Source organism: Thiogranum sp. (assembly GCF_058323355.1).
Genome location: NZ_JBTTIO010000001.1, coordinates 1 through 43,462, shown reverse-complemented (window position 1 = coordinate 43,462; position 43,462 = coordinate 1). Strand labels below are relative to the sequence as shown.

Annotated in this window: 32 protein-coding genes, 1 other RNA gene and 2 riboswitches; of the genes, 22 read left to right on the top strand and 11 right to left on the bottom strand. The window is 59.1% G+C overall.

Features of this window, described 5'->3' with window-relative positions; translation table 11 throughout:
• The 4 genes from ACW81B_RS00165 to ACW81B_RS00150 form a co-directional block, all read right to left on the bottom strand.
• Window positions 1–314 (bottom strand): 5-formyltetrahydrofolate cyclo-ligase (locus tag ACW81B_RS00165; protein ID WP_491578163.1); only part of this gene is annotated, 314 nt, incomplete at its 3' end.
• A gap of 19 nt (window positions 315–333) precedes the next feature.
• A non-coding RNA gene (gene ssrS, locus ACW81B_RS00160) (6S RNA) lies at window positions 334–513 on the bottom strand.
• A gap of 44 nt (window positions 514–557) precedes the next feature.
• Window positions 558–869: a cell division protein ZapA gene (locus tag ACW81B_RS00155; RefSeq protein WP_491578162.1), complete on the bottom strand. Its 312-nt coding sequence runs from the start codon at window positions 867–869 to the stop codon at window positions 558–560.
• Window positions 866–1,099: a TIGR02449 family protein gene (locus ACW81B_RS00150; RefSeq protein ID WP_491578161.1), complete on the bottom strand. Its 234-nt coding sequence runs from the start codon at window positions 1,097–1,099 to the stop codon at window positions 866–868. The genes ACW81B_RS00155 and ACW81B_RS00150 overlap by 4 nt, the downstream gene beginning before the upstream one ends.
• 61 nt (window positions 1,100–1,160) lie before the next feature.
• Here ACW81B_RS00150 and ACW81B_RS00145 point away from each other — a divergent pair, with 61 nt between their 5' ends.
• From ACW81B_RS00145 to ACW81B_RS00130, 4 genes are read left to right on the top strand one after another with little or no spacing between them, the layout of a single operon-like run.
• Window positions 1,161–1,724 (top strand): UPF0149 family protein, encoded by a 564-nt coding sequence (locus ACW81B_RS00145; protein WP_491578160.1) that lies wholly within the window; start codon window positions 1,161–1,163, stop codon window positions 1,722–1,724.
• Window positions 1,725–1,729: 5 nt separating this feature from the next.
• On the top strand, window positions 1,730–3,031 hold the full coding sequence (gene pepP / locus ACW81B_RS00140) for a Xaa-Pro aminopeptidase (protein WP_491578159.1): 1,302 nt from the start codon (window positions 1,730–1,732) through the stop codon (window positions 3,029–3,031).
• Window positions 3,032–3,045: 14 nt separating this feature from the next.
• Window positions 3,046–4,341 carry a 2-octaprenyl-6-methoxyphenyl hydroxylase gene (gene ubiH, locus ACW81B_RS00135; protein WP_491578158.1) on the top strand — a complete coding sequence of 432 codons (1,296 nt, stop codon included), beginning with the start codon at window positions 3,046–3,048 and terminating at the stop codon, window positions 4,339–4,341.
• A gap of 2 nt (window positions 4,342–4,343) precedes the next feature.
• The gene (locus tag ACW81B_RS00130; protein ID WP_491578157.1) at window positions 4,344–5,528 is read left to right on the top strand and encodes a UbiH/UbiF/VisC/COQ6 family ubiquinone biosynthesis hydroxylase; all 1,185 of its coding nucleotides are present in this window, start codon (window positions 4,344–4,346) and stop codon (window positions 5,526–5,528) included.
• A gap of 40 nt (window positions 5,529–5,568) precedes the next feature.
• On the opposite strand, the gene ACW81B_RS00125 is transcribed toward ACW81B_RS00130, so the two are convergent.
• On the bottom strand, window positions 5,569–7,614 hold the full coding sequence (locus ACW81B_RS00125) for an EAL domain-containing protein (RefSeq protein ID WP_491578156.1): 2,046 nt from the start codon (window positions 7,612–7,614) through the stop codon (window positions 5,569–5,571).
• Window positions 7,615–7,742: 128 nt separating this feature from the next.
• Here ACW81B_RS00125 and ACW81B_RS00120 point away from each other — a divergent pair, with 128 nt between their 5' ends.
• A complete protein-coding gene (locus tag ACW81B_RS00120) occupies window positions 7,743–8,546 on the top strand; it encodes an MOSC domain-containing protein (protein ID WP_491578155.1) in 804 nt (267 codons plus the stop codon).
• Window positions 8,547–8,648: 102 nt separating this feature from the next.
• Here the strand turns inward: ACW81B_RS00120 and ACW81B_RS00115 are convergent, their stop codons facing one another.
• Window positions 8,649–9,203: a hypothetical protein gene (locus ACW81B_RS00115; RefSeq protein WP_491578154.1), complete on the bottom strand. Its 555-nt coding sequence runs from the start codon at window positions 9,201–9,203 to the stop codon at window positions 8,649–8,651.
• 41 nt (window positions 9,204–9,244) lie between these two features.
• Complete coding sequence (locus tag ACW81B_RS00110) at window positions 9,245–9,706, bottom strand: ribbon-helix-helix domain-containing protein (RefSeq protein WP_491578153.1); 462 nt, start codon at window positions 9,704–9,706, stop codon at window positions 9,245–9,247.
• A 525-nt stretch (window positions 9,707–10,231) separates the two neighbouring features.
• On the opposite strand from ACW81B_RS00110, the gene ACW81B_RS00105 reads away from it, so the two are divergent.
• The 10 genes from ACW81B_RS00105 (at window position 10,232) to ppx (ending at window position 31,819) form a co-directional block, all read left to right on the top strand.
• Window positions 10,232–11,746: a ShlB/FhaC/HecB family hemolysin secretion/activation protein gene (locus ACW81B_RS00105; protein ID WP_491578152.1), complete on the top strand. Its 1,515-nt coding sequence runs from the start codon at window positions 10,232–10,234 to the stop codon at window positions 11,744–11,746.
• Window positions 11,747–11,998: 252 nt separating this feature from the next.
• Entirely contained in the window at window positions 11,999–12,778 is a 780-nt protein-coding gene (locus ACW81B_RS00100; protein ID WP_491578151.1) for a VPLPA-CTERM sorting domain-containing protein, read from the top strand.
• An 86-nt stretch (window positions 12,779–12,864) separates the two neighbouring features.
• Window positions 12,865–14,406: a hypothetical protein gene (locus ACW81B_RS00095; protein ID WP_491578150.1), complete on the top strand. Its 1,542-nt coding sequence runs from the start codon at window positions 12,865–12,867 to the stop codon at window positions 14,404–14,406.
• 215 nt (window positions 14,407–14,621) lie between these two features.
• On the top strand, window positions 14,622–24,677 hold the full coding sequence (locus ACW81B_RS00090; protein WP_491578149.1) for a two-partner secretion domain-containing protein: 10,056 nt from the start codon (window positions 14,622–14,624) through the stop codon (window positions 24,675–24,677).
• Between the two features lie 100 nt (window positions 24,678–24,777).
• Window positions 24,778–26,598 carry a DUF2341 domain-containing protein gene (locus tag ACW81B_RS00085; protein WP_491578148.1) on the top strand — a complete coding sequence of 607 codons (1,821 nt, stop codon included), beginning with the start codon at window positions 24,778–24,780 and terminating at the stop codon, window positions 26,596–26,598.
• A 12-nt stretch (window positions 26,599–26,610) separates the two neighbouring features.
• Entirely contained in the window at window positions 26,611–27,015 is a 405-nt protein-coding gene (locus ACW81B_RS00080; RefSeq protein WP_491578147.1) for an ExbD/TolR family protein, read from the top strand.
• Window positions 27,016–27,020: 5 nt separating this feature from the next.
• Window positions 27,021–27,674, top strand: coding sequence for a TonB C-terminal domain-containing protein (locus tag ACW81B_RS00075; RefSeq protein WP_491578146.1), 654 nt, complete (start codon window positions 27,021–27,023; stop codon window positions 27,672–27,674).
• 163 nt (window positions 27,675–27,837) lie between these two features.
• Window positions 27,838–29,499, top strand: coding sequence for a putative porin (locus ACW81B_RS00070; protein ID WP_491578145.1), 1,662 nt, complete (start codon window positions 27,838–27,840; stop codon window positions 29,497–29,499).
• 13 nt (window positions 29,500–29,512) lie between these two features.
• Complete coding sequence (locus ACW81B_RS00065; RefSeq protein ID WP_491578144.1) at window positions 29,513–30,190, top strand: hypothetical protein; 678 nt, start codon at window positions 29,513–29,515, stop codon at window positions 30,188–30,190.
• 66 nt (window positions 30,191–30,256) lie between these two features.
• Window positions 30,257–31,819, top strand: coding sequence for an exopolyphosphatase (ppx, locus tag ACW81B_RS00060; RefSeq protein ID WP_491578143.1), 1,563 nt, complete (start codon window positions 30,257–30,259; stop codon window positions 31,817–31,819).
• Here ppx and ppk1 read toward each other — a convergent pair.
• The 4 genes from ppk1 to ACW81B_RS00040 form a co-directional block, all read right to left on the bottom strand.
• The gene (ppk1, locus tag ACW81B_RS00055) at window positions 31,794–33,905 is read right to left on the bottom strand and encodes a polyphosphate kinase 1 (protein ID WP_491578165.1); all 2,112 of its coding nucleotides are present in this window, start codon (window positions 33,903–33,905) and stop codon (window positions 31,794–31,796) included. The two genes, ppx and ppk1, sit on opposite strands and share 26 nt — an antisense overlap.
• A gap of 73 nt (window positions 33,906–33,978) precedes the next feature.
• Complete coding sequence (locus ACW81B_RS00050; protein ID WP_491578142.1) at window positions 33,979–35,136, bottom strand: glycosyltransferase; 1,158 nt, start codon at window positions 35,134–35,136, stop codon at window positions 33,979–33,981.
• 22 nt (window positions 35,137–35,158) lie between these two features.
• Window positions 35,159–35,980 (bottom strand): UDP-2,3-diacylglucosamine diphosphatase, encoded by an 822-nt coding sequence (locus ACW81B_RS00045; RefSeq protein WP_491578141.1) that lies wholly within the window; start codon window positions 35,978–35,980, stop codon window positions 35,159–35,161.
• A 184-nt stretch (window positions 35,981–36,164) separates the two neighbouring features.
• Window positions 36,165–37,178, bottom strand: coding sequence for a glycosyltransferase family 4 protein (locus ACW81B_RS00040; protein WP_491578140.1), 1,014 nt, complete (start codon window positions 37,176–37,178; stop codon window positions 36,165–36,167).
• 207 nt (window positions 37,179–37,385) lie between these two features.
• Window positions 37,386–37,474: riboswitch (glycine riboswitch) on the top strand.
• A gap of 8 nt (window positions 37,475–37,482) precedes the next feature.
• A riboswitch (glycine riboswitch) is annotated at window positions 37,483–37,577 on the top strand.
• A 73-nt stretch (window positions 37,578–37,650) separates the two neighbouring features.
• Here ACW81B_RS00040 and gcvT point away from each other — a divergent pair.
• The 7 genes from gcvT to ACW81B_RS00005 all read left to right on the top strand — a co-directional run.
• On the top strand, window positions 37,651–38,742 hold the full coding sequence (gene gcvT, locus ACW81B_RS00035) for a glycine cleavage system aminomethyltransferase GcvT (RefSeq protein WP_491578139.1): 1,092 nt from the start codon (window positions 37,651–37,653) through the stop codon (window positions 38,740–38,742).
• Window positions 38,743–38,777: 35 nt separating this feature from the next.
• Window positions 38,778–39,167, top strand: coding sequence for a glycine cleavage system protein GcvH (gene gcvH / locus ACW81B_RS00030; RefSeq protein WP_491578138.1), 390 nt, complete (start codon window positions 38,778–38,780; stop codon window positions 39,165–39,167).
• 6 nt (window positions 39,168–39,173) lie between these two features.
• Window positions 39,174–40,571: an aminomethyl-transferring glycine dehydrogenase subunit GcvPA gene (gene gcvPA / locus ACW81B_RS00025; protein ID WP_491578137.1), complete on the top strand. Its 1,398-nt coding sequence runs from the start codon at window positions 39,174–39,176 to the stop codon at window positions 40,569–40,571.
• 19 nt (window positions 40,572–40,590) lie between these two features.
• A complete protein-coding gene (gene tpx / locus ACW81B_RS00020; protein WP_491578136.1) occupies window positions 40,591–41,088 on the top strand; it encodes a thiol peroxidase in 498 nt (165 codons plus the stop codon).
• A 155-nt stretch (window positions 41,089–41,243) separates the two neighbouring features.
• Entirely contained in the window at window positions 41,244–42,695 is a 1,452-nt protein-coding gene (gene gcvPB, locus ACW81B_RS00015; protein WP_491578164.1) for an aminomethyl-transferring glycine dehydrogenase subunit GcvPB, read from the top strand.
• Window positions 42,695–43,057, top strand: coding sequence for a diacylglycerol kinase (locus ACW81B_RS00010; protein ID WP_491578135.1), 363 nt, complete (start codon window positions 42,695–42,697; stop codon window positions 43,055–43,057). The genes gcvPB and ACW81B_RS00010 overlap by 1 nt, the downstream gene beginning before the upstream one ends.
• Window positions 43,058–43,208: 151 nt before the next feature.
• Window positions 43,209–43,462, top strand: a 254-nt coding sequence (locus tag ACW81B_RS00005; RefSeq protein WP_491578134.1) for a PfkB family carbohydrate kinase, incomplete at its 3' end; no start/stop codon positions are given.

Sequence of the window (43,462 nt, the reverse complement as noted above, 5' to 3'; positions counted from 1 at the left end):
TCGGCAATGCCGTAGCGGTTCCGGACCAGGGGTGTATCGGGTTCATAGCGCGCAAACCACAGGCGGTTGTCACCGAAAGGACGCAGTACCGGCAGGAAGACCTGTTTGCCAACCGACCAGGCGTGTTCGATCAGGGCGTGGGCGTCGACTTCACCATCGGCTGACAGGTAGGCGGCGATGCGCTGGCTGTTACGGAACAGGCGGTGCTGCGTCAGTCGCTGGCACAGCTGGCGCGAACGCTGCAGGCGTTCGGCCGGGTCGAGGGCGCAGCGTTGGCGGCGCAGCTGGTTACGCTGGTCGGAACGGTCGGGCATGGTATCCGGGTAATAAAAGGCACCTTCCGCGAATACCGTGGCGGCTATTGCCCTTGAACCAGAGGTTCAGGTGGGGATGAGTGTTGAACCTAAGGCTTTCCACCGTGGTGGACATGCTCACTGGTCCAACAAACCGATCCCCGGGGACAATTATTAGGCTCAAGGAGATCTTAACAGCTCACGTATACCGCAGAAGGTGCGGATTTCCAGTATAGCGCAAATGCCGATGCGATGGACAAGGCGTCAGAGTTCGAGCTGTTTACCCTGGTTGAGTGCAACATCGATTTTGTCCTGCAGGGCGCGGATGCGTTTGCTGACGTCGAACTGGTAGTCATCCTTGCTGTTGCGGTGTTCCAGCAGTTCGTGCGCCATGTTCAGGGCCGCCATGACGGCGATCCGGTCGGCACCGACAACTTTGCCTGTGTCACGGATTTCCTTCATTTTTTCGCTCAGGTACTCGGCCGAGGCAAACAGTGCCTCGCGCTCGTTATCCGCGCAGGCGACAAGGTATTCCTTGCCGAGGATCTGGATGCGCATGGGGCTGGATTTGCTCATGCGCCCTGTTCCATGGCCTTCAGGCGGTTAATCATGGCTTCCACGCGGGTGCGGGCCATTTCACTTTTTTCGATCAGGCTGGCGCGCTCGCTGACCATGGACTCCTGCTGGTTGCGCAGCGAGCGGTTTTCCTCCTTGAGGCGGGTGATGGTGTCGACCAGTTCCTCGAGCCGTACTTCCAGCTTGCGGAGTTCCTGTTCGGTGACGGATTGCGGGCTTGTCTGAGTCATGCGCACACTATAGAGAAGGGTCAAAAATGCGTCAATGTCGGCGCTGTGCAATAATCGGGCAATGCCAGAAAATCAAGGTGTTGAGTATTACGACGTGCAGGATGTGCTGGACCTCGCCAGCCCCGGCGCGGATCCTGCGGACAGTCACGGATTGCTGTGCGGGCTGATCTGCGCAGCGGGTTTTGCCGATCCCCAGCGCTGGTTGCCCGAGGTTTTCGACGACTTCGACCCCGCGAATACTGCCCAGGCGAAGGCTTACCAGTGTCTGCAGGAGGTTTATGAGCACACACTGGCCGGCCTGCACAGCGAGGATCTGGATTTCGAGCTGTTGCTGCCGGACGACGATGCACCGCTGGCCGAACGCACCGCGTCGCTGGGGGCCTGGTGCAGTGGCTTCCTGTGCGGGCTGGGGCTGGGGGGGATGCCGGAGCGGGACAGGTTGTCGGAAGAACTCGCCGAACTGCTCGACGATGTGGCGCAGATTGCGAAAGTCGACTTCGATCTCGAAACTCCCGATGAAGATGAAAACACGGCGTTTGAAGAAGTCGTTGAATACCTGCGTATCGGCGTCCTGTTTATCCACGATGAATTGCAACCGGCCGCCGCGCCGCAACAGATCCAGTAACGCTCATGGAACAGAAAGAATTCGCCCGCCGCCGCAAGCAACTGATGCGTATGATGGGGCCGGACAGCATCGCTATCCTGCCCACCAACCCGGAACAGTCGCGTAACCGCGACGTGGATTTCCCGTTCCGCCCGGACAGTGATTTCTACTATCTGACCGGTTTTGCCGAACCCGAAGCTGTGGCCGTGCTGTTGCCGGGACGCAAACACGGCGAGTACCTGCTGTTCTGTCGCGACCGCGACCCGAAAATGGAAATCTGGCACGGTCGGCGTGCCGGCCCGGAAGGCGCTGTCGAACGCTTTGGCGCCGATGATGCTTTCCCCATTGGCGATATCGATGACATCCTGCCCGGACTGCTGGAACACCGCGACCGTGTGTTCTACACCATGGGCACCGCACCCGAATTCGACAAGCGCGTTATCGGCTGGGTGAACCGGTTGCGCAGCCAGTCGCGTGCCGGCAAGCACACCCCGGAAGAGTTTGTGTCGCTGGAACATTTTGTCCACGACATGCGCCTGTATAAAAGTCGCGCCGAGATCCGGACCATGCGCCAGGCGGCCAATATTTCCGCGCGTGCGCACAAGCGCGCCATGCAGGTCTGCGAGCCGGGCATGATGGAATATGAGCTGGAAGCCGAATTTCTCTACGCGTTCCGCAAGGCGGGCGGTGAGCCAGCCTACCCGTCGATTGTCGGTGGTGGCGGGAACGCCTGTATCCTGCACTACACGGAAAACAATGCGCCGCTCAACCAGGGCGATATGGTGTTGATCGATGCTGGCGTGGAACACGATTACTACGCGTCCGATATTACCCGCTGCTTTCCGGTCAGTGGCCGCTTCAGCAAGCCGCAACGCGCGATCTATGAGCTGGTGCTGGATGCGCAACTGGCGGCAATCGAGGAAGTCTATCCCGGCAACGACTGGAACGCCCCGCACAAGGCCGCCGTAAAAATACTGACACGCGGGCTGGTTAAACTCGGTTTATTAAAGGGCCGCCCGGCTGCGTTGATCAGGGAGGAGGCCTACCGGCGTTTCTACATGCACCGCACCGGGCACTGGCTGGGTATGGATGTACACGATGTCGGCGACTACAAGGTCGGCGAGGCGTGGCGGGAACTGGAGCCGGGTATGGTGTTGACCGTGGAGCCGGGGCTGTATATTCCCGCCCACAGCAAGGGTGTGGCGCGCAAGTGGTGGAACATTGGTGTTCGCATCGAGGACGACGTGCTGGTAACCCGTGACGGTTACGACGTATTGAGCAAGGCCACTCCCAAGACAGTTGATGAAATTGAACGTTTAATGGCCTGAGCAGGGCAGGGCGTATGAACGAAGACATGCATTGTGTAGATGTTCTTGTGATTGGCGGTGGCCTGGTTGGCGCCAGCCTGGCGCTGGCGCTGGGTCGTGCAGGAATGGATGTGGCGATTGTTGAAGCGCATCCCTTGCGTATCAATGAGCAGCCCAACTACGACGAGCGCAGTATTGCGCTGGCGCAGGGCTCGCAGCGTATTTTCTCCGGCATGGGCCTGTGGGATTCCTTGCAGGACGCTGTATGCCCTATCCATACCATTCATGTATCCGACCGTGGCCATTTCGGGTTTACCCGCCTCAAACGTGAACAGGAAGGTGTGGATGCACTGGGTTATGTGGCCAGTGCGCGCCTGCTCGGCAACGCATTGCTACGCGAGCTTGAACATACCGATGTCCGCCTGTTGGCACCTGCGCAACTGGAAACCTTTCGTGTCGATGCGCAACAGGTACACGCCACGCTTGACCTTGGTGGCAAGCCGGTCGAGTACCGGGCGCGGCTACTGGTGGCCGCCGATGGGGTGCAGTCGCAGGTGCGTGACCGGCTGGGCATAGAAACGCATCAGTGGGACTACGGGCAGACAGCCGTGGTTGCCAACGTGACGCCGGACCAGCCGCATAACAATGTGGCCTACGAACGTTTTACCGATACCGGACCCATGGCGCTGTTACCCCTCAATGCGGCATCCAGTACGCCGGGTACAATGGATGCCGGCCTGCACCGGCATGACGTAGGTGGTGAGGAATGCAGTGATATGTGCTCGCTGGTCTGGACGCTGCGTACCGACCAGGTGGACGACGTCATGGCGCTCGATGATGCAGCATTCCTGTCACGTTTACAGGATCGCTTCGGTTACCGCCTGGGGCGCTTTAAGAAAGTCGGTACACGCCAGGCCTACCCGCTTCAGTTGTTGCGCGCCAGACAGTCCACGGCACAACGGCTGGCATTGATCGGCAACGCCGTGCATACCCTGCACCCGATCGCCGGCCAGGGATTCAACCTCGGGCTCAGGGATGTCGCCGCGCTGGCAGAAGTGGTTATCGATGCGCAACGCAATGGCGATGACCCGGGTGGCGATGCTGTGTTGCAGCGCTACGCCAAATGGCGGCAGGCCGACCAGCGCCGTGTCGTGGCATTTACGGATGGCATGGTGCGGCTGTTCGGGCAGACATTGCCGCCACTGGTCGGTTTGCGTAATGCCGGTATGCTGGCGCTGGATCTGTGCCCGCCGGCCAGGCGATGGTTCGGGCGGCTGACCATGGGGCGCGCCGGTCGCCTGCCACGACTTGCACGAGGACTGGCGTTGTAGTGATGACGGACCCGCAAAGCGATTTTGAGGTAGTGATCAGCGGCGCCGGCCTGGTGGGTCTGGCGCTGGCTGCCGCACTCGGCCGGCAAGGCTTCAGTGTGGCGATTCTGGAAGCCCGCGAACCGCTACGCGACTGGCCGGCGGACAGTATCGACCTGCGTGTCTATGCCATTTCACGCGCCTCGCAGCGGTTGTTCGAGTCGCTTGGCGCCTGGCCGGCCATAGAACCGTTGGCACAGGCTTATCGTGACATGCAGGTATGGGATGCCGGCAGCGATGGCGAGATTCATTTTGACAGTGCCGAACTCGGAGAACCGGATCTTGGCCACATTATCGAATCACGGGTGATCGAGCGCGCACTGACGGACGTCGTTGAAAAGCTGGATGCTGTCACCCGCATGTGTCCGGCCCGCCTGCGGCGATTTGAAAATATCGGCGACCGTCAGCGCATTGAGCTGGAAGACGGCAGGGTTGTCACGGCGAAGTTGCTGGTGGGTGCCGATGGCAAGTCATCACGGGTGCGTGACCAGGCGAGGATCCATGTCCAGCTGTCCGACTATGGCCAGCAGGCACTGGTGGCTGTTGTCTCCACCGAAAAGCCCCACAGGGAAACCGCATGGCAGCGCTTTTTGCCCGGTGGACCACTGGCTTTCCTGCCGTTGCACGACGGGCGCTGCTCGATTGTCTGGTCGTCGACGACAGAGCGGGCAAAAGCCCTGCTGGAGATGGACGAGGAAAGCTTTTGCCTGGCGCTTGGCAAGGCTTTTGAATACCGGCTGGGTAACATTACCGCTTGTGGTGAGCGGGTGCTGTTCCCCCTGCAGGGACAGTCCGCGGCCAGTTATGTGCAACCCAGGCTGGCGCTGGTGGGGGATGCCGCGCACGTGGTGCACCCACTCGCCGGTCAGGGGGTGAACCTTGGGCTGAAAGATGTGCAGGCGCTGGTCGATGCCTTGCGTGCAGCCCGTGAACAGGGGCGCGATCCCGGTGCTTTTTCCGTGCTGCGCCGTTATGAGCGCGCGCGGCGTGGCGACAATACGCTGACCCTGGCAGCCATGGGCGGCTTCAAGCAGTTATTCGGCAGCACGCTGGCGCCGGTGCGTTTCGCGCGTGGTTTTGGTTTGAAATTGTTTGACCGCATGACACCGGTCAAGACGCAGATCATGCGTTCCGCAATGGGGTTGTGATGACGCGTTGTCGTCGCACGGGCCGCCAGGACACCCCGGGTTACATGACGGGAAACAGTACCTCGCCGTTACCCTGCCTGCTCTTGAGATAATTTAGTTTCCCCTGCCAGACCGAAACCGGCTCGGGTATGCCCAGTAGATAGCCCTGGGCAAAATCCAGGTCCATTTCCACCAGTTTTTCCAGCTGGCCGGTGGTTTCCACATATTCCACGACAGTTTCCAGCTCCAGTTCACGGGCCATCTGGCGGGTGATGCGAATGATTTGTTCGCTGGCTTTGCTGGTGGTAAGGCTTCGCACCAGTGAACCGTCTATCTTCAGGTATTTAATGCCGCCACGCAATGCAAGTTCAATGACGGTTTGCAGGGAGGAATATCCGGTGCCGAAGTCATCAATCGCAAAGTTGAAGCCGTGCTTGCTGTGCAGGTCAAACACCAGCTCGACGCTGTTTAGCAGGATCTGTTCGGTAAGCTCGATGACGACTTCAAACTGTTGCAGCGGCCCGTTCATGGCGTCGATCAGGGCATTGACGTAGCTATCATCTTCCAGCGAGCCGGCGGAAGCGTTGATAAACAGCCGGCGGGTTATCCCGGCAAGTCCTTCTTTTTGTTTCAGGATGGCGTCCAGGATGAGATGGTCGAATTCAACGATAAGGCCCATGTTTACGATGTCGTCAATAAACAGGCCGGCACTGATGTATTCATCCTTCTGGCGAAACCGGCCGAGTATCTCAAAGGCATGAATGTGCTGGTGTTCGTCCAGTGTAACCAGCGGCTGGATAAAGATATCCACGGACCTGCTCGAGAGCATGTTTTGCAGGTCGAGGGACTTGTGGTACTGCTTGCGCATCCAGGCGAGCATGGCTTCGGCCTGTTCAGGCGTGTTTTCTACCGTGTTGTTCTTTTCCGGCGCATGCACGCTGAGGTAGTGGATCAGGTGGTGCATGTTCCCGGTGGTCAGTTCACGCAGATCGGTCAGGCTGATGCCGTGGTTCTGAAGGTTGATTTCAACCGGCAGCTTCGCGGTTTTTGCTTGCTTGGTAGTGTGTTGGTCGATACGTTCGAGTAGCTGCTGAACCTGATCGATTTCCGCCCTGTAGGTCATGATATAAAAGTCACCGGCAATACCTTGTGTATAGATCATCCACGACTGGTGCTTGTCGAATTCTTCTTTAAGGATGCCCTCAATAATATGCAGTGCGCGATCACCGGTTTCATTGCCGTAAAGTTTATTGAGTTTGCGCATGCCGCGAAGATTGACGACGCAAAAGAATTTATTGCCCGGCAGGTACAGGGATGCCTGGACAAAGCTGAAAAAGCGCTGGATCCGGTTGGTCTGGCTTTCGAAATAGAGCATGCCAAGCATGTTGAGCATCAGGGCAACTTTCTGCTGGATCTCCTGGTAGGCGAGATAGGCCTGTTCGTAGCGGCTGGTGGACAGCATGGCGTAGAGAATACTGGCGTGCTGGAAGATGAGGCGGTGTTGTTCCTGGATCAGGTCGCAGATTTTCAGGTCAAGGCAAATGAGCAGGCTTTCGGGGTAGAGTAACGCATGGGCAAAGCGGCTCTCGTGGGCGGGAACAAGCGGGAAGCGTTCCAGGTCATGTTGTATGGCATGATTTATTTCTTCCAGCCATTCCAGGTAGTAACGAACAAGAACTTTTTCCCGTATGGCGGCTTCGGGTAGCGGGTGTAACTTTTCTGTTTCCAGTAACAGGTAATGATGTGCTGTGTCCTGCTTGGCCCATTCGAACCAGTGGTTTATCGTATTGAAGTGCGGGATCGGGTCGTCGAGGTCATCGGCCACCAGCCTGATGATTTCTTCCTTGATGTGATTGAAACAGCCCATGAGAAGTGCGAAAGGAATATGGTTCCGGTGATAGCTCTGCGCGAGGGTTATGGCCGCCCCCTTGTTGCGTTCATCCTCCTGCAGAAATGTCTGCAGGAAGTGGCGGAAGGCTTCAAGAATCCGTGTTTCCGTTTCCCCGCTCAACAGTGTATCGAGGGCGCCGTAATGTTCATGGAAGGCGTGCAGGCTTTTTATGAGTTGTTCGATCTGTTCTGTATTCAGGTGTATGGGCTTGCTCATTTCGTGGCGGACTCCCTGGAAAGTTTTTCCACGCCGGTTTCTGATTGATTATAGATGCTTTTCTTTGAAGGGCAATTTGGGTACCGTTGTGTTTTCAGGGGTTTTCAGCTGGCGGCAATGGAATTCATATGAAACTCACCGAAATCAATATTTACCCGGTCAAATCCACGCGCCGTATTACGCTTGACGAAAGTGAGGTGTTGCCACGCGGCCTGCCGTGGGACAGACGCTGGATGCTGGTCGATGCACAGGGGAAGTTCATCACGGCCCGGCAGCACCCAACGCTGGCCGTGGTGGATACATGTGTGGATGATACCAGCCTGCATGTCAGTGTCGCTGGACGTGCGGAACTGGTGTTGCCGCTACAGCCTGTTCCACAGCGCCTTGCCGAAGTCACTATCTGGCGCAATCAATGTGAAGCGGTGCCGGTCGGGTCCGAAGCCGATGCCTGGTTTTCCGAATACCTTGGTATCGAGTGCCACCTCGTGCAGATGACCGACGAGCTGGTGCGTGGTGTGGATCCGGATTACGGACAGCCAGGAGATGAAGTCAGTTTTGCCGATGGATTCCCGATGTTGCTGATTAGCGAAGCCTCACTGAATGATCTCAATTCACGTCTTGAACAGCCTGTCTGCATGCGTCGTTTCCGTCCCAACCTGGTGGTGGATGGCGATCTGCCCTACGCGGAAGATAACTGGCGCAGGCTGCGTATTGGTGAAGTTGAGTTTGAAGGCGTGAAGAACTGTTCGCGCTGTATCTTTACCACGATCGATCCGGACACCGGTATTAAAAATCCCTCGACTGAACCCCTGCGAACCCTGGGGCAGTATCGCAAGCGGCCGGAAGGTGGCGTGTATTTTGGTCAGAATCTGATACCGCGCAGTGGCGGGGTGGTGCATGTCGGTGATGTGGTGGAGCTTGTTTCCGGTTAGTGTGCAGGTTGCGCACCTTCACAATCGCAGCGTCTGTTTTCTCGCCGGGACAGTTCCCGCCGGGTAGCGCCATTGCCTGGTGCTACCCGGTTATCGGGTGAGTTATGCAGCTTTTTTGCGAGTCATGCCGGCCAGGCCCAGCAGGCCCGAACCAAACAGCCAGACGGCGCCAGGCAGGGGTACCGGGCTGCTGCCGAGAGCGCCGGGGTTGTTCACCATGGATATATCTATTCCATACTGCCCCAGGTGATGTGCCTTGCCAAAGAAACTGACGAAATAATTGCCTGGCTCGGCATCAAACATGAAATAGCCGGGTTCGGTCAAATAGCCCAGTGAGCGGGTTGCCGTGGTGATGTTGAGTCCGGCGCGAACGAGGGGTTTCGGGAACTCAAAGTCGGTCAGCGTAGCCAGGTAGGTGCCCCCCGTCTCTATCTGAAATGCGCGGGAATAAAAATTCCTGCGCGAAAAGATGCTGACGTCACTGAATACCGACGCCCCGGTTGATGGTACATTGAATATCTCGTCTTCCTCGCCAGGGCTGGCATGTCGTTCATGATCTGTTCCGTGCGGGACGGGCGAGGCCATGGCGGCAGTGCCATTACAGGCAAGAAGTGCAAGTGCCAGTGAAAATGCGACGTTGAGTTTTTTTGCGGTCATTTTTTGTTTCCTCCGGTCAGATAGAATTTCAGCTTTAATGATCACGCGGGATCAGGTTCGGTATAGCGTTGTTGCTTGTATTTCGTGTAAAGGTATTCGCGTAAACGCGGGATCAGTTCCCTGTCTTCGATGGGTCCATTCACCAGGTTTTCCAGCTGCGTTTTCAGGTAATTCGGGAACGTGCTGTGCATCGCCAGGAGTTCAATATCAATGCGGTCGATGTACTGGTCGTTTCCTGTGCCTTCATTGATGATCTGCTCGAGACGCTCCGCGTCGAAGTCAAAGTAGCGGGTCACTTCGTTGCCGTGTTCGAGGAATACGGGGAGTAACTGGCTGCCGCTTGCATTGTCATCGCTCAAGGGGCTGAGTTTTGACAGCATCCCGCGGATGCCGAAACGAATAATGTCCGAGTCACTGACTTTCAGGCGTTGTGCGATGCGTTTGATCTTCTGAATGTCGCTGCTTGTCAGTCGAACAGACACGCACTGTTTCTGGTTTTCCATGTCGTTTCCTTCTGGTTTTGTTTCTGTTTCGTGTGGAACGGGTCGTCGGTTTGTGTGCGTATCATGATGTCCCGGCATTTCAACTGGATGACGTTCAGGTGTAGATTCAGTGTCATTTTTATGATGTCTGGATGACAGGATGAGGCCAGGCATAAATCAAGAGAGGCTCTGATTGATTCGAAATCGTCATCCCGGCGCAGGCCGGGATCCAGGCGGTTTGATCAAGCTTTCTGGATTCCCGCCTGCGCGGGAATGACGGGATTTAAGGCTTGACTTAGTGCCATTCAATCAGAGAGTCCTGAGGCTGCGCGTTTTCAGCTGTAAAGCGATGAGTTGGGATAGCGCATGCGAATGAAAACAATTGTCTAACTGTCATGTAAGCGTCATGTTGCCTGTGCACAATCGGCCACCGTGAAAATTTCAATCGAAACGGCCAGAAAAATGCGACCATTGTTGGGTGTTTTGCTGCTGCTGCTGGCAGGAGGGGTTCTGGTTAATCCCTGCCTGGCTGAGCAGGGCGGCGATATGTCAGGTGATAAGGAAGCGGTGACACGCTTTGATATCTGGGAGTTCGGCGTCGAAGGCAATACGCTTCTGGATACACGACTGGTCGAGCGAACGGTTTACCCGTTTCTTGGTGAGAAGCGCACCCTTGATGATATCGAGAACGCCAGGAAAGCGCTGGAGCAGTTTTACAGGGATGCTGGCTATCCAACTGTCATTGTTAATATTCCTGAGCAGGAGGTCAGGGAAGGGGTGGTCAGGCTGCAGGTTGTGGAAGGCGTGGTTTCACGCCTGAGGGTATCCGGTTCCCGCTACTTTTCGCTGGAGCAGTTGCGCAAGGAGGTGCCGTCGCTGGCGCCCGGGCAGGTGCCTCACCTGCCTGAGCTCCAGGCGCAGATACGCAAAGTCAACGCGGTCACGCCGGACAGGCGTGTTACGCCGGTATTTCGACCGGGTCGAACACCCGGTACGGTTGAGGTCGATCTCAGGGTCAAGGATGAACTTCCCTTGCATGCAGAGGTCGAGCTGACGGGAAGAAACTCGCGGGATACCACGCGCTCACGGCTCAGTACCACGTTGCGCTATGCCAACCTGTTCCAGAAGGCGCACAGCGCCTCGCTCATGCTTATGACGGCGCCGGAGGATACCGATGATGTCAAGGTGGCGTCCCTGACCTACGTGATGCCCGCCGGAGCCGGCAGCGATGTGTTTGCCGGTTATGCCGTCGTAACCCGCAGTGACGTTGCGACAGCAGGCGACATCACCGTGCTGGGCGATGGCAACATTGTCGGGGCACGATATATCCGCCCGCTGGCCGGGAGCAGCAGTTTTTTTCACAGCGCCACCCTCGGCATCGACTATAAGGATTTCAGGGAGAGTATTCGCCCGTTTGGCGCCGATCGACTCAATACCCCCATCGACTATATCAGCTTTACCGCGTCATACCGTGCAACACGGCTGCGCAAGTCCGGGAGAAGTATTGTGGGCGCCGGCGTCAACTTCGGCGCACGTGGTCTGGGCAATGACGAGGAAGAGTTCGATAACAAACGTTTCAATGCCCGGCCCAACTTTATCTATGCGACCGTATTCGCGGAACACGATCAGAGACTCCCGGTGGGGGGTGTTTTGCATGGCGAACTCAACGCACAGATTGCGGATTCGCCATTGATCAGTAATGAACAGTTCAGTGCAGGCGGGGCCGAGACTGTGCGCGGCTATTTCGAGTCCCAGGTGCTGGGCGATGATGGTGTTCGCGGTACGCTTGAATGGCAGAGTTCGTCGCTGGCCAGGCATATTTCCGGTTACCTGCGCAGACTGGAAATCTATGCGTTTTTCGATGCTGCAAAAATCCGCATCCAGGATGCCTTACCCGGCCAGCCGAACCAGGCTACGTTGGCGGGTGCCGGTACGGGACTGCGTATGGAAGGTCCGGGCGGATTCGATGCGGATCTGACGCTGGCCTGGCCGCTCAAGGACAACGGGACTGTCGAGCAGGGCGATTTTCGATCCCACTTCCGCCTGAGATACCGGTTCTGAAGGATCACGTCCCGTCTCTGCAGCTTCTGATTTCAGCATCTGTCACCAAACCTTAAATCTACGGTCACGCCGGCTTCACAAAGCACGCATAGGATGCGCCGCGTGCATGGTGATCAAGTGGAGGGGTTAAGTGTCTACGGACTCATCATGCTGCGGGGAAGGGTGGGGTTATGTGTGGTTTCGACAGGCCCCGGTAATTCTTTAACAGGTTTTCTGAAAAAACTTCAGGCACAGAAACAGGAGAAATCAAAAATGTCCATGACACTCAAGACTACAGCCGCCGCTGTGGCAATGCTGGTTGCCAGCAGTGCTAATGCAGTCATCCTCAGCGACGCTACGCAGACTGGTGATGGTGAGCTGTTTATCAATATCGTTCTTAACACTGCTACACCGGCCACGATCATTCTTGATACCAATGTCAATACCAAGGATCTTGTCAGTGGAGCGGTGACCAGCTGGACGTCCAATGCAGCGCAGACAGCCGCTGTACAGAGTCTGTTTGCATCGCCGGGCACCACGATCAATGACTTTGTTTTCGATGGCGGTGCCCGCCAGGATAACAATGCAGTGCTTGACGAGTTTGGTCTTTTTATTACCAATACTGATCCATCGACATTGCCACCTATCCTTAACCAGATCAACACCTTTTCCGGTTACATGACGCGTATGCGGGATTGGCTCAACAGTGTCAACCAGGTATCGGATATTACTGTCGATGGTGTGTTGAACCCGGTTAACTCAGGTCAGGGTGACTGGACTGACCCGTTCCAGGGCTGGAGTGGAAATGGTGACACCATCAACTGGTTGACTACAACAGATACCGTAGTAACAGACAGTCTGCCACTGTACCGCTACTTCTATCAGCCGGACGGTTCCAATGTTTCCGAGCTCTACGGTTTTATCGATATCGATACCAGCACGGGTGTTGTTTCATACAACGCCGTGTCCGCGGTGCCGGTGCCGGCCGCTGTGTGGCTGTTCGGTTCCGGCCTGATGGGTCTGGTGGGTGTGGCCCGTCGCCGTAATACCTGATGCCTGCGCCGGCGGGGCGGGCTGTGCCTGCTCCGCCGTACCAGGTCATAGTATTTTTACTGTTTGACTGATTGAGGAAATATACCATGCGTATGATTAAACTGAATGCTACTGCGGCTGGTGTCGCGCTGGCGCTTTCCGGTGTTGCCAATGCGGCCCTGCCGGTTCAGACCGAAGTGTTCATGTCCGGCGCCAGTGCGCCGTCCAACATGCTGCGCGAAAACATTGTGCAGTACGCCTGTGACCAGGCCTCTCCCATTAACGTGTATGTGGATTTCGCTGACCAGCTGCCGGGAAACGGTGATACCACACTGTCTGAGCCGATTGTTGAACACCGGAGCTTCTGGGTGGTTCAGTGTACGGCAAACAGCACGATGGGTTCTGCGGCGGGCAATACCATTGCCTTCTATAAATCTGACGTGGGCGGATCGGGTAATGGCGCCACGCCGGTACTTAACCGCGTTGCGCTGGAATTCATGGACGCCAACCCGGCGAACTGCGGTAACACGCCTGTCGTGACAAACCAGGCGGCCGGAAACGGCGCCAGCTATGACCTCTATGTGTGTGCCCAGGATGACCTGGTACAGCAGATTCCGGACATGGGCGCCGCGGATATCGAGGCCAGCAAGTTTGTTGGACCGCTGGCCCCGGCATCCGGTGATTTCATCAACGATGGAACGGTTGACGAAAAAGTTGGTCCTGGTCTGATCTTTGGTCCTATCGTTACACTCAGCCTGCGTAATGAACTGCAGACTGATCAGATTAACGCAGGCCTGTTGCCCGCGACCTGTGTGGCGGGTGACGAAACCGAGGCCTGTATGCCTTCGCTGCCGTCCTCTGTGGTGCGCGGCATCACGGCGGGCAAGTACAATAACTGGTCCGACATTTCCGTGTATGGCCAGACACTGAATGTGCCGACGGCATTCACCGATCCCAAGGCGGATAATGTTCACCTGTGCCGTCGTGTGAAGGGTTCCGGTACGCACGCCGAGTACATGATCCACTACCACCGGACAAACTGCTATGTTGATGCGCAGTCGATCCTGACGCAGCCGGGTAACGGTGCCGGGTTCTTCGGTGCCGGGCCACTGGTTTACGAGAACTCCAGTTCCGGTACGCTGGGCAGTTGCCTGGATGCGCTGGATACGGGTGCAGGTCTGACATCCTCCAAGATTACGCCTGATATTGCCGCGGGTGTACAGTCATTCGGTTTCGGTTACCAGTCTACCGAGAAGAACATCGCCCTGGCCAAGAACTTCCGTTACGTCAAGGTGGATGGTGTTGCGCCGACCCTGGAGAACGCAGTCAAGGGTGACTACCGCCAGGTGTACTACATGGGCTTCCAGAACCGTAACAGTGGTTATGACACGGGTCCGCTGCGCGCCAGTATCGATGCCACCAAGACACAGGCCATTCGGGACATCTTCGCCAATGCGACCAATATCAATGCAACCATTGTCGATGGTCTGAATGCCGGCTTCGTGCATAGCTGGGGTGCTGCCGGCTTCCTGGTTCCCGATGCCACGGCAGCGTCGGTCTTCACGGCTGGCGACCCGCGTACGCCCTGGACGCGCGAGAATGCAGCAGGGAGCGCAGACAGCTGTCAGCCGCTGTTCAAGAAACTGTAGGACAACACTTCAGATGCGGTAGTGCAATGCTGCCGACCGGTTGTCAGGCGGGCCTGCGAATGCAGGTCCGCCTGCACCACTTTACGAGATTTGTTTTTTCCTGTCGGCATGCACGTTGCGTGGCGACAGGAAAACGCAGTTGCTGGTTGCGACAAGGCGCATACGAAACGATGAAAAAATACAATCTGACAAACAGAAACATGCTTCGGCGAAGCGTGACGCAGCCGGATCAGGTATCCGGAATCAATACCACACGGCGCCTGTTCCACCTGCTTGCCGGCATGGCCCTGTCCGGCACCCTGTTCATCACCGCCCAGGCCAGGGCGGAGTTGCCGGTTGCAACCCAGCCGGGCGACATCAATTACCGCTGGGACGGCGCCAATGCGCCGGTGCTGGACGGCAACCAGTTGCGTATCGACCAGACTGCACAGAACGCCTTGTTGCACTGGCGCAGCTTCAATATTGATCCGGGCAGTTCGGTTCGCTTCAACCAACCGTCGTCCTCGGCCGTTGCGCTCAACCGCATTTTCCAGAATGACCCCAGCCGCATCTTCGGTAGCCTGGAAGCCAACGGGCAGGTGTTCCTGATCAACCAGAACGGGTTTATGTTCGGGCCCGGCGCCGATGTCGATGTCAATTCGCTGATTGCCTCCAGCCTGGATATCGACGAACGTATCTTTGAGGATGTCGGCCTCATTGGCGCCATCGACCAGGAAGGCAATTTGCCGGCGTTTGAGGGCAGCGGTGAGTTGGGCGCCATTGAAATTGCCGAGGGCGCCAGTTTGCGGAGCCACGAGGGTGGCCGCATTATGATCCTGGCGCCAGACATCGAGAACCGGGGCACGATTGAAACGCCCGGTGGCCAGACCGTGCTTGCCGCCAGTCAGGACCGTGTGTACCTGGCGGCATCTTCCGACCCGGACCTGCGTGGCTTGCTGGTGGAAGTGGAAACCGGCGGCGATGTCCGTAACCTGGGCGAGATTATTGCTGAACGCGGCAACATTTCCCTGCTGGGTCTGGCGGTGAATCAACAGGGGCTGGTGCGCGCGACAACCAGTGCAACACTGAACGGCTCAATCCGCCTCGCCGCCCGGGACAGTGTTATCTTCACCGGCTCGACCAATGTTATACCCGAAGCAACCCGCAGCGGAACGCTGACGGTGGGTGGGCGTGTCGAAGTGTTGCTGGACGAGGCCAGCGCGGGCGAGCTGGCGCCCGACAGCCAGTTACAGCCGGACTCCCGTATCGAGCTGAGTGGCAAACAGGTTGTGATTGAATCCGCTGCGCGTATTACCGCGCCCTCGGCCGAGGTACAGATTCAGGCGGTGACTGACCCGCGCACCGTGAGGTCGATCAGCCGGCTGGCGGACGAGGATGTGTCGTTGCGCATCGAGGGCGGTGCTGTCATCGATGTCAGTGGTACGGACGACACGGTATTGTCGGTTGCCAGCAATGTCATCGAGGTGGAAGCGCGGGGCAGTGAACTGGCGGATTCGCCGCTCCAGCGGGAAGGCGTGCTGCGCGGCGAGACGCTGCGTGTCGATGTGCGCAAGGGTTCTCCCCTGCTGGATATCAGCGCAGCGGTCAACAACATCCGGCGCAGCGCGAATGAAAGGTTGTCCACCGGCGGCAGCATAAGCTTGCAGTCGGATGGTGACCTGCTGGCCGGAGCGGGCAGCGTGATCGATATCCGTGGCGGCAAGGTCACCTTCACAGGCGACCAGGTGTCGACCACCCGGCTGGTGACAGATGACCTGCAGATCGTTGACATCAGTGAGGCCGAACCCGGCCGCCGTTACCGGGGCCTGGTGGGCGATGTTGAAGTGCGCCACGATAAATGGGGTATTGTCGAAAGTTTCACAAGCGGGGCGTTTTCCCGCTACGAATCCGGTTACGTCGAGGGCCGTGATGCCGGCACACTGACGGTCAACAGTCCGCGCCTGGCGTTCGCCAGTGAGATCCGGGCCGGTTCGGTCGCCGGCCGCTGGCAGCGTCAACCTGCCCGGGCGCTGACAGGTACCGAGCGTCGTCCGTTCGATCAGCGGCCATTCGGTGGCCGTGCCGATATATTGTTGCGCACCAGTGAAACAGGATTCCTGCCATCGATGGCTGTGGCGCCGGACGCGGATCTCATCCCGGTGCCGGAACCGGGTAACGTCATTGATCCCCTGTTGCCGGTAACACTGTCCGCCGCCATGCTGAATCGAAGCGGGCTTGGCCATATCAGGCTCGAATCCCCGGGTGAACTGCGCATCGACACGGGCGGCATGCTGGAACTGGCGCCGGATACCGTACTGGAGATGGATGCCGGCCGGATTGCCTTCAACGACAGTGTGCGTCTGCCGGGCGGGCGGATTCATGCAACCGCTGCCACAACCTCCAGCGTGCTGGCGGACGATGTCGCGATTGACGTGGCGCCCGGGGTATCGCTCGATGTGAGTGGCATCTGGACAAATGACAACCCCTTGTTCTCCGGCCCGGAGGCGGCGGCGCCGGTGGTGGTGGATGGCGGTGCAATCGCGCTGGATGCCGGTGGCAGCCTGCGACTGGCCGCTGGCAGCCGGTTAAATGCCGACGCCGGCGCCTGGCTGGAGGCGGATGGAACGCTGCACGGTGGTGAAGGTGGATCGGTTTCCCTGTCGGCGGTCACGGATGGCACCCTGCCCGCGGAACTCAAACTGGATGGAACAACAAGCGCGCTGGGCTTCACAGCAAACGGCGACTTCAGCCTGACGGCGGATGGCTTTACCTTTGATGGTGACAGTATTGCGCCCGGTGTGTCATTGCCGCTGGAGGGTTTCGGTCGTTACCGGTTTACCGCGAAACGCGACGGTGTGGTGGTCACGCCCGGCACCCGCCTGGTTCTGCGCCAGCGTAACCTGCAACCCGGACCGGACGCCTTCGATCAGCGCAGTGGCGCGGCACTGCCGGTGGAGACGTTACTGCGCCCCGTCTATGAACGCCGCCCGGTCGACCTGACACTTGAATCCCGACGTTCCAATGTTTCCCTGCGCGAACCACTGATTGATATCGGTACCGGGGCGGTCATCGATGGCGACCCGGGCGCGCGTATCGAACTGCGCAGCGATACCTCGCTGAAGGTGGATGGCCGGCTCACGGCGAACGCGGGTGACATTACCCTGGCCATCGAACCCAATGGCATCGATGGTTACCTGGCCGATCAGAAAATCTGGCTGGGCGACAACGCGCGGCTGGATGTGTCCGGCCGCTATATCGCCCGGCCCGATGACCTGGGACGGCGGGTCGGACAGGTGCTGGATGCGGGAACGGTGCGTCTTGAAGCAAACCGCGGCAGTCTCGTGACCCGGCCCGGCTCAGTGATCGATGTTCACGGTGTGTCCGCCACGCTGGACTTGCCGGTTGCCTCGCGGTCCCCGCTGGACTTGCGTTTCGAACCGGTCGAGGTTGCCGGGCGCGCGGGTCGTGTGGAGATGCTGACGGCCGAGTCGGCCCTGTTGCAGGGTGCGTTTGACGCCCGGGTTGCCGCGCCCGAAGCAGAAGGGGGATCGTTCTCGTTCCAGCTCGACCCCGGCCGTCGTGGTCAGCCCTCGTTGCTCGATGAGTTGGCCTTCCCGGCGGAACAACGTTTCCCGCACACGATGCGCACCCTGCGGCTGGTCGATTATGAAGGCGTGTTGCCGGATGCCGATGCGCCACTGGCAGCGGCAGACAATGGCGTGGCGTATGTACCGGCGGCGCGATTACTGGAGAGCGGTTTCAGCAGCCTTGCACTGAGCAGTCGCCCGGACCGGCTTGGCGGTCTGTTGCAGACGCCGGAATCGCTCGCGGCGATCAGCCTGGACCGCGACCTGGACCTTGTTGCCGGACGTGCGCTGGTACTGGATGCGCCACTGTTCACGAACAGCGGTGCGGCGGTGAGCCTGTCTGCGCCCTACGTGGCCATAGGCAGCACCTTCAACACCTTCATGGACGGTGCCGTTGCGCAAAGTGAAGTCAACCGCGGCAGCAGCCAGCCGATCAGTATTGCGCCGGCCGCGGGTGAAGGACAGCTTGCCGTCACGGCCGACCTGGTCGATATCAGTGGTTACAGCACCTGGCAGGGGTTTGGCGGCGAAGGCCGGGACGGGCTGGACGTCTCCAGTCGGGGTGATATCCGCCTGCGCGGCCAGCTGATGCTGACCAACGGTGTCGATACCGAGTTGACCGGCGCACTGCGTACAGCCGCGGATGTCAGGCTGTCTGCACAGCAGATTTACCCCACCACCCTGACGCGTTTCGATATCCGCGTAGAAGATACCGATGCCGGGCGCATTCGCATTGATGCCATGCCGGGTGTTGCAGGACAGGCGTTATCCGCCGGTGGTCGTCTGACACTCGATGCACCGGTCATCGAGCAGGCCGGTGTGCTGCGTGCGCCGTTCGGCGAACTGCAGCTTGATGCGGCGCAACGCATTGATGTATTGCCTGGCAGTCTGACGTCCATAACAGGAAAGGGCCTGCAGGTGCCGTTTGGGCAGTTACAGTTCCAGACCGACCTCACGTTCTTCCTGGGTGAGGCTACCGACTTGCCGGATGCGCCGCCCCAACGCCGGATCCGGCTGACAGCGCCGGCTGTCGCGCTTGCGGACGGGGCGCAGCTGGACCTCAGTGGCGGGGGTGAGGCGCGCGCCTGGGAGTTCGTTCCGGGCCCCGGCGGCTCGAAGGATATTCTGCTGGCCGATCTTGACCCGGGCGCGGCGGTGGAGGCCAACCCGTCATTCGCCATCCTTCCGCAACTGGGCAGTGCGTTCGCCCCCTGGGATCCGCTGGCGTCACCGCAGGCCGAAGCCATACAGGATATTCGTGTCGGCGATAGCCTGTACCTGGAAGCGGGTGCGGGTATAGAAGAAGGCCAGTACGCCATCCTGCCGGCACGCTATGCCTTGTTCGGCGGTTACCTGTTGACGCCGGTTGCCGGCAGCCAGGACCTGCTGCCCGGCAGTGCCGCACGCCGCGCGGACGGTGCTCCTGTGCTTGCCGGTCGCCGCGGGGTGGCGGGCACCGGGCTGATCGAAAGCCGCTGGCAAGGCTATGCCATCGAGGATGGCAGCCAGGTCAGGCTGCGTGCGGAGTATGTGGAAAAGGATCTTGATACGTTGTTTGCAGATGCCGCAACGCGTTCCGGTGATGCCGGCCGATTGAGTATCGAGGCCAGTCAGTCGTTGAACCTTGGCGCCACACTGTTACCGAACCTGGCCGGCGGGCGCGGCGCCCAGGTGGACATCAGCGCGGCATCATTGCGTGTCGTGCAACAGCGGCAGAATAGCGGTATCGAACTGACCGCCGATGAACTGTCCGGGCTGGGTGCGGAAAGCCTGTTGCTGGGCGGCTTCCGTAAGGACATCGGTGATACGGTTCAGGTTACCGCGACAGCACAGCAACTGCTTGTCGAGGACGGTGTCGATCTGGCCCTGCCGGAACTGATACTGGTTGCTGCTGACCTGCGCCTGGGTGAAGGCGGACAGACAACACTGCGCACCAGCGGAACGCTGTTGCCTGCCGGCGCAGACCTGGATATCCGCGGTGATGCGGCCGTCGTGGCCGTCAGCAGTCGGCGCGGTCTTCAGGCGCGCCGCAGCCAGGTGCCGGCGTCACCCGCGGCGACACTGACGATTGCCGAAGGCACGCGCCTGCTCGCGGATGACGGTGCGCTGATCCTGGATTCCACCACCGGCCTGACGCTGGACGGCGACCTCTCTGTACGCAACGGTTCCCTGCAACTGGGTGCCGGGTCCGTCAGTCTCGGCGAAACCGAAGGTCTCGGCCTGACCGGGCTGGTACTGGATAACGCCACGCTGGCAGGTTTGCAGGGCACCGATCTGACACTGCGCAGCAGCGGGCAGATCGATCTGTACGGTACGCTCGAAGACGACACGGGTGCGCCGCTACGTTTCGGTTCAATCAACCTGGATGCGGCCGGGCTGGTTGGCAACGCGCTGCGGGGCCGGTCAGCCGTGCTGAGCGGCAAGCAGGTTGAACTGTCCAACTTCTCGAATCGTACTGCCACCACAGCCGGGAACGCCGGCGGCGACTTCCGGTTGCAGGCCGATGCGCTGATCCTCGATGGTTTGGTGGAAGGACCGGGCTTTGCGCTCGGCGGCTTCACGGGTAACCGTATCCAGGCAGGTAACGGTGTACGCATACAGGGTGGCGGCCGGTTGCGTACTGATGCTGACCTGGTCATTGATACGCCGTTGCTGACCGCTGCGAGCGGTTCGCAGGGTGGCCTGGACGTGGCTGGCAGCCTGACCCTGGAAGGCGCGCAGCCAGGCAACAGGACGCAGCGAAGCGAAGCCGGTCTTGCCGCGCGGCTGAACATGAATGCCGATGCCATCACGGTGGCTACGGCCATTGATCTGCCGTCGGGCAGCGTGTCGCTGACTGCTGCCGGGATGGAGGGTATTACCCTGCTGACGGGGGCGGAGATTGATGTATCCGGGCGTGATGAGCGTTTCGATACCGCCCTGCCGGGGACGCCCGGTGGTGACATACGCCTGTTGGCAAACGAAGGGGATGTGCGTCTGCAAGGCGGGCGGCTGGATGTCTCCGCCGCCGCAGCGGGTGGTGCCGGCGGGCGTCTGCAGGTTGAAGCGGGCAAGGGTGATATTTATTTCGGTGCGGTAAGCCTGGAAGGCCGTGGCGCGGCCGGCGAAGAGGGGGCGGCGTACCGTTTCGATGCACTTGCGATGCGCAGTTCCGACGGCACGGGGGAAGGTACCCTCACGCCGCTGCTGGCGGCATTGACGGAAGGTGACTTCAGCGCGGAGCAGCAGATTCGTGTTCGCGAGGGTGACCTGGTTCTGGCCCGGAACGACAAACTGGTTGCGCGTCATGTTGCCTTGTCGGCAGACCAGGGCAACCTGGTGATCGCGGGCGACATTGACGCCAGCGGTGCCGGCGGCGGACACATCGAACTGGCGGCGGGCGATACATTGACACTGTCGGGCGTTATCGATGCCAGCACGACGCTGGCAGACGCTGAGGCGGGGCGTATCGAACTGGTTGCGCTGGATGCCGACGCCGATGGACAGTCGGGGCTGGACGCCGGACCCGGGGCGCGGCTGGAGCTGGGAGGGGGCGGCATCCTGCAGCTTTATGTGCCTGCCGGCGCGGACGGCGCCTTGACCGGGCTGCAGGCGTTCGGGGCCGAGGTCAACGGGGCGGCGAGGCGCGAAGTGGTGGGCGTGCGTGTGCTGAACAACCCGGGCCAGAACGCAGCGACGGGTAACAGCGTGCTGACACGGGCTGCGCTGACAGATGAATTTGCGGCACTGGATGTGTTCCAGCAGGCCGCGCAGGACAGCGCGCCGGCAGGGTTCCGGGTACGTCCGGCGCTGGATGTGCGCGCGGACGGCGAACTGCGCCTGGGCGAAGACATCGATCTGCTCGATATCCGTTTTGGTGATGATGCCTTGCCCGGGATACTGATGCTGCGCGCCGGCGGCGACCTGGTGCTCGACGGCAGTCTGAGCGATGGGGTGGAAGATACCGTTTCTCCGCTGTTCGGGACGCCCGAGACCCGCATCAGCGGTGGGGACAGCTGGGCGTACTTGTTGAGCAGTGGCGCTGACACGGCGGCTGCGTCACTGCGCGCCACGGCGGCTAATGCCGATGTGCTGCTCAACAGCGGCAGCCGTGTGCGCAGTGGCACGGGCCGCATCCAGGTGGTGTCGGGCGGCGATGTCCGGCTTGGCGAGCGTGCGGCGATTTATACCGTGGGGCGTGACGCCGGCGCCGGGGCATTCGGGGACGTCGTGTTTCCGCAGCTCAATAACCTGGACGGCAACGGCATACTGTATACCCTGACCGGCAGCGTACAGTTCGGTCAGGCCGGTGGTGATGTACAGGTTTCGGCGCGCGCGGATATCAGCGGGGCCGGTGTCGCCGGACTCAACCAGCTCTGGCAACCCAAGGTCGGCGGCGACTATAACAATGTCCTTCCCGGCATTGGCGAGTTGCCGGTGATCCGCGGTGTCAGCGTGAATGATTTTTCCGACGGCATTGGCGTACTCGGTGGAGGACGCATGCAGCTGACGGCCGGGCGTGACGTGCGTGATCTCAGCCTGGTGATGCCGGGTTCACTGCGGCCCGTTGAAAATCTCGGCGTGGTTTCCTCGGCTTCAGCCACCCGTATCGAGCAGCGTGCCGATACACAGGTCGAGCTGTCCGGCGGCAGTCTTCTCCAGCTGCGCGCGGGCCGTGATCTCAGGGATTTCTACCTGCAGGCCGACCAGGGGCGGGTGCGTGTCAGTGCCGGTCGCGATATCAGCGCCAGTGAAACAGGCAGTGCCTTGCTGGGTGTCGGTGATGCAGACGTTTCGCTGGTGGCGGGAAATCGACTGTTCATCCAGAACAGTTTCGACCCGGGCCTGATCGAACAGTCACAGGCACAGTTTGCCCTGGTTCGGCAGTTGATCCCCAACGTGCGCGGCGTCGATACCCTGTTCCTGACGCAGTCAGACAATGCGCGCCTGTCACTGACCGCGCTGGCGGATGACGCTGTTTACGCGGCATCGACGCAGGCGGTGGTCGACAGGTTGCGACCGAACGCATTGAACAGTGGGGAGACGGCAGGCCTGCTGTCCCGCAACATCGTGCCTGCACGCCTGGCGTTGCAGTCGATCGAAGGCGATGTGCGTGTCGATGGACAAAGGCTTACCGTGTTGCCGGCGGCCGATGGCCGTATTCGTATGCTGGCGGGTAACGATATTGTGTTGCGGGACAGTATTGCGCTGGTGCAGGCGGATGCCGACCCCGGGCTGTTGCCGGATGCGCGATTCCCCGTGGTACTCGGCAGTGACCGGCTACTCGATATGCTGAACAGCACCAGTCCACAGTTCCATGCCCTGTCGCCGGTGTATGAAGACAGCACGCAGTCCAACCAGCTGGTTGCCCGCAGCGGTGATATCCGCCGTTCCGGGGATGAAAGCCAGAAATCCAGCCTGGTGTTTTCCAACCAGACACGCCTGGTTGCCGGTCGCGATATTCTCGGCCAGAACGTGAGTATCCAGCACGCCAGTGCGCAGCAGGTATCCTACATTTACGCGGGGCGTGATATACGCCAGGCGACCTTGCGTGACCCGACCTCGGGTGCATTGACACCGAATGACCGGCGCAGTTTTACCATTGCCGGACCGGGTCATCTTCACCTCCAGGCCGGTCGCAGCATTGACCTGGGCGCGACAGCGGGTATCGAGAGTATCGGCGATAATGCCAATACCGTACTTCCCGATGAAGGCGCCTCGATCAGCATACTGGCCGGGTACCGTGGCGAGCCGGATTACGCGGCGTTCATGGCGCGTTATATCGATGCGGATGATACCTATATCCCGCTGCTGCAGGATTTCCTGCTGTCGATCGGCGTGCCGGCGGAAACCGGGGCCGATGCACGTATTGCCCTGTCGACGCTGGATCCCCTGCAGCGAAATCGCTTTCTCTACAAGGTGCTGTTCGGCGAACTGAAAGCCTCGGGCCTGGAAGCGACGGGAGCCGATGGCGGCGATTATTCGCGCGGGTTTGAAGCCATCGGGATCCTGTTCCCCGACCCTGACCCGCAGGGACGCCTGGACCTCAAACTGAGCAAGATCTTCACGCTGGATGGCGGCGACATCGATTTACTGGTGCCGGGCGGTCTGATTGACGGCGGTGCAACCAGTACCACGGCGCTCACCAAAAACCCCGATGAACTGGGTGTCGTGACAGGCCGGGCAGGCGACATCAATGCCTTTGTCGACGGCGATTTCCTGGTTAACCAGTCACGCGTGTTTGCCCTCGAGGGCGATCTGCTGATGTGGTCGTCCAATGGCGACATCGATGCGGGCCGCGGCGCCAAGACGGCACTGGCTTCACCGCCGCCGGTGACGCGCATCGATCCGCAAACCGGTCAGACGGTCGTGGAATTCCCGCCGAACATTTCCGGCAGTGGTCTGCTTGGCGTCAATGGCTTCCTGTTTGCGCCGCGTGGCGCCATCAATGCCGGCGACGCGGGAATACAGGCGACCGGCAATCTCACGCTGGGCGCCGTGGAAGTCATTGGCGCGGACAACATTAATGTTGGCGGTATCGCCGTCGGTGTACCGGTTGCCAATGCAGGTGGACTCGCGGCAGGCCTTACCGGTGTGAGTAACGTTGCCAGCAGTGCCACCAAGCAGGCCGAAACCAGCACCGCCAGCCTGGCCAGTGTGGAACAGGGGGTTGCCGACGAGGAACTTGGCCTGCTGACGGTCGAGATACTCGGTTTTGGTGAATAGAGGCGACTGGAATAACGCCGGTCATTCATTTGTCCGTATTGGTCATACTGTCGTCATCTTGAGATAAGAAAATAACGGCTTCATTGGAGTGGGTCGTGACATGAAAAAACTGTGTAACCTGGCTTTCCTGGTATGTCTTTTTGTGCCCATGCTGGCACAGGCCTGGTGGAATACCGACTGGGCCTATCGCAAGGCGATCAGCGTCGATACTTCACCGGCTGGCGCCAGTCTGGCAATGGAAGTAGACGATGTGCCTGTGCTGGTTCGCCTGCACAGCGGTAACTTCGGTTACTTCCTGGACATGGCCGAGGATGCGCGCGACCTGCGTTTTATCGCGGAAGACGATCAAACGCCGCTGAAGTTTCACATAGAAAAATTCGATCCCGTGAATGAAATGGCGCTCATCTGGGTGAAGCTTCCAAAGCTGCTGCCCGGCTCCGACGCCAACCGCTTCTGGATGTATTACGGGAATGCCGCTGCGGTAAAGGCGGAAGACCCGGCGGGCAGCTACGATGCCGGTCAGGTGCTGGTCTACCATTTCGACAAGGATGCGGCGACACCGGTCGACAGCACGGGCTACGCCAATCAGCCGACTGACTGGACTGGCGAAATCATTGCGGATGCGCTGATCGGCGGGGGGGCGCGTTTCAATGGAACCGCGCAGTTGCGTATTGCCGATCATCCTTCCCTGCAGATCGACCCGCTCAAGGGCTGGACGGCCGGGTTCTGGTTCAGGGTGGATAGCTTGCCAGCCGAGCCGCAATCCATCCTCACGCGCAGCAGCGATGCAGGTTCTCTCGCGCTGGAGCTGACGTCCTCCGGCGTGGTTGCGCGGCTGACGGTGGGTGACCGGTCTGACCAGACGCGTCCCGCCAATTTTGTGCCAGGCAGTTGGCATCATGCTGCGCTGGTGGTGGCAGGCAATGTCCTGCAACTGTTCCTGGACGGTGTTCCCGTACAGCATCTGGCGGTCGAAACAGCGTTGCCGGGAGGCGATATTCTGCTGGGTCAGGCGATGCAATCCATGACAGGCTTTAGCGGTGATATGGATGAGCTGGAAATTTCCGCTGTCGCCCGCAGTGAAGCCTGGCTGGCCGCGCTGGTACAGTCGCAGTCCCCCGGCACCCGCATGATTGCGTATGGCGAGGACGCCGACCAGGGCGGCGACGCTGGTGAAGAATCCTACTTCATGACCACGTTGCACAATGTCACCGTGGACGGCTGGGTGGTTATCGTGGTGCTGGCTGTGATGGCGGCAATCAGCTGGGTCGTGATGGTGAACAAGGGCCTCGTGATAAATCGTGTGCGCAAGGATAACCGTGCGTTCGACAATCACTTTGCACAACTCAGTGCGGGTCATATTGAAGACCTGGACAGCGAACCGGGCGAAGACGACAGGGCGCTGGAAGAGTCGCCACTGATGACGGCGCTGGCTGGCAGGCACGATCATTTCCAGAGCTCCACGCTGTACCGGATCTATCATGCCGGCGTTCAGGAAATTCATCATCGAATGGCGAAGAGCGTAGGTGCGCAGGCAGCCGTCACCACCCTGTCTCCACAGGCGATCGGTGCAATCAAGGCGACGATGGACGGCGTCATGACCCGCGAGTTACAGAAACTCAATAGTCAGATGGTGCTGTTGACCATCGCTATCTCCGGTGGCCCTTTCCTCGGTCTGCTCGGTACCGTGGTGGGTGTGATGATTACTTTTGCGGCAATTGCAGCGTCCGGGGACGTTAATGTGAATTCCATCGCACCGGGTATTGCTGCCGCACTGGTTGCAACCGTCGCCGGCCTGGCCGTCGCCATTCCTGCCCTGTTTGGTTACAACTACATCGGTTCACGCATCAAGGAAATTCAGTCTGACATGCGGGTATTTTCCGATGAGTTTATCGCCAAGGTTGCGGAAGAATACAGCTGAGGTTATGCCACCGTGAATGTTCAGGAAGAAAACGAACCCTACGACGACATCAATATCACGCCAATGCTCGACCTGGCGTATGTGTTGCTGGTTATCTTTATCATCATGACCACGGCAAGCGTGCAGGGCATTGCAGTCAACCTTCCCAAGGCAAGCTCGACGCCGAGCCTGGCAAAACCCCAGACCAAGGCAATCACCATTACCGGGGACGGCGCTATTTTCCTGGATACCTACCCGGTGACGATGGATCAGCTGGAATCCACCCTGTTGCAGTACAAGGCGGTCAATCCTCAATTGCCGGTTGTGGTCAAGGGTGATTCCGCCGTCCAGTACCAGTTGGTGGTCAATGTCCTCGACCTGCTGGGAAGGCTTGATATCACCCAGGTCGGACTGGTGACACAGAAGCTTGTCAAGTAACGCCTGTGTCTACGCTGCGAAAATATCTGCCTCGCACGATAGGCGTGATGCTGGTGGCGGGCGTGGGGGTTGTAGCGGTGCTGACTGTCCAGGATTTCCTGGATGAAAAGCCGGGCCGCTCACAGAAGAAAATACAGCAAATCACCCTGCTGAAACCACCCCCGCCACCGCCGCCTCCGCCAAAAATCGAGCAGCCACCCGAGCCGGAGCTCGAGGACCAGGTGACAACGCCGGAGCTCGATGAACCGGAGCCGCTTCCGGAAATCGCCGATGAGCCACCGGCCGGAGAGGCGCTGGGCGTGGATGCCGAGGGTACCGGGGCGGGTGACGGTTTTGGCCTGGTGGGCAAGAAGGGTGGAAGGGGGTTGTTAAACGGCGCAGGCAGTCCCGCCATGTATTACGCCACCCAGTTGCAGCGTCGCATCGAGGATGTGTTTGCCGAGCACAAGGAAATGCGTCGCAAGGCGTACTCGGTTGTGGCCGGAATCTGGATCGGGCGGGACGGAAGCATCCTGCGTGTCGAGCTGGATAATTCGACCGGTGACAGCAGCATGGACGAGGCGCTGAAAGACATCATCGAGCAGATTCAGGCGCTGGCTGTTGCCCCGCCACCTGATATGCCTCAGCCGGTACGAATGCGTATCAGCTCCACGCTTTAAGGATGCTCTGACTAATTCGAAACCGTCATCCCGGCGCAGGCCGGAATCCAGAACATTCAACACCCTGGATCCCGGCCTGCGCCGGGATGACGAATTCATCAGGCATTACTTTAAGTGTGTGTGCGGCCGGATAACACAACGATTGATTCAGGAGAGACCTGTAATGAAAACAATGCCGGGGATGCTGCTGGCGGCATCAATAGTGGCTGTATCGATGGCAGGCAGCAATGCGCATGCCGACGAGAAGGGTGACCTTCTGCTGTTGAAAAACACCACGTTGAACCTGATTGAGGCGCTGGTGGAACAGGGTGTGCTGGATCGCGAGCAGGCAGACCGGCTGATTGCCAATGCGCAGGAGAAGGCGCGCGAGGAAGTCCGTCGAAATGAGCGCGCCGCGCTGAACAACGAACGCCGGGTCGTGCGCGTTCCCTACGTGCCGGAGTTTGTCCGCGAGGAAATCCGGCAGCAGATCGAGGCGGGTGTGCGTGAAAAGGTTGTCGAGGATGTCATGGCCCAGGCAAAGCAGGAACGCTGGGGGATGCCCGATGCCCTGCCGGAGTGGATGTCCCGCATCAAGTTCAAGGGCGATATTCGCCTGCGCGCCCAGCAGGACCTGTTCAGCTCGGACAATGTGGATTTTTCCCACATCGACTTCCTGAAAAGTAACGAAGACGGCGCCTTGTCCCTGCTCAACACGACCCGGGACCGCAGCCGTGCAAGAATACGTTTGCGCATTGGCATGGATGCCAGGGTGACGACCAATCTCAAGACAGGCATACGCCTCGCAACCGGGAGTTTCAATGATCCTGTGTCGACCAATCAAACACTGGGGAATTACAACAGTGCTGACAGGCTGGTGCTGGATCGCGCGTACCTGCAATACAAGGGACATGATGCAGACAGCTATCACTGGATGACGCTGACCGGGGGGCGCATGCCCAACCCCTGGTTCTCAACCGATCTGGTTTGGGACAGGGATCTGAACTTCGACGGGTTCTCCGCCAGCTTCCGGCATAACCTCGGCGGCGCAGGCACTCTTTACAGTATCGATGAGCAGGACAGCACCCTGTTTGCCACAGTGGGGGCGTTTTCCCTGCAGGAGGTTGAGCTCAGCAGCAGTGATAAATGGTTGTTTGGCGCGCAGATCGGTTACCGGAAAGTGTTCGAGGACCAGTCCTCGTTGCGTATCGGCCTGGCGTATTACGACTATGAAAATATTGTCGGAAAGCGAAACTCCCTCGACAGCAGGCTGACGGATTATACGGCACCGGAATTCATGCAGCGGGGCAACAGCCTGTTCGAAATCAGTAACGACACGGGCGGTTCCCTGCGGCGCTTCGGGCTGGCATCTGACTACGATATCCTTGACCTGACGGTTCGTTACGATCTGGCACGGTTTGCACCGGTACACTGGATCGTGACTGGCAGCTATGTGAAGAATATCGGCTATGACGAGGATGAAATCCGCAAGCGTACCAACGGGCAGATGTTCGTGAACAGTACGCTGTTCACCGAGGACCCTTCAAAAGACAAAACGGAAGGTTATACGCTGAAGCTGGCGGTCGGCTGGCCATCGACCTACGAACGCCGCAGCTGGCAGGTGTTTATGTCTTACCGTTACCTGGAACGTGACGCCGTCCTGGATGCATTTACCGACTCGGACTTTTTCCTCGGCGGGACAAATTCAAAGGGCTGGATTATCGGCGCAAGTTACGCCATCAACGATTTTACCTGGTTGAAGGCGCGTTACCTGTCGGCGGACGAGATCGATGGTCCACCGCTGGGTATCGATGTACTGCAATTCGATCTGAACGCAAAGTTCTGACGGGGGATTGATTATGCCAAAACGTTACATGAGGATGTTACCGGTGCTGTTTTCCCTGCTGGCCTGCAGTCTGCCGGTTCAGGCGGAACGGCGTGAAGACGGCGCGGCCGACGCCATGCGCAAGGCCCAGATCATGATGCGCAGGCTTTCGGTGGAAAAGGACAAGCTGCAGGCGGAAAACGCAAAGCTCACGGCACATATCGGTGAACTGGAAGGCAGGGTTTCCGAGCTTGAATCGGGGCTGGAAAAGACCGCCCGGAAACTCGGCAAGGCCAAAAAGAACAACACCCGGCTGGTGGGTCGTATTCGCAGCGACTCCGACAAGTACAGGCAGTTGCTCGAAAAGTACAGGGAGGTCAGGCAGACGCTGAAGCGTTCATTGCAGGATAACGTCCTGCTGGTGAACGCGGTTCAGGAACGGAGCCAGTGGACGGAGCAGTGCCGTGCCCGGAATGAGGAACTGTTCAGGGCCGGCCTGGAAGTGCTCGATCGCTACAGGAATAAAACACTGGCCGAGGTTATACGGGATAAAGAGCCGCTGCTGGGTCTGGCGCGTGTAGAACTTGAATCCGAAGTCCAGGACTACCGGTTTCGTCTTGAAGACCTGACGGTAACGCCCTTCACGCCGTCGACAACCCTGCCTTCACAGGCCAGTAGCAGTATATCTTCCCGTCTTTCCTCGTCCCCTTGATAGCCCTGCTTGCCGTGCCTTGCTGACGGAGCGCTGCGCAAGCAGGCCGTATTCCGTGCTAGTATCATGGCCAGCGCATCCGGGGTACGTGTATTGGTGGCTTCGAATATCACTAACGAAGTGTCAGGCAGTGAATTACTGGCTGCTGTCGACCTCGGTTCAAACAGTTTTCACATGATCGTGGCGCGTTTCGCCAACGGTCACATTCAGGTCATCGACCGGTTACGGGAAATGGTTCGCCTGCGGGCCGGTATCGGCAGGGATCGAAAACTCGGTATAGAGGCGCAGCAGCGTGCACTGGAATGCCTGCAACGCTTCGCGCAGCGACTGGAAGATATCCCGCCCCGGAATGTACGTGTTGTTGGAACCAACACACTGCGTATCGCCAGGAAATCCTCGAAGTTTATCAGCCGGGCGGAGCATATCCTGGGTAATCCCATACAGGTTATTTCCGGTATCGAGGAGGCGCGCCTGATTTATCTTGGTGTCGCCCACAGCCTGGCGGAAAACGGTATGCAACGCCTGGTCATCGATATCGGTGGCGGCAGTACGGAAATCGTTATAGGGAAGCAGTTTGTCCCCGCTCTCATGGAAAGTCTGCCGTTCGGCTGTGTGAGTGTAACCGGGCAATTCTTTGCCGATGGCAGGATCACCAAAAAGCGGCTCAACGCGGCAAGTCTCGCCATTGGTCTCGAAATGGAAGACATCGCCCAGCGTTTTAAACTCAAGGGCTGGGATAACGCAGTCGGTTCCTCCGGCACCAATCGTGCCATCGCCCGGGTACTGGAAGCAAAGGGCTGGTCATCCGGTGGCATCACGCGCGCCGCCCTGGCGCAGTTGCGCAATTACCTGGTTGACGCCGGTTCAATAGACAATATCCGGCTGGACGGCCTGGGTGAAAACCGGCACCCGGTGTTCGTGGGTGGATTTGTGATACTGGAAAGCATGTTCAGGATGCTGGGACTGGAAGAAATCAGCGTATCCGACGGCGCTGTCCGGGAGGGGCTGATCTATGACCTGGCAGGAAAGATCACTCACGAGGACGTGCGCGAGAATACCGTCCGGCGATTGATGGAAAAGTACCAGGTACGGCAACAGCATGCCCGCAATGTCGAAGCCACGGCTGTGGCGATTTTCGAGCAGGTTGCCGGTGACGGGTCGGCGGGCAATGACGATGCCCGGTTCCTGCTGAAGTGGGCCGCACTCCTGCACGAAATCGGTCTCGCGATTGCGCATGATGATTACCCTATTCATGGCGCTTACCTGGCGGAACACTCTGACTTGCCGGGCTTCTCGCTACAGGAGCAGCAGTTCCTGGCGTTACTGATACGGACGCACCGGCGCAAGCTGACCGAGGAGCATTTTTTATCGATCGGTGAAGACAGGGCGCAACTTGCCATGCGCTTGTGCATCATCCTCAGGCTGGCTGTTATCCTCAACCGGAGTCACACGGGCAGTACATTGCCTGAATTTGATGTGGTGGTCGATAAACAGACACTGACCATGACGTTTCCACATGGCTGGCTGGCGGGGCATGCGCTGACCTTCGCGGACCTGGAAAAGGAGACCCGCTATCTGAAGAAAATCGGCTACCGGTTACAGCTCATGGACGCTGGCGGGGCTGGCTGAAGCGTTGCCCGCCGCTGGTTTCAGCGGCAAATTTCTCCAGCAGGCTGTGCTGGGCATCGCGCGGCTTCTGGTTGCCGGGTTTCAGCTGCCGATAGCTTCCGTCAGGCTGTAGTACCCACGCATGGGTATTATCCGAGAGATAACACATCAGGCCATCATCGATCAGGGTCTTTTTCAGCGCCTTGTCCTCGATCGGGAAACACACTTCCACCCGGCGAAAGAAGTTGCGGTCCATCCAGTCGGCGCTGGCGCAGAACAGCTTCGGTTCATCGATGTTCTGGAAATAGAAAATCCTTGAATGCTCCAGGAAGCGGCCAACAATGGAGCGTACCGTGATGTTTTCGGAGATGCCGGCAACACCGGGTTTCAGGCGGCAGATCCCGCGTACAATCAGGTCGATTTTAACCCCGGCCTGCGAGGCTGCGTAGAGTTTACGGATAATACCGGACTCGACCAGTGCATTGATCTTGACAATGATTCTGGCCGGCTTGCCGTTTTTTGCATTGTCGGCTTCCTGCCGGATCATGGCGACCAGTGACTTCTCCAGGGTAAACGGCGATTGCAATAATTTTTTCAGTTTGGTGGCCTTGCCCAGCCCGGTCAGTTGCAGGAAGATCCTGTTGACGTCTTCCCCCATCTCCTTGTCGCAGGACATCAGGCCGTAGTCCGTATAGCTGCGCGCTGTACCGGCGTGGTAATTCCCTGTCCCGAGATGGATGTAACGCTGAATCTTCCTGCCTTCCCTGCGCACGATCAGGATCATTTTTGCATGGGCTTTATAGCCAACCACGCCGTACACGACGTGCGCGCCGGCCTCCTGCAGGCGTGAGGCAAGTTCGATGTTTTCAGCTTCATCGAAGCGGGCGCGCAGTTCGACCACGACAGTCACTTCCTTGCCCGTTTTCGCGGCATCGACCAGCGCATCGACCAGCGGGGATTTGGCCCCGGTGCGATACAGGGTTTGCTTGATAGCCAGTACCGACGGGTCGGCGGCAGCCTGTTTCAGCAGGTTGACAACCGGCGCGAAGGATTCGAACGGGTGGTGTAACAGAATATCGCCCTGCTGCAGTACCTCAAAGATATTCTCGTTGCCGCGCAGCCGCTTCGGGGTGCCGGGTGTGAATGGCGGATACTTCAGTTCCGGTCTGTCCACCAGGTCGTAGATTGCCATCAGGCGGTTCAGGTTCACCGGGCCGTTGACCTGGTAGAGGTCTTCATTTTTCAGTCTGAATTTGCTCAGCAGGAATTTGCTGGCCTCATCGGTACAGGTGTCGGCGACTTCGAGGCGAACAGCATCTGTCAGGCGGCGTGATGACAGCTCACCCTTGATGGCGCCCATCAGGTCATCCACCTCCTCCTCATCGACAAACAGGTCGTTGTCGCGCGTCACCCTGAACTGGTAACAGCCGGTCACGTTCATGCCCGGAAACAGATCGCTGATATGGGTGTGGATAATGGAGCTGAGAAACACGAAGGTGTCTTCCTCGTCCTGCGTGGAAGGCACGCGGATCAGGCGGGGCAGACTGCGTGGCGCCTGTACGATGGCGAGCCGGGTGTCGCGCCCGAAAGCGTCCTTGCCTTCGAGCGAAATAATGAAATTCAGGCTTTTATTGACAACGCGGGGGAACGGGTGCGCCGGGTCCAGGCTCAGCGGACTGAGCACGGGCAGCAGTTCACTGGTAAAAAACCGCTTGACCCAGGCGGCCTGTTTCTCGTCCCATTTTTCGCGCCGTATCAGGTGGATCTTGTGCCGGGCCAGTTCCGGTATCAGCACCGAGTTGAGCACTTCGTACTGCTTTTCAACCAGCTTGTGGGACTCCTCGCTGATTTTTTGCAGGTATTCTTCCGGGGTGATGTCATTTTCACCGCCGCTGGTGGATTCCAGTGCGGCCCGGTGTTTCAGGCCTGCAACCCGGATCTGGAAATATTCGTCCAGGTTGGAGCTGCTGATGCACAGGAAGCGCACCCGCTCCAGCAGGGGGGTTGAGTCATCGCTTGCCTGCGCCAGCACGCGGTGCTGGAACTGCAGCAGGCTCAGTTCACGTCTGAAATAACAGTCGGATTGTTTCGGGTCGATAGCATCCATCACACCAGTATACCGCCTGAATGTGACAAAAAGGTTACCCGGTGTCCGGGCGCAACACGGCATCGCCGGGCTGTCACTGCCGCATCTGTCGGGTTGCGAGGATGGTTTCCTGGTAGAAGTCCGCAATCCGCAGCGTCATTTGCCGGGCAGACCACTTTTGTGCGTGGCTTTTTCCGATTCTTCCCGCTGCAAGCCGTTGTTCCGGGTCGGCGAAAAGCCGCAGAACGGTTTCCGCAAACGCGCTGGCGTCGCCTTCGACCACTTGCGCACCCGAGTCAGGTGTCAGGACTTCCGCGGCGCCCATTTCAGCATACCCCACAACCGGCAGGCCCAGTGCCATCGCTTCCAGCAGTACCAGCCCCTGGGTTTCGGTTTTCGACGGGAACACGAACATGTCGCCGGCACAGAAGCAGTCCCACAGTGCCTGTCCGCGTGGCAGGTAGCCGACAAACAGTACATGGCCTGACAACTCCATGCGTCGGGAGCGTTTTTCCAGCGAATCCCTGGCGGGTCCCTCCCCGGCGAGGATTAGCAGTACATCCGGCAGGCTGCGCCTGACCTGTGCCAGCACGTCAAGTAACAGGTCGATGTTTTTTTCATGGGCGACACGCCCGACATAGACCATGGTGGGGCGGGTCAGGTCTATTTTGTGCTGTTCGAGGAACCTGCGGCGATCGCCGCTGGAAAATTCATCCAGCTCGAGTCCGGTTGGCGCGACACGCATGCGGGAAGTGATGCCGTAGGACCTGAGTGATGTGGTGATGGCATGTGACGGCGCGATAAAGCCATTAATGCCGGTGCTCAGGTATCTGGCGACAGCGCGTGCCAGGGCCCTGCCGGCAGAGCGCGGCAATACAGGCAGGTAGTGCTGGACGTATTCCTCAAAATGCGTGTGGTAGGTTTCAACGGCGGGGATACTCCATTGCCGGGCCAGCCGGGTACCGAAGCGGTGTGCGGAAAACGGTGTGTGTATATGGATAATGTCGTAGTCCTGCGGGTTGAGCGCTTTCTCCAGCTCGCGCAGGGCGGATGACTTGATCAGGTAATCCTCGGGATCGAACGGTATCTGTCTGGCCGCCAGCCGGTAAACGCTTGCATCGGTTTCACGGTGACCGGGGTAAGCGGGGGCAACCAGCGTGGTGCGATGTCCCAGGCGGTGCAGCGCGTTGCGCGTGGTGGCGATTGACGTAGAAACCCCGTTGATGCGGGGCAGGCTGACGTCAGAGAGCATCAGAATATTCAAAATGCCACGGCTAGTGAACAGATTCGTCCGCCGTATCCGGCCGTGGCAGCCGCTCATCGGCTGTTTCATCGGTGTCCGGTAATTCACCCAGGATATATCCCCAGTGCACCAGCTTCAGTTCGCCTTCCAGCGTTTCAACCAGCGCACTGCAGCTTTCCACCCAGTCCCCGTCATTGCAGTATTGAATACCGTTGATCTCGCGAATCTCGGCCTTGTGTATGTGGCCACAGATAACGCCATCCAGGTTCCTGTTCAGGGCTTCCGTGCTGACGGCCTCTTCATAGTTTTCGATAAACTTGACGGCGTTTTTTACCTTCTGCTTGAGATAGGCCGACAACGACCAGTAAGGATACCCCAGGCGTTGCCGGGCGGCGTTGTACCAGCTGTTTAATACCAGTGCGAAATCATAGGAGCGGCTGCCGAGCACAGCGAGCCATTTTGCGCAGGTCACTATGCCGTCGAATTCGTCGCCGTGCAGTACCAGGTAGCGCTTGCCGGTCAGTGTCGAGTGAATCGCCTGGCGCTGCACGCGTATCCCGCCAAACAGGTGTTCGACATAGTGGCGCGCAAATTCATCGTGGTTGCCGGGGACGTAGGTTATCCGGGTGCCCTTGCGCGACTTGCGCAGGATTTTCTGGATGACGTCATTATGCGCCTGGCTCCAGTACCAGCTGCGCTTGAGGCTCCAGCCGTCAATGATGTCACCCACCAGGTACAGGTATTCCGATTCGTTGTGGCGAAAGAAATCAAGCAGGAATTCAGCCTTGCAGCCTTTGGTTCCCAGGTGAATATCGGAAATCCAGATTGACCGGTAGCGGTTCATGACTGTCATACGCTATCCATACAGGACAATTTGTTTATTGTAGGAGCAGGGAAATGACCTCATTGTGACCGGCGGGTTACTGTCTTGTGACAGCGTTGCGCGTAATTCATAGTGAACAATTCTCTGGCGTGTGCGTGCAGGTGTTCGCCAGGGCACCGAAACAGCCAGTGATTTCGGGAACCGGACTGTGACTTCAGGTACCGGCGCAGGAGTTTTCCGGGCATGGGGTTACGGGTACCAGGTTATTGACGAACTGCTGTGTGGCGGCCTGCCATGAGTACTTCAATGCCGTCGCGCGACATGGGCGGGGGTCCATATCCAGTGCCCCCAGTGCCGCGCTGCGCAGGTCTTCGTCGAGTACGCCTGTGACACCTGGCGTCACAAGGTCGACAGGTCCTGTGACCGGGAAGGCGGCTACCGGCAGTCCGCACGCCATGGCTTCCAGCAACACCAGCCCGAATGTATCGGTACGACTGGGGAATACAAATACATCGGCGCTGGCAAGATACGTGGCCAGTTGTTCTCCGAACAGGTAGCCCGGGAAGACAGTGTCGGGATACTGCGTTTTCAGGCGGGCCAGTGCCGGGCCGTCACCGATCACGCATTTTGTTCCCGGCAGATCCAGTGACAGGAACGCTTCGATGTTCTTTTCGACAGCGACGCGACCCAGGTAGACGAATACCGGGTGCGCCAGACCGGTATCGGTTCGCCGCTCGGGTGTGAAGAGTTCGGTGTCAACGCCACGTGACCAGCGGGACAGGCGGGTGAAGCCATGTTGACGCAAAATATTCTCCTGGCTCGGTGTCGCGACCATGGTGCATGCGGCCGCATTGTGGAACCTGCGCATCAGGGCATAGGAAAATGCCAGCGGGACAGGCACCCTTTTCCTGACGTATTCCGGAAACCGGGTGTGATACGAGGTGGTGAAGGCGAGGTTGTTTTTCAGACAGAAGGCTCTTGCCGCAAGCCCGAGCGGGCCTTCCGTCGCGATATGAATGTGGTCGGGCTGCAGTGCTTCCAGCTGTTTGCGAAGTTTCCCACCGGCATTCAGGGCCAGGCGGATTTCCGGGTAGGTCGGGCAGGGAATGGTGTGATGCTGATCCGGCGTCAGCATGTCGACCTGGTGGCCGAGTTCGCCAAGAACCTGCTGGGTGCGCCTCAGGGTGTGCACCACGCCGTTGACCTGCGGAGACCATGCGTCGCTCACAATCGCAATCTTTGTTTTACACATTTGTCTGGCGAGGCGCCCGATGTCGGAAACAGACGCCATTATCAGTGTGAAATATGACGGTTTTATGTTTGTCCGGGCCACTCATGGCAGGCATGTTCCGCTGGTTTCATCGGGAAAACGCTGCCCGTGACGATTTAGCTATTGGCGGGCACAGGGCGTGAGGGTATAGTGCGCTTTCGATCTCGCGCTGCCGCGGGAGAGAGCCGGCCCAGCCGGCCGCCGAAGGCGCAACCCGCCCGGAATCGCTCAGGCAAAAGGACCGTGGCAGCAGGCATTCAGCCGGATTGACTCTGGAGAGCGGCCATATCGGCCCACCGAAGGGGACGGCAGCCCGTGGCTGCTCACACTCTCAGGTTACCGGACAGAGGGGCGACGGATCTACCAGCCGTCGTTCCGGATGTTGCCGGGCGGCATGACAGCCAACGCTTTCAGAATTGCAGAGTCAGTTATGGGAAACAGAACCCCCCTGTACGAATCACACAAGGCCATGGGCGCGAAGCTGGTGGATTTTGCCGGCTGGGATATGCCGGTCCACTATGGCTCACAGCTCGAAGAGCATCACACGGTGCGTCGCGACGCGGGCATGTTCGATGTGTCGCACATGACGGTCGTCGACCTGCACGGTGAAAAGACCCGCGATTTTCTGCGCTACCTGCTGGCCAACAACATCGACAAGTTGCAGGAACCCGGCAAGGCGCTGTACAGCTGTCTGCTCAACGAGCAGGGGCATGTGCTGGATGACCTCATCGTATACTTCCTCACCGAGAATAATTTCCGCCTGGTGGTGAATTCCGCCACGCGGGAAAAAGACCTGGCATGGATTGGCAAGCAGGCGGCCGGCTTCGATGTGCAGGTGATCGAGCAACCGCAGCTGGCAATGATTGCGGTACAGGGACCGAACGCGCGCGAAAAGACGCTGTCGCTGTTCAATGCGGCGCAACGCAGGCTGATTGAAGGGCTGGGTCTGTTCTTCGGCGTGGAGGTCGACGACTGGTTTGTCGCGCGCACCGGGTACACCGGTGAAGACGGTTTTGAAATCATGCTGCCGGATGTCGAGGCGCCGGCCTTCTGGCAGGCGCTGGCCGATGCCGGTGTGCAGCCCTGTGGCCTGGGCTGCCGCGACACCCTGCGCCTGGAAGCCGGTATGAACCTGTACGGCGCCGACATGGATGAAAGCGTCAGCCCGCTGGTGTCCGGCCTGGGCTGGACCATTGGCTGGCAGCCGGAAGAGCGCGATTTTATCGGCCGCAAGGCGCTGGAAGCCGAGCGTGAAGCGGGTCCGAAGCAGAAACTTGTCGGCCTGCTGCTGGAAGGCCGTGGTGTATTGCGCGGTCACCAGAAGGTGGTGGTCGACGGCCAGCCCGGTGAGACAACCAGTGGCAGCTTCTCGCCAACGCTGGGGCGTTCTATTGCGCTGGCGCGCGTACCGGCTAATATCGGTGACAGTTGCCAGGTCGGGATTCGCGGCAAGCTGCTCGACTGCAAGGTCGTCAAGCCACCGTTCGTGCGTAACGGCAAGGCGCAAATCGAGCTGGACTGAAACCACAGTATTTTCTTTTTCAAGAGGAACACACAATGAGCGAAGTGCCGGGTGATCTGAGATACAGCACGAGTCACGAGTGGGTGCGGGTGAACGAGGATGGCACGGTTACGACCGGCATCAGTGATCACGCGCAGGAACAGCTGGGCGACCTGGTGTTCGTCGAGTTGCCGGAAATCGATCACGAGATGGAAGCGGAAGAAGCCTGTGCCGTGGTCGAGTCGGTCAAGGCGGCGTCGGATGTGTACGCGCCCATTGCCGGCACCGTGGTCGAGGTCAACGAGGAGCTGGCCGATGCGCCGGAGGCCGTCAACCAGGATCCCTACGGGGCCGGCTGGCTGATGCGTATTCAACCCTCCAGCGTGGATGACGTGGATCGCCTCATGAGTCCCGAAGAGTACCAGGAATATATCGAGTCAGAGTAAAAACCCATGCCGTTTGTCCCCCATACCGAAGACGATATCCACGCTATGCTGAACACCATCGGCGTGTCCGATATCGAAGACCTGTTCGACGAAATTCCGCAACACCTGCGCTGTGGCACGCTGGAAGGCATTCCGCAGGGCATGAGTGAACAGGAAATCAGCCGGCTGATGCACGAGCGTGCTTCAAAGGATGGGCAGCCGTTGTGCTTTATCGGCGCGGGCGCCTACCAGCACCATATTCCGGCGGCGGTGTGGGAACTGGTCACGCGAGGCGAGTTTTACAGCGCCTACACGCCCTACCAGGCGGAGGCCAGCCAGGGCACGTTGCAACTGGTCTATGAGTTCCAGACCATGATGACGGAACTGATGGCGATGGATGTGTCCAATGCGTCGTTGTATGACGGCGCCTCGGCGCTGGCCGAAGCCGTGCTGATGGCGATTCGCGCCAACCGCAAATCAAAATCACGGCGCATCCTGATGCCGACCAATGTACACCCGGCCTATCGCGCCACCACGCGAACCATTGTCACCAACCAGGGCATCGAACTGGTGGAGGTGCCGTTCGATAACGAAGGTGGTCACGTTACCCTGGACAGTCTCGAAGCCTACAGCGGTGAGGACATCGCGGCACTGGTGATTGCCCAGCCCAACTTCTTCGGTGTGCTGGAAGATGTCGATGCGCTGACCGACTGGGCGCACGCCAATGGTGTCATGGTGATTGCCGTCGCCAACCCGGTTGCCGCGGCATTACTCAAGCCGCCGGGGCAGTGGGGCGGGACCGGTGCCGACATCGCGGTCGGCGAAGGTCAGCCACTGGGTGTGCCATTGTCATCGGGTGGCCCTTATTTCGGGTTTATGTGTGTGCGCCAGAACTTCGTGCGGCAGATGCCCGGGCGTATTGTCGGCCGTACCGTCGACCGTGACGGTCGCGAAGGTTTTACCCTGACCCTGCAGGCGCGTGAACAGCATATCCGCCGTTCCAAAGCGACCTCGAACATCTGTACCAACCAGGGGCTGCTGGTCACGGCCGCAACGATTCACATGAGCCTGCTGGGCGCCGAAGGCCTGCGCCGCGTGGCGCAGGCCAGTCACGCCAACACCCGCAAACTGGTGGACAAGCTCAGTAATGATCATATCCAGCCGCGCTTCAACCGCCCGTTCTTCCACGAGGCGGTATTGACCACAGACCTGTCCCTGAAGCGTTTGCTGCGGCCGCTGTACGCACACAACCTGCAACCCGGCTATGTATTGACTGATGACTACCCGGAACTGGGCGAGTCAATGCTGGTGTGCGCAACGGAAACCAAAACCGACGCAGACCTGGAGCGGTTTGCCGGTCACATGGCGCGTGCTATCGAAAAACAAACCACCACCGGATGCCCGGTGCAGCCAAAAATGGCCTGACACGACGAGGAGAGGAAACATGGCGACAATTACCCTGCAAGGAAATGAAATCCACACCAATGGTGAGCTTCCGGCGGTCGGCAGCGACGCGCCCGACTTCCACCTGGTGGATGCCGAGTTGAACGACAAGCACCTTTCTGATTACGCCGGCAAGAAGATTCTCATGAATATCGTGCCGAGTCTCGATACCCCGGTATGCGCGACCTCGACGAAGAAGTTCAACGAGGCAGCGGCTGGCAAGGACAATGTGGTGATGCTGGTGATCGCCGCTGACCTGCCATTTGCCATGAGCCGGTTCTGTGGCGCGGAAAACGTCGATACTGTGATCCCCCTGTCGATGATGCGTTCGCGCAACTTCGCCAAGGACTATGGTGTGCTGATCGAGGATGGCCCGCTGGCGGGTATTACCGCGCGCGCCATTGTTGTCATCGATGAAAACGGCAAGGTGGTCTATACCGAGATGGTGCCGGAAATTGCCCAGGAGCCAGACTACGACAAGGCGCTGGCTGCGCTTTAACACACCGGAAAACGCTGGTTGAACCGTCATGCCGGCGCAGGCTGGCATCCGCTGGTTTGAAGTCCTGGATTCCGGCCTGCGCCGGCATGACGTTAGAAGCCGGTACGAGGTTGAGAAGCCAGAATGATGCCTGACAATATTTACGAGTCACAATGATGTTGATATTTGAACATTCCCGCCCCGGACGGCGCGCCACGGTACAGGCCCCTGATCTCGACGGCGTGAAAAACGACCTGCCCGCCGAACTGTTGCGCGAAGACCGGCCGGGTTTACCGGAAGTGTCGGAAATGCAGGTGGTGCGGCATTACACAAAGCTGTCGCAGAAAAATTTTTCCATCGACACCCAGTTTTACCCGCTGGGTTCCTGCACCATGAAATACAACCCGCGTGCCTGCAACACCCTGGCGATGCTGCCGGGCATACTGGCGCGACACCCGCTGGCGCCGGCCAGCGAAGGGCAGGGTGCGCTGGCCTGTCTCTATGAGTTGCAGGAAATGCTCAAGGAAGTGACCGGGATGAAAACCGTGTCGCTGACACCGGCGGCCGGCGCACAGGGCGAGTTTGCCGGTGTGGCCATGATTCGTGCCTATCACGATGCAAGGAATGACACGGCGCGCGACGAAATCCTGGTACCGGACGCGGCGCACGGCACCAACCCGGCCACGGCAACCATGTGTGGCTACAAGGTGCGCGAGATCCCCACGCTGGACAACGGTGACGTGGATGTCGATGCGCTGCGCGAAGCCGTTGGAGAACACACCGCCGGTATTATGCTGACCAACCCGTCGACACTGGGCGTGTTCGAGCGGCGTATCAAGGAGATTGCCGACATCGTGCACCAGGCCGGTGGCCTGCTGTACTACGATGGCGCCAACCTCAACGCTATTCTCGGCAAGGTGCGGCCGGGTGATATGGGTTTTGATGTGATCCACATGAACCTGCACAAGACCTTCTCCACGCCACACGGCGGGGGTGGGCCGGGTGCCGGTCCGGTCGGTGTCGGCGAGCGGCTGGAACCTTTCCTGCCGGTGCCAATGGTCGGTTACGACGGTGACGAGTATTACTGGATCACCGAAAAGGAACTGCCACAAACCATTGGTCGGCTTTCGGCCTTTATGGGTAACGCCGGCGTTTTGTTCCGCGCCTATATTTACGCCCGCATGCTCGGGCGCGAAGGCATGCACCGGGTCGCCGAGTTCGCCACACTCAATGCCAATTATTTGATGAAGCGACTGGAAACGGCGGGTTTTGAGCTGGCATTCCCGGAACGTCGCGCGACACACGAATTTATCGTGACGCTGAAAAAGCCGATGAAGGAATATCACGCCAGCGCCATGGATTTTGCCAAGCGTCTGCTCGACTACGGTTACCATGCGCCGACAACCTATTTTCCGTTGCTGGTGCCGGAATGCCTGCTCATCGAGCCAACCGAGACCGAGACCCGCGAGGAGCTGGACGGTTTTGTCGATGCCATGGCAAAAATACTCGAAGAAGCATCGAGTGATGTCGAAGTGCTTCACGAAGCGCCACACAGCCAGCCGGTGCGACGTCTTGACGAAGTGCGCGCAGCACGTGAGCTCGATCTGCGCTGGAAGGCGCAGGGCTGATGGGCAAGGCGGGAAATACCGGTATACGCCGTATTATCCGCGCCGCCGGTTTTTCCAGGAAGGGTTTCGTTTCCGTCTTCAGGAACGAGGCCGCCTTTCGCCAGGAGCTGGCGCTTACCCTGTTGCTGGTGCCGCTGGCATTCTGGCTCACGCAGGATGCTGTCGAGCGGGCGCTGATGGTGGGTTTCTGGTTGCTGGTACCCTTGACGGAAATGATCAATTCAGCCATTGAAGCCGTTGTCGATCGCATCAGCGACGAGTATCACCCACTGGCCGGTGTGGCCAAGGACGTGGGTTCTGCGTCGGTCGTGTATGCCATGCTGGTGGCCGCAGTCGTCTGGGGTATCCTGCTTTTTACCTGACCCCGTTTTCCTGTATGCCCGCCGTTGGGTTATCATGCCCGTTTATTTACGCCTCGTCATTCCGGCGCAGGCCGGAATCCACGCGATACTACGCCCTGGACGCCGACCTGCGGCGCCATGACGGAGCGATATAACTTCGGAGAAGCACGACATGTCGGCACTGATTTGCGGTTCCTTTGCGTTTGACACCATCATGGTGTTCCAGGACAAGTTCAAAAATCACATCCTGCCCGACAAGGTGCATATTCTGAATGTCGCTTTCCACGTACCGGAAATGCGCCGCGAGTTTGGTGGTTGTGCGGCGAATATAGCCTTCAACCTGAAACTGCTGGGTGGCGATCCGTTGCCGATGGGGACCGTCGGCAAGGACTTTGCGCCCTATGCCTCGTGGATGGACCAGTACAA

What these genes read in the sequence shown, in the direction of transcription:
- ACW81B_RS00110 (WP_491578153.1), bottom strand. Translation starts at nt 9,706, where the DNA reads ATGGAAAACCAGAAACAGTGCGTGTCTGTTCGACTGACAAGCAGCGAC.
- ACW81B_RS00120 (WP_491578155.1), top strand. Translation starts at nt 7,743, where the DNA reads ATGAAACTCACCGAAATCAATATTTACCCGGTCAAATCCACGCGCCGT.
- ACW81B_RS00125 (WP_491578156.1), bottom strand. Translation starts at nt 7,614, where the DNA reads ATGAGCAAGCCCATACACCTGAATACAGAACAGATCGAACAACTCATA.
- ACW81B_RS00010 (WP_491578135.1), top strand. Translation starts at nt 42,695, where the DNA reads ATGGGCAAGGCGGGAAATACCGGTATACGCCGTATTATCCGCGCCGCC.
- gcvPB (WP_491578164.1), top strand. Translation starts at nt 41,244, where the DNA reads ATGTTGATATTTGAACATTCCCGCCCCGGACGGCGCGCCACGGTACAG.
- gcvT (WP_491578139.1), top strand. Translation starts at nt 37,651, where the DNA reads ATGGGAAACAGAACCCCCCTGTACGAATCACACAAGGCCATGGGCGCG.
- ACW81B_RS00050 (WP_491578142.1), bottom strand. Translation starts at nt 35,136, where the DNA reads ATGCTCTCTGACGTCAGCCTGCCCCGCATCAACGGGGTTTCTACGTCA.
- ppx (WP_491578143.1), top strand. Translation starts at nt 30,257, where the DNA reads ATGGCCAGCGCATCCGGGGTACGTGTATTGGTGGCTTCGAATATCACT.
- ppk1 (WP_491578165.1), bottom strand. Translation starts at nt 33,905, where the DNA reads ATGGATGCTATCGACCCGAAACAATCCGACTGTTATTTCAGACGTGAA.
- ACW81B_RS00045 (WP_491578141.1), bottom strand. Translation starts at nt 35,980, where the DNA reads ATGACAGTCATGAACCGCTACCGGTCAATCTGGATTTCCGATATTCAC.
- gcvPA (WP_491578137.1), top strand. Translation starts at nt 39,174, where the DNA reads ATGCCGTTTGTCCCCCATACCGAAGACGATATCCACGCTATGCTGAAC.
- ACW81B_RS00100 (WP_491578151.1), top strand. Translation starts at nt 11,999, where the DNA reads ATGTCCATGACACTCAAGACTACAGCCGCCGCTGTGGCAATGCTGGTT.
- ACW81B_RS00150 (WP_491578161.1), bottom strand. Translation starts at nt 1,099, where the DNA reads ATGACTCAGACAAGCCCGCAATCCGTCACCGAACAGGAACTCCGCAAG.
- ACW81B_RS00105 (WP_491578152.1), top strand. Translation starts at nt 10,232, where the DNA reads ATGTCAGGTGATAAGGAAGCGGTGACACGCTTTGATATCTGGGAGTTC.
- ACW81B_RS00130 (WP_491578157.1), top strand. Translation starts at nt 4,344, where the DNA reads ATGACGGACCCGCAAAGCGATTTTGAGGTAGTGATCAGCGGCGCCGGC.
- gcvH (WP_491578138.1), top strand. Translation starts at nt 38,778, where the DNA reads ATGAGCGAAGTGCCGGGTGATCTGAGATACAGCACGAGTCACGAGTGG.
- ACW81B_RS00085 (WP_491578148.1), top strand. Translation starts at nt 24,778, where the DNA reads ATGAAAAAACTGTGTAACCTGGCTTTCCTGGTATGTCTTTTTGTGCCC.
- tpx (WP_491578136.1), top strand. Translation starts at nt 40,591, where the DNA reads ATGGCGACAATTACCCTGCAAGGAAATGAAATCCACACCAATGGTGAG.
- pepP (WP_491578159.1), top strand. Translation starts at nt 1,730, where the DNA reads ATGGAACAGAAAGAATTCGCCCGCCGCCGCAAGCAACTGATGCGTATG.
- ACW81B_RS00065 (WP_491578144.1), top strand. Translation starts at nt 29,513, where the DNA reads ATGCCAAAACGTTACATGAGGATGTTACCGGTGCTGTTTTCCCTGCTG.
- ACW81B_RS00070 (WP_491578145.1), top strand. Translation starts at nt 27,838, where the DNA reads ATGAAAACAATGCCGGGGATGCTGCTGGCGGCATCAATAGTGGCTGTA.
- ACW81B_RS00115 (WP_491578154.1), bottom strand. Translation starts at nt 9,203, where the DNA reads ATGACCGCAAAAAAACTCAACGTCGCATTTTCACTGGCACTTGCACTT.
- ACW81B_RS00095 (WP_491578150.1), top strand. Translation starts at nt 12,865, where the DNA reads ATGCGTATGATTAAACTGAATGCTACTGCGGCTGGTGTCGCGCTGGCG.
- ACW81B_RS00145 (WP_491578160.1), top strand. Translation starts at nt 1,161, where the DNA reads ATGCCAGAAAATCAAGGTGTTGAGTATTACGACGTGCAGGATGTGCTG.
- ACW81B_RS00155 (WP_491578162.1), bottom strand. Translation starts at nt 869, where the DNA reads ATGAGCAAATCCAGCCCCATGCGCATCCAGATCCTCGGCAAGGAATAC.
- ubiH (WP_491578158.1), top strand. Translation starts at nt 3,046, where the DNA reads ATGAACGAAGACATGCATTGTGTAGATGTTCTTGTGATTGGCGGTGGC.